Origin of the sequence: Rhizobium sp. BR 315 (assembly GCF_050577975.1) — a bacterium.
Classification (GTDB): domain Bacteria; phylum Pseudomonadota; class Alphaproteobacteria; order Rhizobiales; family Rhizobiaceae; genus Rhizobium; species Rhizobium miluonense.
Map to the genome: position 1 here is coordinate 1 of NZ_JARWKZ010000008.1, position 57,357 is coordinate 57,357.

Here is a 57,357-nt window from a genome sequence, read left to right on the forward strand (position 1 = left end):
GTACAGGCCGGCGACGCGATCATGGATGAACGAGAAGTCGATCACCGCGTCGATCTTGCGAAGCAGGTGATCCCGGGGCACCAGACTGTCGAGCGTCACCATCTCGAGAGCCGTCTGTTCGGGAGCGGGTTTCTTCAACATGTCCCAGTGAATCATAAACCCCCAGCCAAGGCCAGGGGTTTGTCAGCAATCTGAGGCCGCGCCTGAGAGCGCGGCCTTTTTCATGTCATGCAGGTAGCAGGCCGTAACGCCATTTCCGATCCCTGGCATTGCGCGACAGCACCAGCCAGGTGAGCAGGATCATCCCCGCCTCCGCGAAGATCGGCGTCATCCAAATCCCGCGTTCGCCGAAGACGAGTGGCAGGAAAAATGTCAGCGGCAGGGTGAACAGATAGGACCGTGACAGACCGAAGATCGCGCCGCGTTTCGCATCGCCGATCGACTGGAAATAGGACGACAGGATGATCGCCTGACCGAACAGGAAATAGGCGCCGATCGTCCAGGGCAGGATGCGGCCCACTTCTTCGACAATCACCGGATCGGCCACGAAGATCGATCCCAGATGTCCCGCCAGCAACTCGACGGCAAGTTCGACGGCAGCGCAATAGACTAGAGCCGAGATCATGGCAATCAGCACGCTATGGCCGACGCGGGCGGGAAGTGCGGCACCATGATTATGACCCGATATGGTCTGCAGCCCGATGCTCAAGCCGAGAAGCGGCAGATAGGCGAAGGTCATCACTCGCGTCACGATCCCGTAGGCGCCGACGGTCGCGACGTAATCGCCCTGATGCCAGATCGACACGTTGAAGAGAATGGCAGCCGAGCTTAGCGAAATGCCGATGAAGCCGAGGCTCATCGGCGCGCCGAAGGCAAAGATACCGCGCCACTCGCGAACATGCAGCGCCTTGTCGACCCAGAGCCCGTTGGGCCGACGGAGACGATAGGCGATCACGATCGCTAGGCAGATGAACTGCGCCAGGATCGAACCACCGGCGGAGCCGACCACGCCCCAATGGGCGACGGCCATCATCAGCCAGTTCGCCAGAATGTTGAGCAGCGTCGAGGCGAGCGTCACCAGCGTCATGAAGCCGAGCTTTCCTTCGCAGCGCAGCCCATCGAGGTGCAGCGAGAGGAAAAAGCTGATCGGCGCGAAGGCGACCATGACGCCCATGAAGGCCTCGCCGGAGCGGGCGACCTCAGCGTTTCCGACCGCGGCCACGGAAATGAACTGCCGGGCTGCGAGCCAGTAGACGAGATTGATTATCACCACGACGGCGATCGCCAGCGTATGGGCTCCCGTGAACACGGACTTTGCCCCTTCGCGGTCTCCGGCCCCGAGACGGCGTGCGAGAATGCTTGCCATGCCGTTCGAAACCAGCGTCTGCAGCGCGACCAGCAGCATGAGCGCAGGGAAGATGAGGCTGACGGCCGAAATCGCGTCGGCTCCGACATAGACACCAAGGAAATAGGCGTCCACGACGGCAAAGAGGCCGCTGACGGTGGTGATGACAACGATCGGCGCGGCGGTTTTGATAAAGACGCCTGGCAGCCAGCCGGTGAGGAACATGTTGTTTTCAGTATGACGTGTCATGGTAGTATCCAGACGGAATCGCTCGTTATTGGCGAAGATAGAGATCTAGTGATGAAAGATGAATGTCAGATGTCGAGAATAAGATGCGGCACGCCGTTCGACGTCTTGCGCGGCGAAACCCCATCGGCATCGACCTGGGCGTTGATGCGCTGGCGGAATGCCGAGAAGCTCTCGAATTCGACCACGTCGACCGGCTCGTCGAAATGGATCGTTATCTTGTAGAGACCGCCGGATTTTGCCGACATCGCCAACACTTTGCCCGTGAACGGCTGGTTCAGATAGCGCCCGCGAACGGCGGAACCGACATCGAAGGGTGCATCGGGTCCGTCATTCGGTTTTGCCGCAAGCGCCGACAGCGTGTTCCAATCGCGCAGTCCATGTTGCTTGGCGATAAGTTCCAGCGCGGTGCTGTGGCTTATGTCGTCGCCGCGCTCGGCCATCGCCTGGCGCAGACGCCGGGCTTGAGCCTTCAATTCATCTATGGACGGATACGTCGTCATAGGATCAGCCTTTACTAAGGCACGCAATTACGACCGTGAAACGGGGCTCGCATTACCGTCAGTCAGCATGCCTTATGTGGCTGTGACCAAAACAGCGAGAACTTCACCTTGGATTTTCATCCGCGAGCGGCAGGCGTCTCGAACCGAGAGGCTATATGATCCAAGCCGATGCCACAGTCAAGATGCACCCAAATCGGCACAAATAGCGAACCCGTTAAAATTCTACCAATGCAATTGACGCTTCCGCAAAATCTCCGTGCAAGGTTCATGATGTAACCGAGATGAATTCGGTCTGTTCTTCAACAGGGAATGACAATGCTTCGCGCAACCCATCTGGCGAAAGTCAAATCCGAAGTCTATGAACGCAGCTGGGAACGGTTCTTCGTCCAGCGGCCTGCACGTCTCGTGGCGGTACGCCCGTGCCTCACCGGCATCTCCGTGCGCAGCGCCGAGATTATCGATATCTCGCGCGGCGGCGCCAGCTTTGTCGTCGGCACGACCGTCGGCCTGCCGAGCCATTACTATCTGAACATCCTCGGGCTCGCCTACCGCATCGCCTGCGCCGAGGTCAGCCGCAACGGCAACCGCGTCCATGTCCGCTTCATCAACCTGATCGAACCGGAAACATTGCGACGCGTCGTGCGTGCCGACTTCATGATCGGCAATGTCGAAGCGCTGGCTGCGCGGGGCAGAAGGCAGTAGGCAGCAGGCGCAATTCGGCGAGAGCCGGGAACACAGCTGGCGGCTGCGTTCGGATCTCTATTGGGCGAGCAGCTTTGCCGGCAGTGCGTAGGATGAGACCGCGGCAACAGCAATCAAGGTGACAAAGACACTCAAAGGCGCAAGGTGCGAATATTCGCGGTGGCGCAGGACGCTTAGCAGCGCAGCCGCAATGATTGCCGCGCCAAGTACCATCCCGGCCACGCGGCTGACAGGAAACGCAATCAGGGCGGCGCTGAATATCTCCAATCCACCGGCGACAATGCCCCACCAAGGCGGATAGCCCCAGCGAACAAAATCGTTTCGTGTCGCGGAGCTACGGATCGCGTTTGCAAGACCTGCACCAGAAAATGCGACAACCAAAAACCATATGGAAAGAATCTGAACCATCTCAATGCCCACCGATCAGCATGGGGATGGCAGCCAGGACCATGATCACCGCCGTAAGGCCGTGAATGCCGAAGGCGCTTTTGCTGGAGCCTTTCGCTGCAAGAATGAGCAGCATGTCGCCGATGGGGATAATCGCTTCGACCAGAAGGACGATAGCAATCTCCCGCTGAGTGCCCCACACCATAAATGCAAGCACGAGCAATCCCGCCGCGATGTCGCGAACTCCCTTGAGGCGTAGCCACCAAGGGATATTGGGGCCATCGTCAGGAAGCGGCAGGCCAAACCCGCGCGTTGTGGTCATTGGGCTCGCGATATAGCTGGTGCCGATTGCGATAATCGCCAGAGCCACAAGCAACCCGATCCCGTTAACAAGCCAGTACATTTTTGCAATTCTCCTAGCGTTGCAATATAATCTATCATTGCTAGACAATGGCCTAGCATTGCTAGATAGTCAAGCGGCGCTATAAACTCGGTGCATATTTGCCGTGCGGACATGGAGATTTTGGGATGAATGTCACAGACCGAAAAAGTCGAGAACGGGCCGAACGCGAAGATCGCATCGTTGCGGCAGCGCGTGCAATCGCGGAAAGCGAAGGATGGGATGCCGTTACCATTCGCCGCCTGGCCAACGAAATCGAATATAGCCAGCCCGTCCTCTATTCACATTTCGCGAGCAGGGATGCCATCGTTGCGGCAGTTGCCGTGGAAGGGTTCAAGGAGCTCGCAACCGTTCTTCGTACAGCAGTGGATGCGGCAGACGGACAACAAGACGCCCTCATGAGCGTTGCCACGGGCTATTTTACTTTCGCACTAAGTCGCCCAGCACTCTACGACGCCATGTTCATCTTGCCGACCCAATTGAAGTTCGCCGATGCTGAAACAAGAGCAGAACTCCGCGACGGTTTCGAAGCAATTACAGCGGTCGTGTCTCCGTTCTGCACTGATGTGGAGATCGTCACCGAGACTTTCTGGGCAGCGCTTCATGGGCTTGCCGAGCTTGAACGTTCAGGCCGCGTTAGGCCCGGCATGGATGACAAACGCATCGCACTTGTCGTCCAGGCGATCATCAACGCCGGGAGCGCCGGACCTAACTGAAGCTCATGTCATTCTGTCGCAGCGTGCCAAATGCCGCTATCCGGAAGCGGAGCTTTTCTGCTCTTGCAACCACCCGCCAAGCGCCTATTCTGCCGCACCCTGCAACTGAATTCGGGAAACAAAGCCAGCATGTCCGCCTTCTCGCGCTTCACACCGCTGATCAGCGCCCTGCCCTCCACCGTCCCTTTCGTCGGCCCCGAAGCGCTGGAGCGTCAGCGTGGGCTAACGGTCAAGGCCCGTATCGGCGCCAATGAAAACGGTTTTGGCCCTGCACCCTCCGTCATCGCGGCCATGGGCGAGCGGGCTGGTGATATCTGGATGTATAACGATCCGGAAAATTTCGAGCTGAAGCAGGCGCTCGCGGCGCATCTCGGCGTACAGGCGGCCAATATCGCCGTCGGTGAGGGCATCGACAGTCTGCTCGGCCTGATCACCCGTATGGTCATCGAGCCGGGCACGCCGGTCGTCACCTCGCTCGGCGGCTATCCCACTTTCAATTTCCATGTCGCCGGCTTTGGCGGCCGCCTCGTTACCGTGCCTTATGTCAATGACCGCGAGGATCTCGATGGGTTGCTCGAGGCCGTGAAGCGCGAGAATGCGCCGCTCGTCTATTTCGCCAATCCCGACAATCCGATGGGAAGCTGGTGGGATGCCGAAAAGGTCGTCGCCTTTGCCCGCGCGCTGCCGGAAAACTGCCTGCTGATCCTCGACGAAGCCTATAGCGAAACCGGACCGGCAAGTTCGCTGCCGGCGATCTTAGACATGATCGACCTGCCGAATGTATTGCGCACCCGCACCTTCTCCAAGGCCTACGGCCTCGCCGGCGCCCGCGTCGGTTATGTCATCGGCGCACCCGAGACGGTGCTCACCTTCGACAAGATCCGCAACCATTTCGGCATGAACAGGCTCGCGACCGTAGCGGCCCTCGCTGCCCTGAAGGATCAAGCCTATCTCACCGAAGTGGTCGGCAAGATTCAGGCCGCGCGCGAGGTCATCGGGACGATAGCCCGCGACAATGGGTTGCTGCCGCTTGCCTCCGCCACGAACTTCGTCGCCATCGATTGCGGAAGGGACGGCGTCTATGCCCGTGCCATCGTCGACGGGTTGATCCAGCACGGCGTCTTCATCCGCATGCCCGGAATAGCCCCGCTCAACCGGTGCATCCGCGTCAGCGTTGGGCCGAAGCAGGATCTGGATCTCTTGGCCGAAGCGCTGCCACAGGTGCTGAAAGCGATCGGCTAGAACGGTTCAGCGTTTCACGGAAGCGCTAAACCGTTCCAGCTCCTTGTTTTGCGCAATTCCGGACGAAAAACCGCTGCGCACTTTTCCTGGAATTGCTCAAGCCACAAACGACGAAACCGCGCCAGCCTTGTTCCGGCTGGTCGCGGTTTTCATCATTCGGCGGGTCGCCTCTCCGTCGGCCGCCGACATCCCCTCCTTCGAGGTCAGTCTTCAGGTCGCGTTCTTTGCGGCACGCCTCAGTGCGTCGTCATCCACTCGCGGGCGGCGCGGAGCGCGGTAGCGAGCTGCATCTTGGTCAAGGTCGCGGCGACGTCGGCACGAAGCTCGGCGGCCCGCGCGCTGCCACGGATGGCAGCGATATTCAACCATTTATGGGCGGCAACGAGATCTGCGGAGCAGCCCCGGCCAGTCGCGTAGTTCACGCCCAGTTCGCAAAGGGCATCGGCGCTGTTGCCACCCAACATGGCCATTTCAGACATCGGTGTTTCGAAGCGTGCCATCGGTTTTGTCCCTGTTTACTTTCGTTCGTATCTGCCCTGTTTTCCGTCCGAACCTTGCCGTCGTTCGCGGCTTTCCGGTTCTTCCGGTCGGCGGGTTTGCCCCGCTCGTTTGATGGGTTCACTATCGCAGGCGGCTTTCAAAAAACGGCTAAAATGCATGCTTAATTCGATGCAAACAAAGTACAAATGCTTGGTAAACTTGGGATTTTGTTAAACATCACTTCCCTTGCAAATTAAGGATTTTCAAGCGAGCTTTACCTCTTGTTAGGATCTGGATTTAAACCCTTCCTTCACCACGAAAAAGCTGCAGTAATCGGATGCGATGTTTTTCGACAAGGCGCTGAGGCGGCAAAACAGGGAATTTGCGCTTGGAAACCGTATTTACCTTTACGTTCGCGTCAGATAATCTCACGCCGTTTCCCGCCGTTGAACCGGCAAGTGCCTGGGGAGGAGCAATAATATGATCCGTGTAACCATTCTTGCCGCGGCGCTGTTTGTCAGCGCAGGCACCGCTTTCGCCGACGAACCGATCGTCGGCAACTGGAAGACCGTTGCTGGCGATACCGCCGTCATCGCGCCCTGCGGCGACAGCTATTGCGTCACGCTGAAAACAGGCAAATATGCCGGCAAACAGATCGGCAAGATGCAGGGCAAAGGCGGAAGCTATACGGGCGAGCTCACCGACCCATCCGAGGACAAGACCTATAGCGGCTCCGGCACGGTGAGCGGCAATACGGTCAGGATGAAGGGCTGCGTTCTGAAGGTATTCTGCAAGTCGCAGACATGGACGAGGCTTTAAAGAGCACGCAGCCTAAGAAAACATGCCGCTCTATTCCTGCCCGCTACCCTTCGGGCAGGCTTTTTGTTGTTCGTTGATGCCGGCGAATGCGCAATCAAGTCTGATAAGATTCATGAACGCTGGATGAACCGGTATCTCAGCACCCGTTCAGCCTGACCATGGCAAAACAGTGTCCAGTATAGGGCACGGATAGGGCCAGGACCATGGACTCGATCATCATCGCACGCCGTTTTGTCGTCATCATGCTGTTTGCCGCCGTCTTCGCATTCAGCTTTTCGGTTGCCGTCGAACATGCCGGCCGCAGCGGCGCACAATCGCATTTCGGCGCAAGCTTCACCTGCTTGCAGACCGGCGCTCCCTATTGCACGACCGTGCAGTAAGCAAACGCCTCGCCGCACGCGGATGGCCGCGTGTGGATATGATTGCAAAATAGCTGAGAAAATCCGGAGCCGTCTTCCGCAACGTCGTTTGCTTGTTATCAACGACACTCTATAATGGCTCATGAGCAACCGAATCTCTTCTTTTTCGCCCCTCGACATTTCCTCCCCCATCCCGTTCCAGCCGCGGACCTTCGATGATCCGGGCAAAGCCGTCGAAGCGCTGACGGAGCTTTACGAACGCAATACCGCGTTCCTGATCGACAATTTCACCAAGCTTGCCCAGGGTGAGCCGATCACGGCGCGCTATCGCGCCTTCTATCCGCAGGTCAGCATCGAGACGACGAGCTTCGGCCATGTCGATTCGCGCCTTTCCTACGGCCATGTCACGGCACCCGGCGTCTATACGACAACCATCACCCGCCCGCAGCTCTTCAAGCATTATCTCAAGGAGCAGCTGACGCTCCTGATGCGCAGCCACAAGGTTCCGGTGGTCGTGTCGGAATCGAACACGCCGATCCCGCTGCATTTCGCCTTCGGCGAAGGAGCCCATGTCGAAGCCTCCGTCGCGGCCTTCGAGGATATTCCGCTGCGCGATCTCTTCGATACGCCTGACCTGAACACCACGGACGACGAGATCGCCAACGGCGAATATATCCCGCCGCCGGGCGAGCCCTCGCCGCTTGCCCCGTTCACGGCACAGCGCATCGACTATTCGCTGGCCCGCCTCGTCCACTACACGGCGACCAGCGCGTCGCATTTCCAGAATTTCGTGCTGTTCACGAACTACCAGTTCTATATCGACGAATTCTGCAAGTGGGCGCGCGACCTGATGGCCAGCGGCGGAGACGGCTATACCGAATTCGTCGAGCCCGGCAACATCATCACCAAGGCCGGCTCCAGCCAGCCCGAGGGCGATGTGACCGCGCCGCGGCTGCCGCAGATGCCTACCTACCATCTGAAGAAGAAGGGCCATGCCGGCATCACCATGATCAACATCGGCGTCGGCCCCTCCAACGCCAAGACGATCACCGACCACGTTGCCGTGCTTCGCCCGCATGCCTGGCTGATGCTAGGCCATTGCGCCGGTCTGCGTAATAGCCAGCGTCTCGGCGACTATGTGCTTGCCCATGCCTATATGCGCGAAGACCACGTTCTCGACGACGACCTGCCGGTTTGGGTGCCGATCCCGGCTCTGGCCGAAGTGCAGGTGGCGCTGGAAGCGGCCGTTGCCGAAATCACCGGCTATGAGGGCTTCGAGCTAAAGCGCATCATGCGCACGGGCACCGTCGGCACCATCGACAACCGCAACTGGGAACTGCGCGACCAGGCAGGCCCGGTCAAGCGACTGTCTCAGGCTCGCGCGGTCGCGCTCGACATGGAATCGGCAACGATCGCCGCCAACGGCTTCCGTTTCCGCGTTCCCTACGGCACGCTGCTCTGCGTTTCGGACAAGCCGCTGCATGGCGAGCTGAAGCTGCCGGGCATGGCGACCGCCTTCTATCGCACCCAGGTGAACCAGCATCTGCAGATCGGCATCCGCGCCATCCAGAAGCTGGCAGCCATGCCGCCGGAAACGCTGCATTCGCGCAAGCTACGCAGCTTCTTCGAGACGGCGTTCCAATAAACGCTGGGGCTTTCGCCCTATTGCCCGTCAGCGGGCACTGAAACTATCTTGGCAGCGGCCGCAACTTGCGGCCGTTCGTCGTTTGGCTGCGCACCCAAACTGAGGCACAGGATCAGCAGGGCAAAGCCCGCAAATCCGATCCAGATGCGGTAAACGACCCTTCCCACATCCGCCGCCTCAAGCAGTTCCTCTTCCGATAGAGTCTTCCTTTGCCAGTAATGTACGATTGCGGCTTCCAGACTGTACATTTCCGTCTCTCCTTGTCGTGTTGACGGAACTGGTCGGCCGGCGACGGGCTTTTTCGACAGCGATCGAAATTTTTGCCATGCTGCGGATCGGGATGTCGATTTGCGCGCGAACCACTCGTCTAGGGCCGTCAGCAAATTGAAAGAGGAGACGCTGCGATGAAATATCTCTGCCAGGTCTGGTTCGATGGCACGAGGCTCGACCTCATGACCAAAGAGCAAAAGCACAAGCTCGATTCGGATTCGCTCGGCTACGACCGCGATCTGATGGCGAGCGGCCATATGATCCTTGCCGAGGCGCTGCAATCGCCAAAATCCGCAGTGACGGTGCGGGTCCGCAATGGCGAGACGTCGGTGACCGACGGCCCCTTCATCGAAACCAAGGAATATCTCGGCGGCTTCATCTTGATCGAGGCAAAGGACCTGAACGATGCGATCCGCGTCGCCGCCGGCATTCCGCTCGCCAAGCTCGGCGCCATCGAGGTGCGGCCGATCTATTCCTTCGGCCCTGACGTTTGAGGAGGCTGCGATGAGGTTTCTTTGCCAGGTCTGGTTCGAGACCGCCGAGATCGCCAAGCTTTCCGAAGGGGAAGGACGAAAGCTGACGCAGGATTCGATCGACAACGATAACCGGCTGCGCGAAAGCGGCCATATCATCGTCGCCAATGCCTTGCGCGAACCGCAGGCCGCCAGAACGGTTCGGGTGCGCCGGGACGAAGCCGCGGTCACCGACGGTCCCTTCGCCGAAATGAAAGAGCATCTCGGCGGCTTCGTGTTGATCGAGGCACGGGACATGGAGGAAGCGACTGAAATCGCCGCCACCTTCCCCGTCGCGCACTATGGCATGATCGAGGTGCGCGCCGCCTACGACATACGCTTTCCGGACCAATAGCTGAGAAAGGAAAACACATGCGGTTTCTATGCCTGATCTACACATCCATCGACGTCGACGGACGACTGGACCAAAGCGAGATGAACCATCTGATCGGCGAGCATTTCGTCTATGACGAGGGATTGCGGCAGGACGGCACCCTGATCGTTTCGGATGCACTGGAACTCCGAAACAAATCGATCGTCATCCGGCCGGATGGAGACGCGTTTTCTGTTACAGACGGGCCATTCGTGGAGACGAAGGAATATCTGGCCGGTTTCTATCTTATCGATGCCCCTGATCTGGAAAGCGCGACGGCCATTGCCAAGCGCATTCCCTCGGTGCGTTACGGTGCGATCGAGATCCGTCCGGTGCGCACCCTGACCCTTCGGGGAGACCTAGCGGGGAACCGTTGACGCCGTGTCGCTGAACCAGACCATCGACGGCATCTATCGCAGCCATTCGCGCCGCGTGCTGGCAACGCTGATCCGCATGCTCGGCGATTTCGACCGGGCCGAGGAAGCGCTCCACGACGCCTTTGCGGCGGCGGCGCAGCAATGGACTGACGAGACGATCCCGGCCAATCCCTATGCCTGGCTAGTCTCCGCCGGCCGCTTTCGCGCCATCGACCATATCAGGCGGCGATCGCGCTTCGACACGGCCCGCTCCGATATTGCCGGCAGCCTTTATCCGGAGGGAGAGGCGATGGAGACATTGGAACATGAAGAAATCGAAGACGACATGCTGCGGCTGATCTTCACCTGCTGCCATCCCCTCGTGCCAGCCGAGGCGCGCATGGCGATGGCGCTGCGTGAAGTCTGCGGGCTGACGACGGAAGAGATCGCCCACGCCTTCCTGATCCCGGCGCCGACCGTCGCCCAACGCATCGTTCGCGCCAAGAACCGCATCCGCGCCGCCCATATTCCCTATGAAGTGCCCGGCAAGATCGAACTGCCAGAGCGGCTGGCGCAGGTGCTGCATGTCATCTACCTCGTCTTCAATGAGGGCTATTCGGCGTCCTCCGGCTCTGCGATCGTGCGCGCCGATCTTGCCGCGGAAGCCATTCGGCTCGGCAGGCTTTTGCTGCAGCTCTTGCCGGATCCGGAGGTCGAAGGGTTGCTTGCGATCATGCTGCTGCAGGATTCACGGCGTCTTGCGCGCACCGATGCATCAGGCAATCTGGTGCTGCTTGTCGATCAGGATCGCGCGCTCTGGGATCGCAGCCAGATCCGCGAGGGTCTGGTGCTATCGGCGAGAGCAATGGCGGCGGAGAGCGTCGGCAGCTATGCGCTGCAGGCCGCGATCGCAGCGGAACATGCCCGAGCCGTGACCGCTGACGATATCGACTGGCGGCAACTGGTGATGCTCTACGACCTGCTCTTGACGGCGAGCCCCTCGCCGGTGATCGAGCTCAATCGAGCGGTCGCCGTCTCCATGCGCGACGGTCCGGCGGTGGCCCTTTCCATCGTCGACGGGCTGCTGCAAGAGGAGCGTATGGCGCGGTATCACCTGACCCATGCCGCGAAAGCCGATTTCCTGAGGCAACTCGGCCGGTCGGACGAGGCGCGGCAATCCTACGAAAGGGCGCTATCGCTCTGCCAGCAGGCACCGGAACAAGCATTCCTGCGCAAGCGGTTGGCAGAGCTTGACGTGGCTGCCCGGCAATAGATGAATCAGGCTCGTTTGCGCGAGACAAGCAATCCAATCGCGGTTCCCGTCAGCGCCGACACCACGATCAGCAGGTGGGCATTGATGCTGGCCTGCGCGAGGTTTTCGATTGCCTCTTTCGCGCTCGAGGCACCGAAGGCCATGGCGCCGGCAGTGATACCGGCCGGATAGGTGCCGACGCCGCCCGGCGCATGCACCGGCAGGACGGATGACAATTCGCCACCGAGCGCGCCGCCGAAGCTTGCCGAAAGCGGGGTGACATTCATGAGGCCGAGCGCCCAGGCTAGCACCACGACCTTGACCAACCAGTTGACGACGGTCATCAGCCAGGCGCGCGCAAAGGCGCGGGCATCGACCGGCAGGCCGCGCTCCAGCTCGTGCACCAGCCCCTGCGCCTTCTTCGGCAGGATGCGGGCGGCGAGCCTGATCAGCGGCCGGCGGGAGATAAAGCCCGTGACCGGGAGGAGCAGGAAGGCCGCCCATACGATCCAGGCAAGAACACGATAGGGCGAGGCAAGCGCAAGGCCGACACCGGCCGCGGCCAGCAGCGCGTGCAGATCGAGCAGCCGCATGACGAAAAGGGCCGATGTGCCACGCGCAAGAGGAATGCCGAATTCGGAGCGCATCAGCACCGGGAAGCTGGTCTCGCCCGTGCGGAAAGGCATCATGATATTCAGCAGGTTATGGACCTGCGTGACGCGGAATAGCGCTGTGAAGCGGCCGGTCGTTTCCTTCGGGAAGTAGTCGTAGATGCGCCATGTGCGCAGAAAGTAGGTGCCGGTCAGAAGGGCGAGCGCCAGAAGGATCGGCAGCGCGCCGACCTTGCTCCATTGCGCCAGGATGGAACTCCACCCCCAGAACCATTCGATGAAAGCGGCATAAGCCACGACAACGGCGAGGGTCAGCAGCATCATTCGGTTGCGAATAAACCAATTCTGTCGGCTGGCCACCATGGGAGTCTTCATGTAGTTAGGGCACCCAAATGCGAGCGGAGACTTCAAACCGGACTTTTCGCTCGTTTCGTCCGGCAGGTTCTGTCGGTCTTTTAGGAGAAAGAAGTGTTGCAGACAACGGCAGAGTCGCCCCTCCCCCAGGCCGATGCGGCAGACCCTCTAGAGCTTTCGCTGGTCGTACCCGTCTTCAACGAGGAAGAAAGCGTCGGACCGCTGATCGAGCGTATCTGTTCGGCGATGACCGGTTTTACCAAACCCTGGGAGCTGATCCTCGTCGATGACGGCAGCACGGACGCGACGCTCGCCAACGCGCGCCGGTCGCTGACGCGCGAGGGGCTGATCCTGCGCATCGTCGAACTACAACGCAATTTCGGTCAGACGGCAGCTATGCAGGCAGGCATCGATGCCGCCAACGGCCGCCTCATCGCCACCATGGACGGCGATCTGCAGAACGACCCGAAGGATATTCCCTCGATGGTCGAGGAGCTGGAGCGGCGGCAGCTCGACCTGCTCGTCGGCTGGCGCAAGAACCGCCAGGACGGGCTTCTGCTGCGCAAGATCCCCTCATGGTGCGCCAATTACCTGATCGGCCGCATTACCGGCGTCAAGCTGCACGATTATGGCTGCAGCCTGAAAATCTATCGCGCTTCGATCATCAAGCAGGTCAAGCTGATGGGCGAGATGCACCGCTTCATCCCCGCCTGGGTTGCCGGCGTCGTGCCGAGCTCGCGCATCGGCGAAGTGCCCGTCACCCACCACGCGCGCCAGCACGGCACATCGAAATACGGGATCTCGCGCACCTTCCGCGTCATTCTCGATCTGCTGTCGGTGATGTTCTTCATGCGCTACAAGGCGCGGCCGGGGCATTTCTTCGGCTCGCTCGGCCTCGGGCTCGGCGCGCTCGCAGCGATTATCCTGTTCTGGCTCTTCATCGACAAGTTCATCTTCGGTGACGATATCGGCAGCCGTCCGCTGTTGATGGTCGGCGTCGTGCTGCTGCTGTCGTCCGTTCAGATGATCACCACCGGTATTCTCGCCGAAATGATCGCGCGTATCTATTATCGCGACGATCTTTCGCCGAACTACATCGTGCGCAAGATCTTCGATCGCGAACATCAGGACACCTAAGCTTCCAGCCTGAACGCCGGGCTACCGGCTTCGTGATCGTACCCTCCGTGCGCCTTCCCATGGCGCACGGGTATCGTTGAAGCGAAACGCCGCAGGCAGCGCCGTTTACGAGCGCACGTCGGCCCAAATGACATCAAGCGCCTGCCGCGCGATGCGGACCATCGTATCCACTTCCTCATGACTGATGACGAGCGGCGGCGAGGCCAGCATTCGGTCGCCGGTCGCTCGCAGCACGAGGCCATTCGCCAAGGCATGATTGCGCACGGCCGAGCCTATCGCATCCGGCTTCTCGAAGCGGCGGCGGGTGGATTTATCGGCCGCAAGCTGCAATGCGCCCATGAGACCAATACTGACGGCTTCGCCGACCATGTCGTGATCCGCGAGGCTGCCCCAGGCCTTGGCGAAGTAAGGGCCGATGTCGTCGCGAACGCGCTCGACCAGCCGCTCCTCCTCGATGATCCTCAAATTCTCCAGAGCGGCAGCCGCGCAAACCGGATGGCCGGAATAGGTGAAGCCGTGATTGAATTCTCCGACCTCGTTGATCAGCACGTCGGCGATGCGGTCGCTGACGAGCACGCCACCGATCGGCAGATAGCCGGAGGAAAGTCCCTTGGCGATCGGCGCAAGGTCGGGCCCGACGCCGAAATGCTGATGGCCGAACCATGAGCCGAGACGACCGAAGCCGCAGATGACCTCGTCACTCACGAGAAGAATGTTCCTCGCCTTGCAGATGCGCGCGATCTCAGGCCAGTAGGTGGAGGGCGGGATGATGACGCCGCCTGCCCCTTGCAAGGGCTCTGCGATGAAAGCGGCGACATTGTCCTCGCCCAATTCATCGATCTTCTCTTCCAGTTCGCGGGCAACCTTGAGGCCGAATTCCTCCGGCGAAAGATCGCCGCCCTCTGCATACCAGTAGGGCTGGCCGATATGGGCGATCCCAGCTATCGGCAGATCACCCTGCTCATGCATATATTTCATGCCGCCCATGCTGGCGCCGGCGACGGTCGAGCCGTGATAGCCGTTCTTGCGGGCAATGATGGTCTTCTTCGTCGGCTTGCCCACGGCGCCCCAATAAACCCGCGCCATGCGGAACCAGGTATCGTTGGCCTCGGAGCCGGAATTGGTGAAGAACACATGGTTGAACTGCGGCCCGGCATGGGCGCAGACCTTTTCGGCGAGCAGCGTCGCAGGAGTCGTCGTGGTGCCGAAGAAGGTGTTGTAATAGGGCAGCTCGTTCATCTGCCTGAGAACGGCGTCGGCGATTTCCGTGCGGCCATAACCGATGTTCACGCACCAGAGGCCGGCAAATCCATCGAGGTACTTCCGCCCTTCCGCATCAAAAATATAGACGCCCTCGCCGCGCTGGATGACGCGGGCACCCTCGGCATTGAGCTTGCGCATATCTGCAAAGGGGTGGAGGTGATGGGCGGCATCGAGGGCGGCGAGATTGGAGCGGCTTGGTGTGTCGGTCATGGCGTATTCGAACCCTCTTTGAATTGGTGCCTGTCAGGCAGGTCCTCCGACGCCGCGATTCTTGGCATGGCCCCTCACCCCAGCCCTCTCCCCGTCGAACGGGGAGAGGGAGTTTTCGCGCCACGTGCCGTTTTGAGCGAGGCTGGGCAACGGAGTGTCCCCTCTCCCCGCCCATGCGGGGAGAGGGTTAGGGTGAGGGGCCTGGCGCGAAGCCGCAGCGTAGCCAGACTTGACTGAAAGCTATCTTGGTTTACGACCATGCCGTGAACATTGGGGGTTTACAAGAGCATGCCGGCCGACAACGCAACCGAAGGTAACGCGCGCATCGAGGTGCTGATATCGGACATGAACGGCCGACTCAGGGGCAAGCAGATCCCGATTGCGGCCGAAAAGAAGGTCTGGTCCGGCGCGGTGCGGTTGCCGACCTCGACGCAATCGCTCGACATCTGGGGTGACGACAATGACGACATTACCGGCCTGTCGCTGACGATCGGTGATCCGGACGGGACCTGCGTTGCGGACGAGCGCACGCTCGCCGACATGCCCTGGGCTCCGGCGGGGTCGAAGCAGGTGCTGGCCACCATGCATGAACTCGACGGCAGTCCGAGCTTTCAGGACCCGCGCGCCATTCTTGCTGCCGTGGTCGACCGTTACAAGGCGCTCGGCCTGACGCCCGTCATCGCGACCGAACTGGAATTCTATCTGCTCGCCGGAGACTGGCGCGAAAGAGGCATCCCCTCGCCGCCTGCGGCATTGACCTACCAGGGCGAACCGAACGGCTTTCAGCTCTACGACATGGATGCCGTCGATCTCCTCGACAACTACCTCGAAACGCTACGCAGCTATGCGCGGACACAAGGGTTGCCGGCGGATGCGACGACGGCGGAATTCGGCCCGGGCCAATTCGAAGTCAACCTGCTGCATCGCCCGGACGCGCTGGCCGCCGCCGACGACTGCATCATGCTGAAGCGCGTGGCCGAACAGGCTGCCCGCAAGCATGGCCTGAAATCGACCTGCATGGCCAAGCCCTATACAGAGCATGCCGGCTCGGGACTGCATGTCCACGCCAGCATCATCGACGCTCAGGGCGGCAATGTCCTCGATGCCGCAGGCGGCGAGCCGAGGAAGCTGAAGTCGATCTGCGCCGGGCTGCTGCAGACGCTGCAGGACGCGCAGCTGGTTTTCGCGCCCTATGCCAATTCCTATCGCCGTTTCCAGCCGGGCTCGTTCGCCCCTGTCGACCTGACCTGGGGCTTCGGCCATCGCGGCACCGCCGTCCGGATTCCCGAAAAAGACGGACCGGGCGCACGCGTCGAGCACCGCGTCGCCGGCGCCGACGCCAATCCCTATCTGATGCTGGCGGCGATCCTCGGCGGCATGCTGCTCGGCCTGGAGAACGACCTCGATCCCGGTGAGGAGACGACCCCGGCTTACGTGCCGACGGATGCGCCAAGGCTGACGCATGACTTCCTGACCGCCGTCGAGCGCTTCCGCACCTCGGCCTTCATCGCCGATATTTTCGGGGAACGATATCAGCGGCTTTACGGCGATACGAAACGCAAGGAAGCGATCCGCTATCTGCGCAGCGTTTCGGATTTCGATTACAGGACCTATCTGCCCCGCCTTTGAGCGTGTCAGATAGCGACGCTATCGACAGCGCCCTCGCGCTCTACCTTGACGGCGGTCCCTTGCCTGACCATGACCCTAAGCTCGCCGGGATGCACCTTGAGCGTCACGTCACGCTCGAGCGGCAGCAACTCGCCATCCATGACGCAATTTGAGAGATGGCGCAGCTTCGGGAAGTGCAGGTGCACCTCCGGCGCATGCATGACCATGACATCGGCATTGTCGCGGACCCGGCCGCGCAGCATGTCGAACGCAAGGCGGGCGACACCGAGTGGCCGCAAGGGTTTTGCCGTGTAAAAGCCCAGCTCACCGCTGCGCAGACTATCGGCATAAAGCAGCGCATTCGCTCCAAAGGGATTGTTGGAGACGGAGATCGCCGAGACATGCCGGCGCTCGTGAATGCCGCCAGCCTCGAAATCAACATCGAATTCCGGCGGATTGGCAATAACACCGAAGGCCGCGCGGGTGCTCGCCGACATCTTTCCGAGGCGCGAGCGATAGGTATAGCCGTTGCGATATCGCACCATGCGCGCATGCAGGCCGGCGGAAAACTGGTGCACGAAGGCGCGGCCGTTGGCGCTGCCGATATCGACATTGTCCACCTCGCCCGTCGCCAGCACGCCTAGCGTCTGCCAGATGTCGAGCGGCAATCGCAGCGAACGGGCAAAGAGGTTCATGGTGCCAGCTGGAATGACGCCGAGGGCGACACCGTTCTTCCAGGCGATCGCAGCCGCGGCCGAAATCGTGCCATCCCCGCCGCCGGCGATAATTCCGTCAATGTCATCGCGCCGCGCCGCGCGCTCCATTGCCGATACGATATCTCGTCCAGCCACGATGACAGCTTCGAAATCATGGCCGGCATCATGGAAGACCTGTTCCGCCCTTTGTTGGTAGGCAGCCATGTCGGTCGTCCGGAAAGTACCGCCATCACGATTGAAGAAGCCGATCAATCTCATTCAGGCTCTCGGTTTTCCGCAAATTGTGTTTCCTTGGGGAGCTGATGCCCCCGTGCGCTTTCTGTCAGATGGTTTCGAACGATGCGATTTCAAGCATTGCAACCGCTCTAACCACCCGGAACCGGCGCTTACTTATGCGGTGTGCGACGTGCTGCGCTGCAAAAAATGCACGCGACAGAAATCTCGACTTTGTTGATACTATGAATTCGGGCATGTCCATGCCCCTTCAGTCCTTTCATCTGCCATGCTGTATCGAATGCCGGGTTCCGGCCTCGCTGCACGGTTCGTGGCGTCCAAGCCGCTTTGCCGCCCAAGGAGTTTTCGTGAGCGATATTGCCGTCGAGGCCCTCGATACCCAAACCTCCCTGGAAACACCGTCACGCACCGCCATCGCGCTGGTGACATTGGCTCTGGCAGTCGGCAGCTTCGGCATCGGCACGGGCGAATTCGTCATCATGGGGCTTCTGCCTGAGGTCGCCGATACCTTCGGCGTCACCACGCCGGAAGCGGGCCATGTCATCAGCGCTTATGCACTCGGCGTCGTCGTCGGCGCGCCGATTATTGCCGTGCTCGCCGCCAAGATGGCGCGTCGCACGCTGCTGCTGCTAATGATGGCGCTCTTTGCCGCCGGCAATATTTCCAGCGCGTTTGCGCCGACCTTCGAGAGCTTCACAGTATTGCGCTTCATCACCGGGCTGCCGCACGGCGCCTATTTCGGTGTTGCAGCGCTCGTTGCCGCTTCCATGGTGCCGGTCCACCGCCGCGTCCGGGCCGTCGGCCAGGTCATGCTCGGCCTGACCACCGCCACGCTGATCGGCACGCCGATCGCCACCTATCTCGGCCAGCTTCTCGAGTGGCGCGCTGCCTTCATGATGGTCGGCGGTGTCGGCCTCGTCACCATGCTTCTCATCGCCCTCTTCCTGCCAAAGGACAAGGTCGAGGAAGGCGCCAGCATCACCCGTGAGCTGGGTGCGCTCAAGCGCATTCAGGTCTGGCTGTCGCTTGGCGTTGCCGCCATCGGCTTCGGCGGCATGTTTTCCATCTTCAGCTATGTCGCGACGACCACGACCCAGGTGGCAGGCCTCGGCTCCGCCATGGTGCCAGTCGTGCTTGCGCTGTTCGGCATCGGCATGAATGTCGGCAACATCGTCGGTTCGCGTCTCGGCGACATCTCGATCAAGGGAACGATCGGCGGCATGATGGTTTTCAACATCATCATCATGACGCTCTTCTCACTGACGGCTGCCAATCCCGTCATGCTCTGCATCTGCGTCTTCCTGATCGGCTGCGGCTTCGCCGCCTGCCCGGCTGTGCAGACCCGGCTGATGGACGTGGCAGCTGATGCGCAGACGCTGGCCGCCGCCTCCAATCACTCCGCCTTCAACATCGCCAATGCGCTCGGCGCCTGGCTCGGTGGCCTGGTGATTTCATGGGGCTTCACGGCGGCAGCGACCGGCTATGTCGGCGCAGTTCTTTCCGTCGGTGGTCTTGCCGTCTTTGCCCTTTCAGTTAGCCTGGAGCGCCGCACCGGTCACGCATGAGGCCAGCTGCTGGCGGCCGTCGTGGCAGAATACATTCTCTTCGCCCCATACGGCCATGGCCTTGATGATCGGCCCCAGGCTGGCGCCCAGCGGCGTCAGAGCATAATCGACGCGCGGCGGCACCACTGGAAAGACGGTGCGTGATACCAGCCCGGACTCTTCCAACTCCCGCAGCTGCTTTGTCAGCATGCGCTGCGTCACCGACGGCAATTTGCGGCGGATCTCGTTGAAGCGCAGCGTTCCCTCCATCAGGTGAAACAGGATCACGCCCTTCCATTTGCCGTCGAGCAGGCTCAACGTCGCCTCGACCGGACATCCCGGAAAATTCCTGACAAGTTTGGAGCGGGGAACCGACATCGACAGTATCCTTTTTGTACCTACGTACAGAAATTGTGCATTCTTGCGCCTTCCGACGATAATGCGCATCTAGCCTCTGTGCAACAAACCGAGGAGCCTCCCCCATGCGCGCAGTCGCCTACAAGCAACCACAGCCCATTTCCGCAGAAACATCCCTGATCGACGTCGAACTGCCGATCCCCGAAGCAAAGGGCCGTGATCTGCTCGTCGAAGTGAAGGCGGTTTCGGTCAATCCCGTCGATGTCAAAGTCCGCGCCAACGTCGCCCCGAGCGAAGGCGAATACAAGATCCTTGGCTGGGACGCGGCCGGCATCGTCAAGGCGGTCGGTCCAGAGGTCACCATGTTCGAGCCGGGAGACGAAGTCTTCTACGCAGGCGCCATCAACCGCGGCGGTTCAAACGCCGAATTCCATCTTGTCGACGAACGCATTGTCGGCGCCAAGCCGAAGAGCCTTAATTTTCCGGCTGCTGCCGCATTGCCGCTGACCTCGATCACGGCCTATGAGACGCTGTTCGACCGCCTGAAGATTCAGGATCCCGTTCCCGGCGCAGCCAATACCATCCTCATTATCGGCGGCGCTGGCGGCGTCGGATCGATTGCCATCCAGATCGCACGCGCCCTGACCGACCTCACCATCATCGCAACGGCATCCCGACCGGAAACGCAGGCCTGGGTCAAGGAGCTGGGCGCGCATCACGTCATCGACCATTCGAAGCCGCTTGCGCCACAGATCGAGGCACTAGGCATCGGCGCACCGGCCTTCATCTTCTCCACGACGAATACCACCGACCATATCGCATCTATCGTCGACGCCATCGCGCCCCAGGGCCGGTTCGCTCTGATCGACGATCCGAAGACGCTCGATGTCGTGCCCTTCAAGCGCAAGGCAGTGTCGATCCATTGGGAGCTGATGTTCACACGCCCCCTCTTCAACACGGCCGACATGATCGAGCAGCACAAGCTGCTGACCAAGGTCGCCGAATTGGTTGACGCCGGCAAGATTCGCTCGACGCTGACCGAGACGGCTGGCACGATCAACGCCGCCAATCTGAAGAAGGCGCATGCCCTCGTCGAGACCGGCAAAATGAAAGGCAAGATCGTTCTGGCGGGTTTCTGAAAGACGGAAATTCACAACAATTCGGGCCGGATGCAAAACATCCGGCCATTGCATTTTGACAGATCCACACCCCAGAATGTTGCATCGCACAAATTTCAGCCGCCTAAGCAAGTTTTTCTTGCGACATCGGGCCTTAAACTGCTTCCACCTCTTGACTTTTTATGCCTTCGGCGCGACTTCTCCGCACATGGGGAACAGCGTTTTTTCCATGCCGATTAACCGGAGCCATCTTTCGATGCCTAGCGACAGTAGTAGTCGATTGCCTTTGCCGTCAGTAGCATTCGTGCACTAACCGACTCCTGTCGGCTCGCCACGATCCGCTACGACGGCGGATCGACTGGAAAGGCGAGCTATAATGAATATCAACAGCTTTCCCATGCGGGCTGGCAATGCCGCTCGCGCCTTTATCAATAACAACCGCGGCGTGACCATCGCGGAACGTGTCGAGTCCTTGAATGTGCTCGATGCGGCCGAAGCCGCAAGCATCCTCGCCAAAATGCCGGAAGAGCGCGCCGTGCGCATTCTCGACCGGCCGGAACTGCGCAACGCACCCGCCATTCTCGAGGTCATGGGCAATGCAGACGCCTCTCGGCTGCTGCATGGCATGTCCAACGACCGCGTCGCAGACGTGTTGCTCGAGATGGATGTCGAGGTACGCGCCCGGCTCTTCGCCACCTTCGACGAACATACCCGGCAGGCGATCCAGGGCCTGATGGGCTATCCGCCGCGCACGGCCGGCGGCATCATGACGACGGAATTCGTCAGCGTATCGGCAAGCTGGACGGTTGCGCAGACGCTCGACCATGTTCGCCAGGTCGAGCGCTCCCGCGAAACGGTCTACGCCATCTATGTGCTCGATGACGAGACGCATGTGCTGCAGCGTGTCGTGACGCTGCGCCGTCTGATCACCGGCGAGCCCGATGCCTGTATTCTGACCGTGGCACAGAAGGGCACGCCGGTCACGGCGCCGCCGCTGATGAAGCAGGAGGACGTTGCCCGTCTGATCCGACGCCACGATCTGCTGGCGCTTCCTGTTGTCGACGACAAGGGCCATATGCTCGGCATCGTCACCGTCGACGATGTGATCGATACGATGATCGCCGATACGACCGAAGACGCCCAGAAGTTCGGCGGCATGGAAGCCCTCGGACAGCCCTATATGAAGATCAGCTTTGGCGGCATGATCCGCAAGCGCGCCGGCTGGCTCGCAGCCCTCTTCCTCGGCGAGATGCTGACGGCGAGCGCCATGCAGCACTTCGAAGGCGAGCTGGAGAAGGCCGTGGTGCTGACCTTGTTCATCCCGCTGATCATGAGCTCCGGCGGCAATTCCGGTTCGCAGGCAACGTCACTGATCATCCGGGCGCTGGCGCTCGGCGAACTGAAGCTTTCGGACTGGTGGCGCGTGGCGCTGCGCGAACTGCCGACCGGCATCGTGCTCGGCGCTATCCTCGGCCTCGTCGGCTTCACCCGTATCGTAGCCTGGCAGAGCCTCGGCCTCTTCGACTACGGCCAGCACTGGCAGCTGGTCGGTTTTACCGTCTTCGCAGCCCTGATCGGCATCGTGACCTTCGGCTCGCTCGCCGGCTCGATGCTGCCGTTCATCCTGCAGAAGCTGCGGCTTGACCCCGCCAGCGCATCGGCACCCTTCGTCGCGACGCTGGTCGATGTTACCGGCCTGGTGATCTACTTCTCTGTGGCACTGCTGATCCTCAGCGGCACGATGCTCTGAGGACAACGAACATTTCTATGGCGAGGGGCCGGCGACGGCCCCTTCTCATTTCTACTCCGGCACCGGCAGTTTCAGCGCACCATTGGCCTTGATGGTGCGGATCGCGAAGTTCGAGCGGAGATCGACCACGCCGGGAAGGACCAGAAGCTTTTCTGACATTACCTTTTCATAGGCTGCAAGGTCTGCCACCACGACTTCCGCCAGGAAATCGGCCGATCCCGAGATCAGATGGCAGGCGACGATCTCGGGAATGGCAAGCAAAGCGGCCTGCTGCGCTTCCGAATTCTCCTTCGAGTGATGGCCGACCTTGAGCTCGACAAAGACCGTCAGACCGAGACCGGCTTCCTTGCGATCGATATCGGCGCGGTAGCCGCGCAGCAACCCCGATTTTTCCAGATTGCGAATACGCCGCAGGCAGGGCGACGGGGAGAGATTCACCCGTTCGGCGATCTCGACATTGGTGGCGCGCGCATCATCCTGCAGGCAGTTGAGGATGGCAATATCGAATTTATCCAGTTTTGGCATATTCGGGAAACTCAAGTTTCTGTATTGGCAGATTATTGCTCATAGCATGATTTTCAAGCCATAACTAGCAAGGACATGCCTCGGCTTTTGGCGCTATGTTTTCCTCATTCGAACGATAAACCGGATTGTTGGAAAGGATACCTCGATGACCGCTTTGTCACTCTCCACCCGCAAGGCAACCCCCACTGCGATCGGCTATGCCGGCGCTGTCGTCACCGTATTGATCTGGGCGAACTGGATTCTGGCAACGCGCCATACGGCCGAGACGCAAATGAGCACGATCGACCTCGGCCTGATCCGCTACGGCGTGCCGGCCCTGGTGCTGGCTCCGGTCTGGTGGCGGACCGGCCTGCTGCCGAAGGGCGTGCCGCTGAAGCTGCTGGCGCTGATGATCTGCGGCTCCGGCGCCCTCTTCTTCCAGCTGACCACATTCGCCATTCAGTTCACGCCAGCTTCGTCGGCCGGCATTCTGCTTGGCGGTTCCATGCCGCTGGCAACGGCGCTGATCGGGGTCCTGCTCTTTCGCGAACGGCTTGATATGACCCGCTGGCTCGGACTTGGCGGCATCGTCGCCGGCGTCGCGATCCTTCTGGCTCGTAGCCTCTATGGCGTGCAGATTTCCTGGACCGGCTTCACGCTGCTGCCGCTCGCCGCCCTGCTCTGGGCAAGCTACACGCACGCCTTCCGCCGCTCGGGTCTGAGCGCCCTGCAATCGAGCGCTATCATCGCCGTCTGGTCGTTCCTGATCCATGTCGGTCTGGCCGCCGTCTTCGGCAGCTCGCTGACCTCGGTGCCGCTGCCGGAAATCGGCCTGCAGATCGTCAGCCAGGGCCTGCTGTCCGGCCTTGCCGCAACACTCGCCTATGGCCTTGCCGTCCAGGCTCTTGGTGGCACGCAGGCCGCAGCCTTCACCGCCATCACGCCGGTTCTCGCCACCATCGGCGGCGGCTTCCTGCTCGGTGAAGAAATCGGAGTGGCCGGCATCGCCGCAGCGATCGTGACCGGCGCCGGTGTCGCCCTCTCTACCGGCCTGCTCGCCCGCAAGCCCGCCCAGCATTAAATCTCATCTTGCGGATACATGGCGCTTCGATCGGCGGCCCAGGGTTTCAAGGAAACGCTGGACCGCTCTTTCTATTTGCCCTCGCGCTTCACGGGACAAGGATCAAAATCGGAGCGCCATTGCCACGCGTCTGGCCGGGTCGGCACCGTGGGCAATCTCGTTTTTCAGGATTTGCGTGAGACCGCTGGGCCTCTCTCCATCACCCAGGATGCGAAATCCCGCCGAAGCATAGAACGGCGCGTTGAACGCAACGTGCCGGTCGGTCGTCAAAGTGACGCCCGCTGCTCTTTGCGTTCTTGCAGCCGCAATGGCAGCATCCATCAGCCGCCGCCCGACGCCCCGCTTCTGCCAGCATCTGACGACATCGATTTCGGCAATGTGAACGGAGCCGTCCTTCCAGATGCCGGCTAGGAAGCCGAATGGCTGATCCTCGCCGTCGACGGCGACGAACAACAGGTGCTCCGCCAGAGATTGCTGCAACACATCGAGCGGCAAAGAGGTGGGCTCGCAGGCAACCGCGCCGGCCTCATGCAGAGCCCAGAAGGCGTCGATCTCAATAGCGGCGAGCAAATGCAGCTCGTCGACCCTGGCTGAGCGGATCATCCAGGTGCCTTGCTCGATCTCGGTCATTTCGTCTCACATATTCGGGTAGACCGGTCCCTCGCCACCCTGCGGCGGAACCCAGTTGATGTTCTGGTTGGGGTCCTTGATATCGCAGGTCTTGCAGTGGACGCAGTTCTGGGCGTTGATAACGTAAGTTTCCTTGCCGTCTTTCTCCACCCATTCGTAGACGCCCGCCGGACAGTAGCGCGTCGACGGGCCGGCAAAAATGTCGTGCTCCGACGATATCTGCAGCGCCATGTCATTGACCCGCAGATGCACCGGCTGATCTTCCTCATGGTTGGTGTTCGACAGGAACACCGAGGAGAGGCGATCGAAGGTCAAAACGCCATCCGGCTTCGGATAGTCGATTTTCTGGTGCTTGGACGCGGGCTCCAGCGAGGCGGCATCCGTCTTGCCATGCTTCAGCGTGCCGAAGAAGGAAAAGCCGAACAGCTGGTTCGTCCACATGTCGAGGCCGCCGAGCGCCACGCCGACCGCCGTGCCGAACTTCGACCACAGCGGCTTGACGTTTCTGACGCGCTTCAGGTCCTTGCCGATATCCGTCTTGCGCCATTCGTTCTCGATCTCGATCACTTCGTCGTTGCCGCGGCCGGCGGCAATCGCGTCGGCAATCTTCTCGGCCGCCAGCATTCCCGACAACACCGCATTGTGGCTGCCCTTGATGCGGGGAACGTTGACGAAGCCGGCCGAACAGCCGATCAGGGCGCCGCCGGGGAAGGTCAGCTTCGGCACCGACTGCCAGCCGCCCTCGGTGATGGCGCGCGCACCATAGGAAATGCGCTTGCCGCCCTCGAAGGTGCCGCGGATCGCCGGATGCGTCTTGAAGCGCTGGAATTCCTCAAAGGGGAAGAGATAGGGGTTCTTGTAGTTCAGGTGCACGACGAAGCCGACGGCCACCAGATTGTCTTCCAGATGGTAGAGGAACGAGCCGCCGCCTGTCTTCATGCCCAACGGCCAGCCGAAGGAGTGCTGCACCAGGCCTTGGCTGTGGTGCTCGGGCTTGACCTGCCAGAGTTCCTTGATGCCGATCCCGAATTTTTGCGGCTCACGATCTCTCGACAGATCGAACTTGGCAATGATCTGCTTGGCGAGCGAGCCACGCACGCCCTCGCCGATCAGCACATATTTGCCCATGAGCGCCATGCCGCGCGTGTAGTTCGGACCGGGCTCGCCGTTCTTCTCGATGCCCATGTCGCCGGTGGCGACCCCGATGACGACACCCTCGTCGTTGTAGAGCACTTCGGTTGCGGCAAAGCCTGGATAGATTTCGACGCCGAGGGCTTCCGCTTTCTCGGCGAGCCAACGACAGACATTGCCGAGCGAGACGATATAATTGCCGTGATTGCTCATCAGCGGCGGCATCATGAAATTCGGGAGGCGTACCGCGCCGGCGGGTCCGAGGAAGAGGAAGTGATCCGCCGTCACCTCGGTCTTGAAGGGATGGCCCTCCTCTTCGCGCCAGCCGGGCAGCAGGCGATCGATGCCGATCGGATCAACGACGGCGCCGGAGAGGATATGGGCGCCGACCTCGGCGCCCTTTTCGAGCACCACGACCGTCAGATCCGGATTGACCTGCTTCAGCCGGATCGCCGCAGACAGCCCCGCAGGACCCGCCCCGACAATCACAACGTCGAATTCCATGCTCTCGCGTTCCGGCAGCTCGCTCGCGTCAGTCATTCACTCTCTCCGCCTGGCCGGCATCCCACTATGTTGGATCGCAGCCCTATCCCCTTTGGGTATCTTCCCCGTTTCAGATATCTCTTGTCAAAATGGAGAGGGATTGTCGAGCCGGGAAGCGACAGGCAATCCTCCAATTTGGCAAGGGCAGCAATCAAATAAATTACCTTTACGCTCACGTCAACTTTTGACACCATTTATCGGACGGCTCATGCAGTCCGGCTTTCAAAAGCAGCGGGCGGCGCTCTATATGCTTCGCCAGGGAAATTCGGATAGCAGAAAGGATAATCGGGATGGATCTTCGTATCGACGGGAAACGTGCACTTGTGCTCGCCTCATCCAAGGGCTTGGGGCACGGCATCGCCGTTGCGCTGGCGCGAGAGGGCGTAAACGTCCTGCTTTGCGGCCGCAGCGGAGAACGGCTTGACAGCAATTGCAATGCCATCAACGCCGAAGGCAGAGGCCGGGCCGACTGGGTCTGGGCGGATCTCAGCGACGAGACCTTTGTCGAGACCGTCAGCAAGGCCGTGACCGAGAAGCTCGGCGGCATCGACATTCTTGTCAACAACAGCGGCGGCCCGACGCCCGGAACGGCGGAAGACATCACCGCCGAGCGGCTGGAAACCTACTTCTTCTCTATGGTCGCCCGGATCATCAGCCTGACCAATACATTGCTGCCGAGCATGAAGGCTCAAGGCTGGGGACGCATCCTCACCGTCGCCTCCTCCGGCGTCATCGAGCCGATCCCCAATCTGGCACTCTCAAATACGCTGCGGCCTGCGCTCGTCGGCTGGAGCAAGACGCTGGCGAGCGAAGTGGCGGCGCATGGGATCACAGTGAACATGCTTTTGCCCGGCAGCATCGCCACCGATCGCCTGGCAGATCTCGACGCAGCCGCTGCCAAACGTAGCGGCAAAAGCCTGGAAGATGTCAGCGCCGAGCGTCAGCAGCGCATTCCAGTCGGCCGCTACGGTCGCATCGAGGAATTCGCAGCGACAGCCGCCTTTCTGTGCAGCGAACCGGCAAGCTATGTGACGGGAACGATGGTCCGCTGTGACGGCGGCGCCGCACACTCCCTTTGAAATCGCCGCCACGACCGAAGAGCGGGCCCTTGTAAACAGGGCCCGACAACACAATTACGTGAGCGATGAGAGCGGCCGCTATGAGCTTTGCGCGCCATCTCTCTACTATAAACACCCTATAGAGATGCTCTGCCGTCCAATTATTACATAACGGCAATCAAAAAATAGTCATTTGACTATTTGCTGCACTGCACAAACAGAAGCAATGCGAAAGCTTTCCAAGCTTTAATTTTTCGTCCCATCGAACTGTGGTAAATTGCACTGGATCAGCGTTCACGAATTCACGTTATAGGGACAGAATTACCGAACGTTAGCGATAACGGTGATGTGATGGATTGCGGCGAAGCTCGTCTTTGTTGTGCGGCGCAATAAATACACCTCAAAGTCATCGCGCTTTCTGCAACTCGCTTTGACCGGTTCTTTAATATGAAAAAATTTTGGCTTCCCCTCGGCCTTCTTGTCGTTGCAGCCCTTTTTGCCTGGGGCTACCGCGATCGTATTCCTTTTCTTTCCACATTCCTTGATAAGGCCTCCGCAGAAACCAAGAACAGTAGCAAGACGGCACAGGCAGGCGGCCACAAGCGCGATTCTGGTCCCACCGCCGTCAAAACGGTTGCCGTTGTGAAGAGAGCGCTGCCGAACGACGTGACGGCCACCGGCTGGGCCGACGCACAGGATACGACGACGATCGCGGCCCAGGAAGCCGGGCTCATCGTAGAGGTCGAGGCGCAGGACGGCGCGATGGTCAAGGCCGGCGACCTCATTGCCAAGCTCGATGCCCGCACCGCGCAGGCCACGGTCGAAAAGGATCAGGCAACACTAGCCAAAGATCAGGCAACGCTGACAGCGGCAGAGACAGCCCTCACCCGCGCCAAGAGCCTGCTCAACAATGCCGGCACGCAGCAGACCGTCGACCAGGCGGTCGCCGCGCGCGATACGGCTGTTGCCACGGTCAACGGCGACAAGGCGCAACTCGCATCCGATCAGGTGCTTCTGGAACACACCGAAATTCGCGCGCCTTATGGCGGTCGCCTCGGCAACGTGCAGCTCAGCGTCGGCGCCTATGTCAGCGCGGGAACGGCCATCGTTTCGATCGCGCAATACAATCCGATCTATGTGAAGTTCCATCTGCAGGAGAGCCATCTCCGCGAACTGGAAGAGGCCATGCAGGCCGGCAGCGTGCCGGTCAGCACCGTGCCGCGGTCCGCGGAAGGCAAATCGCGCCAGGGCGCGATGAGCTTCTATGACAACCAGGTTGATGCCGCCTCCGGCACCATTCTTGCCAAGGCGAAGTTCGACAATGCCAACGGCGCCATCTGGCCCGGCCAGTCGGTCAACATCGTCGTCCACTTCAACGACAACCAGCCCGTCATCGTCGCCCCCACGGTTGCGATCAGCCCTGGGCCGGACGGCTTCTTCGCTTATGTCGTCAAGGACAACAAGGTTCATATGACCCCTGTCACCGTGGCACGGCAGAACGGCGGATTCACCGCGCTCGCCAAGGGCCTTGCGGAAGGCGATCATATCGTGACCGAAGGACAGGTACAGTTGAACGACGGCCAGAATGTCGTCGAGCAATATAGCGACGCCGCACCGCAGAAGCTTGCCTCGGCTAGCGATCAGCCGGGTCAGAAAACTGAAACAATCTCTGTCGGAGCGCAGCAATGATACCCAGTTTCTGTATCAGGCGGCCGGTCGCAACGACACTTCTGGCGTTAGGCGTGGTCATGGCGGGCATGGCGGGTTATCAGCTCGTGCCCGTTGCGGCCCTGCCACAGGTCGACTTCCCGACCATCAACGTCACGGCACAGTTGAGCGGCGCTTCGCCGCAAACGATGGCGACATCGGTTTCGACACCGCTGATCAAGCAGTTCGAAACGATCCCGGGTATCAGTGAAATCTCGTCGACTAACTCACTCGGCAATACCAGCGTCGTTCTGCAGTTCGATCTCAACCGCAATATCGATGCCGCCGCCGCCGACGTTCAGGCCGCGATCTCGCATGCGACGCGGCAGCTGCCCGACAATCTGACGACGCCGCCAAGCTACCGCAAGACCAACCCTGCCGACGCGCCGGTCATGCTGCTTGCCGTGCAGAGCGATACCATGCCGCGCAGTAAGCTCGACGAAATCGCCGAGGACATCATTTCACCATCGCTGTCGACGCTTCCCGGCGTCGCCGAAGTGACGGTTTTCGGCGCGCAAACCTATGCGGTGCGCGTGGAAGTCGATCCCGCCAAGCTGCAGAATCGCGGTATCGGCATCGATACAGTCAACAGCGCGCTCGTCAGCTCCAATAGCCAGGTCCCGGTCGGCACTCTGCAGAACAATTCACAGAGCATGACCATCAATGCCAATACACAGCGCACCAATGCCGCGGAGTTCCGCTCGCTCGTCATCGCGAACCCGAAGGGCGCGCCGATCCATCTGAGCGATGTCGCCGACGTTCAGGACAGCGTGCAAAACACCAATACCGGCTCCTGGTATGACGGCAAGCGGGCGATCATCCTCGCCATTCAGCGACAGCCGGACGCCAATACCGTCGATGTCGTGGATGCCATCAACGCCAAGCTGCCGCAGCTGCATGCAGAAATTCCGGCATCTGTGAAGACGATCGTCATGAACGACTCTGCTCAGCCGATCCGTGATGCGATCTCTGACGTCAAATTCACGCTGCTGCTGACGATCGGCCTTGTCGTGCTGGTGATCTATCTCTTCACCGGCCACGTCACGGCGACGATCATTCCGGGCCTTGCCGTGCCGCTGTCGCTGGTTGCGACCTTCGGCATGATGTATGTGCTCGGATACAGTATCGACAATATCTCCCTGCTCGGATTGACGCTCGCGGTCGGCCTCGTGGTGGACGATGCCATCGTCATGCTCGAGAACATATTGCGTCATGTCGAGGAAGGCATGCCGGTGCTTGAGGCGGCGCTGAAGGGGTCGGCTGAAGTCAGCTATACCATCATCTCGATGTCGATCTCGCTGATCGCCGTCTTCATTCCGATCCTGCTGATGGGCGGCGTCGTCGGCCGAATCTTCAACGAATTCGGCATGGTCGTCGCCATCGCCATCGTATCCTCGGCGATCGTGTCTCTCACCGTCACCCCGATGCTGAGCTCGCGTCTGTCGGCCGGTCATGACGACGCGCCCTATCCGGTGCGCCTTTTCAACAAGGGCTTCGACTGGACCCAGCGCGGCTATGACAAGGGCGTTGCCTGGTGTCTGCGCCATCGCGGCACGGTGCTGATGAGCTTCCTCGCCTCCGTCGCCCTTTCGGCCTATCTCTTCATGGTGCTGCCGGCGAGCTTCTTCCCGACCGAAGACATCGGCCGCCTGACGATCTCGACGCAGGCTCGGCAGGATATTTCCTACCCGGCAATGCAGGACCTGCAGAACCAAGCCGCTGCGCTCGTAAAACAGAACTCGGCCGTCGCCCACGTCATGTCCATCGTCGGCGGTAACGCACGCCAGCCGCTCAATAACGGCACTATGTATGTCGAGTTGAAATCCAAGGATCAGCGCGAACCGCTGGATCAGACCCTGCGGGAACTGCGCGGCAGCATCAGCAAGATAGCCGGCCTCAAGGTGTATATCACACCGCAACAAAGCCTGCGTTTCGGCGGCCGCCAGACGGCCAGCCAGTATCAGCTCGTCGTTCAGGCCTTGAGCGCGGACCAGACGAACCTCTGGGCCAACAAGATCGAAGACGAGATGCGGCGCGATCCGCGCTTCACGGACGTCGCCTCGGATGCCCAGAACAACGCCCTGCAGGCCAACATCGTCGTCGACACCGAAAAGGCCTCTGCCTACGGCATTAGCAACAATCAGTTGCGCACGTCGCTCGAAGAAGGCTTCGGTGGTTATAACGCCGCGCAGATTCAGTCGACCGGCGACAGCTACAACGTGATCGTCGAGTTCGACACCTCCAAGCCCTGGGATGACCAGAGGCTGCAGGAAGTCCAGATCGCCTCGGCAAGCGGCGCTCTCGTTCCGCTGTCCAACTTCGCCCATGTCGAACGCACAACAGGCCCCGTTACCATCAACCAGACCGGCCAGCTCGTTTCGACCACCGTGTCCTTCAACTTGCCGGCCGGCGAAGCACTCGGCGATGCCACGGCGCAGATCGAGCAGATCAAGAAGGATCTCAACATGCCGGCGGACGTCTTCACGTCCTATGGCGGCACGGCGCAGATCTTCCAGCAGTCGCAAGGCAGCACGCCTTACCTGATCCTGGCCGCCGTGCTGACGATCTACGTGGTCCTCGGCGTTCTCTACGAGAGCTTCATCCACCCGCTGACCATTCTCTCCGGTCTGCCGGCTGCCGCTCTCGGCGCGCTGCTTGCCTTGAAGGTCTTCGGTTTCGACCTGTCGATCATCGCGCTGATCGGCTTGCTGATGCTGATCGGTATCGTGAAGAAAAACGCAATCATGATGATCGACGTGGCGCTCGAAACGCTACGCTCGACAACCGGCATGTCGCCGGCGGAAGCGATCCACGAGGCTTGCGTCCGTCGTTTCCGCCCGATCATGATGACGACCTTCTGCGCCCTACTCGGCGCCCTGCCGATCGCGGTCGGCGGCGGTGCAAGCTCGGAACTGCGTCAGCCGCTCGGTATCGCTGTTGTCGGCGGCCTGGTGGTCTCGCAGATCCTGACGCTGTTCATCACGCCAGTGATCTTCCTCGAGATGAACCGCCTCAACGACTTCCTCGGTCGTCTCGGCAAGCGCAAGGACAAGGACCCGCATCACAAGGAGCCGCCGACAGCCATTGCCGCGGAATGATATTGCAGCGGGCGCCGAAAGGTGCCCGTTTCATTTGCCGGCGGGCAGAAGCGCATCGGGTGCGGAAGCCGCCACCCGCGGATCTGCTGGACGGGAAAATAAAAGCCTCCCCACGTCTTGAACTTGACGTCCGGCCATGTCATGACGCGCCCTCTTTGCGACAAGGGCACGCCTTGCGCCTCATAAGGGGCTTTGCCCCAATCCAGACAATTTCGACGGAAGGGAGTGCGGGCATGGCTCGGGCGCTTGGTTTCGACTTCGGCACCACGAATACTGTCCTGGCGATGGCCGATGGACCCGCGACGCAATCGGTCGCCTTCAGCAGTGCGGCCGGTACGGCGGACAGCATGCGCACGGCCCTTTCCTTCATGAAGGATCCCGGGCTCGGAGCGGCAGCCCCGAAAGTCGAGGCCGGGCATGCGGCCATCCGCCAGTTCATCGACAATCCGGGCGATTGCCGCTTCCTGCAATCGATCAAGACCTTTGCCGCAAGCGCGCTCTTTCAGGGCACGCTGATCTTCGCCAAGCGCCATAGCTTCGAAGATCTGATGGAGATTTTCGTACGGCGGCTGCGCGCCTATGCCGGGGAAAATTGGCCGGGCGACGTTTCGCGGATCGTCACCGGGCGGCCCGTTCATTTCGCTGGAGCCAACCCGGATCCGGCGCTCGCAACAGAGCGCTACAATGCCGCCCTCTCCCGCTTCGGCTTCCCTGAAATCCACTATGTCTACGAGCCGGTGGCGGCCGCCTTCTACTTCGCGCAGAACCTGAAGAAGGATGCGACCGTGCTGGTGGCCGACTTCGGCGGCGGTACGACGGACTATTCCCTCATCCGCTTCGAGACCATCGCAGGAAAGCTCACGGCTACTCCCATCGGCCATTCCGGTGTGGGTATCGCCGGCGATCATTTCGATTTCCGGATGATCGACAACATCGTCTCGCCAGCCATCGGCAAGGGCAGCTACTTCAAGAGCTTCGACAAGCTGCTGGAAATGCCCTCCTCCTATTACGCCAACTTCGGCCGCTGGAACCAGCTTTCGATCTTCAAGACCTCGCGCGAATATGCCGATCTGAAGACGCTGGTTCGCAGCAGCCTCGAGCCGGAGAAGCTGGAGACCTTTATCGATCTCGTCGAGCATGATGAAGGCTATCCGCTCTATCAGGCCGTATCGGCAACGAAGATGGCGCTTTCCGCCGAGGAGGAGGCCGAATTCAACTTCCCGCCGCTCGGCAAGGCCGGCCGTCGGCACGTCCGCCGCGCCGACTTCGAAACCTGGATTACAGATGATCTCGCCCGCATCGAGGGCGCACTCGACGACGTGCTGACGACCACGAACACGTCGCCAGACGCGATCGACAAGGTGTTCCTGACGGGCGGTACCTCCTTCGTACCGGCGGTGCGTCGCATCTTCACCGAGCGTTTCGGCCAGGAGCGCATCGAGACCGGCGGCGAACTGCTGTCGATCGCCCATGGTCTCGCCCTGATCGGCGAGCGCGAGGACATCGCCCAGTGGACGGCGTGAGATAGCGGCCTCCCCCGCCCTTTCGTTCCTGCGCCGCTTTGGCTAGAGTTCCCTCATGATTTCCGCCAGCGACCTCACACCGGCCGAACTTGCCGCCCTTCTGCATTTTCATGCGGATGCCGGCGTAGACTGGCTGCTGGAAGAACAGCCGGTCGATCGTTTCGCCGAATTCGAGGCCATGCGTGCCGCCCGGCAAGGGGCAAGGGCGGCGCAGCCTCGGCCGGAAGCACCGCAGCCGGCGGCAAAAGCACAGCCGGATCGCCGTCAGGCCGCAAAGCCGGCCGCGGCACCGCCTCCTGCTTCGCCGCGCAATGCGCCTGCCATTCCTGACGAACAGGCCGTCGAACAGGCCCGCTTCGCCGCGGAAAGCGCGCGTTCGCTCAGCGAGCTCAGGACCGCGATCGAAGCCTTCAACAGCTGCAATCTCAAGAACAGCGCCCGTTCGACGATCTTTGCCAGCGGCACGCCAGAAGGCCGAATCATGGTGATCGGCCCAATGCCGAGTGCCGACGACGATCGAGAAGGCACGCCGTTTGCGGGCCGCGCCGGCCAGCTGCTGGACAAGATGCTGGCTGCGATCCGCTTGCAGCGAGACGAGATCCTGCTGACCAACGTCATTCCGTGGCGCCCGCCCGGCAACCGCGCGCCCTCAGCGCCGGAAATCGAGATATGCCGCCCGTTCATAGAACGACAGATTGCCCTTGCCGAACCGAAGGCCTTGTTGCTGCTCGGCAATTTTACCGCGCGGCATTTCTTCGGAAGCGCCGAAACGATTCATGGGCTGCGCGGACAATGGCGAGACATCAGCATTCTCGGCCGGACCATACCGGCGATTGCCAGCCTTCATCCGCAGGAATTGCTCACCGCGCCCATCAACAAGCGGCTTGCATGGAATGATCTGCTGGCCTTCAAGAGCCGCATTGACGCTGAAATTTTAGGCTGATTTCCACCACAGTTAACGGAATATGACACCAGTCATGCGTTTTAGGCATGACAGTCCTTCAGTGTTGTGCATTGCAAAATCAATGTTGCGTTGCAATATATAGTCCTGTCTTGGGAGGAATCTCGAAAGGAACCAAGGCAATGACTGCACGTTTTCGTCCTATCCACAGCGGGTTTGATACCCTGCGTCGCGCCCTTGAGCCCGTGCGCGCCACAAACGGACATCGCAACCTCGGCATCGCCGCCAATGAGCAGATGACGGCCCGAGGAACAGGCGTTTCGGCCCGCGTTGGCCGACCCACCGCTATTTTCGCCGATTTCCGCGCCTGCTAATCGACAGGCGCGAGAATCGCGCGTTCAGCTTGGAGTTTCTATCTTTCAGGAATTGTATCATGTCTTCGGGTTTGCGTTCGCTTGTCACTTTCTTCGATTCGGTCGGGCACATCGGCTCCGCCGTGCGAGCCGCGGAAGAGTTTGAACGCGCGCGTCATCTTCGCGGAGACGAATGCCGCGACAGAAGCCCTGCCTGCGCGGCAGCGGCAAGCATTCCTCTATAAGGAATTTGGGGCGGGATCCTCAAGCATCGATCCCGCTATGCCCTCTCTGGGAGACACACCTGGAAAAGCCAGGCAACATCCCAATCAGATCACGCCTTCGGGTCGGACCGCCCCGTGGCGGCCTGCGCCCAGGCAAAAGCCTCGTCGACCGCCGCCAGCTTCACGGCCTGCCATCTGCAATACTGATCCAGAAAATCACGCGATATCCACATTCGCGTTTTTTTGGTCTCGTCGTGCCAGCCTATGTCACCACGATCGGCGGATTTGCGCAGGAGACGCTGCAGATGGGTGCGCGATATCATGAAATGCGCTGCAAGCGCGCGCGCGTCGACACGACCGACATCGATCCGCGCATCGGTCTCTCCGCTGAGATCCAATTGCGACATGATGTAATCGACGACGAGACCGCCCGCCTCCGTCCAGAGAAACAGGCCGACGCTTTCCGGCGGTTCGCGCCAAGCCTCCGTCTCCAGGCAATGGCGCGCCATGCGCGGCTGCGCCAGATCCATCAATTGCGGAGAAGCGGCGAGTGCAGCGGCACGGCCGCCATCATCGAGCAAATCGAGCGCAGCCAGATTGGAGAGGCACCAACCGAACATCCCGGTGTGGCTGATCTCGGCCGGCACGTAGCGCCGCGGACGCCGGACATTGCCGGGAGCGAGCATCAGGAAGCGATAGGTGAGCAGCTCGTCGATAAAGCTCAACACCGTGTTGCGACTGGCAACGCGGTGATGCGTGATCAGATCGCGAAGTCCGACAACCGTCAGTCCTGAGCCGGGTACCGCCGGATCATATTCAAAATGAAGGGCATAGGCTGTCTGCGTCAGAAGCCAGCGCTGATGCGAGGCGAGCATGCGCGCGATCCGGGGACCATGGTCGTAACGATTCCGCAACGCCTCCGCGAGGAAGCGCAACGACACCATGAATTTGGGATGACGAGCAAGCTGCTCGATAGAAAAGCTCAATCGGGCCTCCTTGGGGTGCCCTTCTCAACTGTCTACAAAAGGAGGATGTTTCATTTTTGTGAACGAATTCACCGGAATCGATCATAATTCCGACATCTAATAGCATGCTATAGTTATGTAGATGCGCTTATACCGCAAGAGGTTAAACAAATAATTTACTTTAAGTAGCTGTTTCTCTGAGCAAACTGCATGTCTTTCCAGAATGGTATCGCGATGATGATCCTACACCCTTGAGGCAGCGATTGCCCCTATGCCCATAAGAAGCTGGCGATCGGTGGCCTTTACGGACTTTGAGTATACATCTCGAAGCGGCACTCAACCGGACGAAGAAGGCGGTTCGCCGATCAAATATTTGCTGTGCCGTAACAGAACATTTCCATGTAATGATATGACTTTAACTTTGGTTCAGATTTCGATGTAATGATGCGGCGACTTTCAGTCCGGAGGAGGGCTTCGGACTGTGCCGCAAGAAGCGTAGCCTGATCAGGATAGACCATGCGAACAGATACCGGCCAGATCGTAAATCTGGCAGACTACCGTCCTACCGACTTCGTTCTGGAACGCGTGGACCTTACCTTCGATCTGCATCCGACCGAAACCAAGGTGGAAGCGCGGCTGATCTTTCATCGCCGCGAAGGCACCGACCCGAGGGCGCCGCTGGTGCTCGACGGAGACGAGCTGGTGCTCGCCGGGCTGCTGCTCGACCAGTCAGAACTGCCCGCAGGGCAGTATGTTGTCACGCCCGACGGACTGACCGTTCGCGACCTGCCGGAAAGCACACCCTTCGAGCTCACCATCACGACGGTGATCAATCCCGAAGCCAATACGCAATTGATGGGCCTCTATCGCACCGGCGGCATCTATTGCACGCAGTGCGAAGCCGAGGGCTTCCGCCGCATCACCTATTTCCCAGACCGGCCGGATGTTCTCGCCCCCTACACGGTCAACATCATCGCCGACAAGGACGCCAATCCGCTGCTGCTGTCGAACGGCAATTTCCTTGGCGGCGCCGGCTATGGCGAAGGCAAGCATTTCGCCGCCTGGTTCGATCCGCACCCGAAGCCGAGCTACCTCTTTGCGCTCGTCGCCGGTGATCTGGGTGTCGTCGAGGATACGTTCGCGACCATGTCCGGCCGTGAAGTGGCGCTAAAGATCTATGTCGAGCATGGCAAGGAGCCGCGCGCTGCCTACGCCATGGATGCGCTGAAACGTTCGATGAAATGGGATGAAGAGCGGTTCGGCCGCGAATACGATCTCGACATCTTCATGATCGTCGCCGTGTCGGACTTCAACATGGGGGCGATGGAGAACAAGGGCCTCAACGTCTTTAACGACAAATATGTGCTCGCTGATCCCGAGACGGCAACCGATGCCGACTACGCCAATATCGAAGCCATCATCGCGCACGAATATTTTCACAACTGGACCGGCAATCGCATCACCTGTCGCGACTGGTTCCAGCTCTGCCTCAAGGAAGGCCTGACGGTCTATCGCGATCACGAGTTTTCCGCTGACGAGCGCTCTCGCCCCGTCAAGCGCATTGCCGAAGTCCGGCATTTGAAGTCGGAACAATTTCCGGAGGACAGCGGCCCCCTTGCCCATCCGGTGCGACCTACGACATACCGTGAAATCAACAACTTCTATACGACAACCGTCTATGAGAAGGGCAGCGAAGTCACCCGCATGATCGCAACCTTGCTCGGCCGCGATCTGTTCAAGAAGGGCATGGACCTCTATTTCGATCGGCATGACGGGCAGGCTGTCACGATCGAAGATTTCGTCAAATGCTTCGAGGATGCCAGCGGCCGCGATCTCGCGCAGTTTTCGCTCTGGTATCATCAGGCCGGTACGCCGCTCGTGACGGCTTCCGGCGCCTATGATGCCGATAGCAAGACATTCACCCTGTCGCTCGAGCAGATGATACCGGCAACGCCGGGTCAGACCACCAAGAAGCCGATGCACATTCCTCTGCGCATGGCGCTGCTGGCCGAAGACGGTGCCGCGATCACCCCGGCGTCCATCAGCGGTGCGGAGCTGACCGACGACGTGCTGCACCTGACAGAACAAGCGCAGGAGGTCGTTTTCCATGGCATCCCGTCGCGGCCGGTCCTGTCGCTGAACCGCAGCTTCTCGACGCCGATCAATCTGCAGTTCAATCAGAGCGCTGGCGATCTGGCGCTGATCGCGCACTACGAGACCGACCATTTTGCCCGTTGGCAGGCGCTGATCGACCTCGGGCTGCCCAATCTGCTGCAGGCCGTTCGCGATGTCCGCCAGGGCATTGCTGTCACCTGCGATTCCGCCTTCGTCGACGCCCTGCTGGCGGCTGCGAATGACGACAGCCTGGAGCCGGCCTTCCGGGCGCAGGCGCTTGCCCTGCCGAGCGAAGCCGATATTGCCCGCGAGCTTGGCGGCGACACCGATCCGGACGCCATTCATGCGGCGCGCCGGGCCATCCTCAAGCGGATCGCCGAAACCGGCAAGGATATCTTTGCCGCGCTCTACGACAGCATGCAGACATCAGGCCCATTCAGCCCCGATGCCGCAAGCGCCGGACGCCGGGCATTGCGAAACGCGGCTCTAAGCTATCTCTCGCAGATGGACGGCACTCCGACCCGCGCCAAGGCCGCCTATGATGCGGCAAACAACATGACCGATCTCAGCGCCGCGCTAACGATTCTCGCGCATCAATTCCCGGAGACCGCCGACACCACAGCGGCGCTGGATCATTTCCGCGCGCGCTTCTCCGAAAATGCGCTCGTCATCGACAAATGGTTTGCCATCCAGGCGGGGATTCCCGGCCCGGACGCGCTGGGGCGCATCCAGCGGCTCATGGAAGCGCCATCGTTCAAGCGCAGCAATCCGAACCGCATGCGCTCCCTGCTCGGCACCTTCGCCTTCGCCAACCCGACCGGCTTTGGCCGTGCCGACGGCGCCGGGTACAATTTCCTCGCCGACGAGATCCTGGATATCGATCAGCGCAATCCGCAGCTCGCCGCCCGTATCCTCACCTCCATGCGCTCCTGGCGTCTGCTGGAACCGGTGCGTGCCGGCCATGCTCGTTCGGCGCTGGTGCGGATCGAGCGCGCGGGTGGTCTTTCGGCCGATGTGCGCGACATCGTGGACCGCATTCTCAAGGAGTGATTTCGGTCGCTCCGCATACCCATTGAAAAGGCTGATTTGCCTTGGCCTTTTCAGCTTCAGCGAGTCCCGAATGCGCGCAACTTACCGGTGCGTGTGCAAAAAGATGCTGAAATCGCAGATGGTTAAGAAAGTTTTACTTCACCCTCTGGACAAGCCGAATCACGAATGATTCATTAGGGCAGATTCGGGCGAGCGGCGCAGCGAATCATACGAGGGACAAGGCTAAGGCGATGGTGGACGTGCGGCGGGCAACCGCGGCCGATGGACGGCTGCGTGTTAATTTCGACGGTCTGAAATCCTGGCATAGCGGCGTTACTGATCGAACGGGTGTCCGGGTGGAGACGATCTCGCGTCGTTTTCTGCAGACCGAACATATCCTCAAGCGCATCATCCCCGTTCTCATCGTTTCCTTTCTCATGGTCGTGGCCGCGTCGCACATCTTCGGCATGGTGACGGAGCATGGCCGGATGGCCGCTTCGGCGCGGCGCACGACCTCGCTGTCCATCGCCGCCGCGTCGGCCGCCTTCTCGAACGATGCCAGCATGTTCCAGGCGGGCGACCGCAGCAACGCCGAGCGTAAGCTGGCCGCCTACCTGCCGCAGGATCGCCTCGACGCAGGCGCATTCGTGCTGCTGGTGCAGTCGAGCGGGCGCGTTTTCGGCTCCTCCGCCGCCGGCTCCGCCTATATCGGCATGTTGACCTCCGATTTCTTTCCGGAAGTATCCGCCATCAGGAACTTCGGCGATCATGCCGGCGTGATCGAGACGATGATCGGCGGCGAGCCCTATTATGCGGCGATCTCCCTGATTGGCGACAAGGGCGATTTCGTTCTCTCGGTCGCATCGATGGAGCAGATCGACAAGCTCTGGCGCGATGAGCTGACGCTCAACGTCACGCTCTTTGCCGGCATTTCGTCCATCCTGCTCGTCATTCTCTATGCTTACTATATGCAGGTGCGACGAGCCCGCGACGCCGACGAGATCTTTCTCGAATCCAACCTGCGCGTCGAGACGGCGCTCTCGCGCGGCCGTTGCGGCCTCTGGGATTTCGATTTCGCCAGCCGCAAATTCTTCTGGTCGCGCTCGATGTACGACATGCTCGGGCTGCCCGCCGCCGACAAGCCGCTCGCCTTTTCCGACGCAGCACGGTTGATGCATCCGGACGATAGCAGCCTGCATATGCTGGCTCGTTCCGTCAGCCGCGGCAGCGCCGGCCAGGTGGATCAGATCCTGCGTATCCGCCATGCCAAGGGACATTACGTCTGGATGCGCGCCCGCGCCCAGGTCATACGCACCCATTCCGGCCGCGTTCATATGATCGGCATCGCCATGGACGTGACGGAGCAGCACCGGCTGGCGCAGCGCTATGCCGAAGCCGATCAACGGCTCGCAGACGCCATCGAGTGCACCTCCGAAGCCTTCGTCCTGTGGGACAAGAACGACCGTCTGGTGATGTGCAACGTCCATTTCCAGCAGGCTTACGGCCTGCCCGACAAGGTGCTCGTGCCCGGCACCGAGCGCGCAGTGGTCAACGCCGCGGCGGTTCGGCCCGTCATCGAGCGTCGCATCGTCGATCCCGGCCGCTCCAATCATGCACAGACGACGGAAGTGCAGCTTGCCGACGAGCGCTGGCTGCAGATCAACGAACGCCGGACCCGCGACGGCGGCCTCGTTTCTGTCGGCACCGACATCACCCAGCTGAAGCGCAACCAGGAGCGCCTTCGCGAATCCGAACGCAGGCTGATGGCGACGATCAACGATCTCTCGGCATCGCGGCAGATCCTGGAGCGGCAGAAGGCGGAACTTTCGACCGCAAACACCAATTATCTGGCGGAGAAGGAACGCGCCGAAGCCGCCAACAGGGCCAAATCGGAATTCCTCGCCAACATGTCGCACGAGCTGCGCACGCCGCTCAACGCCATCCTCGGCTTCTCGGAGATACTGCAGGATCAGATGTTCGGTCCGCTCGGCTCGTCGCGATACAACGAATATGCCAAGGATATCCACGACAGCGGCAAGCATCTTCTCAACGTCATCAACGACATCCTCGACATGTCGAAAATCGAGGCGGGTCATATGAAGCTTAGCTGCGAGGAGGTCGATCTCGCGCCTTTGATCGAAGAATGCCTGCGCTTTACCAGCATTCCCGCCGCCCACAAAAACATTCTCGTCGAGCAGTGCATTTCTCCCGAAATCAAGCTGAATGCCGACCGCCGGGCCATGAAGCAGATCGTGCTCAATCTGCTTTCCAACGCTGTGAAATTCACCAATGACGGCGGCCGCATAGCGGTTCGCACTCGCAGGATCGACGATGCGGTGATGCTGGTTATCGCCGATACGGGCATCGGCATACCGAAATCAGCCCTAAGCAAGATCGGCCAGCCCTTCGAGCAGGTGCAGAGCCAGTATGCGAAAAGCAAGGGAGGCTCGGGCCTCGGACTTGCGATTTCACGCTCGCTGGCCACGCTGCATCGAGGCCGCATGCGCATCCGCTCCCGCGAAGGGATCGGCACGGTCATCGCGATCCGTATCCCCGATCAGCGCTGATCAGTTTCCAACCGTTGCCTGGAAGATTTTCCGCACCGCCTTCGACAGCCGCTTCAGCTCCGCCTCCAACGTGCGGATATCCGGGCAATCGCCGGCGCGGCAGACCAATTCGATCAAGCCGGAAGGGGTATTTTTCGGATCGAACGTACCGTCGATGCAAAGGCGAATAAGCTGCGACACTTCCGTGTAGAGTTGCAGAGCCTCCAGGCAGACATCCAGGTCATTGCGATCCATCAGGCTGCTGCCAAGCAATTTCAACGCTTCGGCCGTGCTGAGACCATTAGCGTCGATGCCGACGCCGCGTGCCGGCGCGATCAGCCGCAGATATTGCGCGATGAATTCGATATCGATCAGCCCTCCGGGGATCAACTTCAAATCCCAAATGCTCTCCGGCGGCTTTTCCTGTTCGATCAGGTCGCGCATCTCACGAACATCCCTGGCAATCTTGGCGACATCCCTCGTCGAGGAAAGAATCTCGCCAATGATGCATTCTGCATCCAGCAAAAATTCCTCGTCACCGCAGATCAGGCGGGCGCGCGAAAGCGCCATATGCTCCCAGGTCCAGGCTTCCTCGCGCTGATACTTCTCGAACGAGTTGATGCGCGTGGCGACCGGGCCCTTGTTGCCGGACGGACGCAGACGCATGTCGACGTCGTAGAGTACTCCCTCGGCCGTAGGGGCCGAAAGGGCCGCGATCAGGCGCTGTGTAATGCGCGTGAAATACCGCGTTGCATCCAGCGGCTTCGGGCCGGAGGATTCGCCTGCCGTATCATCGTAATCATAGAGCAGGATGATATCGATGTCGGAACCGGCCGATAGCTCGAAACTGCCGAGTTTGCCCATGCCGACGACGGCAACGCGGCCGCCGGGATACTCGCCATGCGCCGCCTGGATTTCCTTCATCACCGCATCCAGCGCTGCCTCGACGATCAGATCGGCAAGATAGGTAAAGGCACGGGCCGCCATAATCCCGCCGATCGCGCCCGTCAGCAGGCGAATACCGATCAGGAAGCGCTGTTCGGATGCGAAGATGCGCAGCAGGTCGAGTGTCTCTTCATAGTGTCTTGCCGAGGCAAGGAAGCTCTTAAGACGTTCGGCCAGATAATCGCGCGTCGGTAGCTCGGCCATGAGGCTTGGATCCAGCATGCCGTCAAAGACATGCGGCTTGGCGGCAATGATCTCGGCAAGCCGCGGCGCCGAAGACATGATGTTGACGATGAGAGAAAGCAGCGCAGGGTTCGTGCCGAGCAGCGAGAAGAGCTGAATGCCCGCCGGCAGGCCGGAAATGAAGCTGTCGAAGCGCAATAACGCCTTGTCGGCACGCTTGCTCTCGCCGAAGACCCGCAGCAGCTCGGGCGTCAGCTCCGTCAGCCGCTCGCGTGCCTCTACCGATTGCGTCGCGCGATACCGCCCGTAGTGCCAGGTGCGGATCACATTGGCGATGGCCGACGGCCTTTCGAAACCGAGGCGGCGTAGCGTCTCCAGCGTGTCTGGATCGTCACCCTGGCCGGTGAAAACCAGGTTGCCCGTTTCGGACGACAGTTTCGTTTCCTGCTCGAACAGGCGCGCGTAACGGCGCTCGACCGTCTTCAAGGTCGAGACAAGGGCCTCGGAGAAGGCCTGTGCATCGGGGAAGCCCATCATGAAGGCGATGCGCCGCAGCTCTGCATCGGTTTCCGGCAGCAGATGCGTCTGCTCGTCGCGCACCATCTGGATGCGATGCTCGATATCGCGAAGGAACCAGTAGGCGGTAGCCAGTTCGTCGCGCGTTTCCGCATCGATCCATTTTGCGTCGGTCAGTTCGGCCAGCGTCTCCTCGGTCGCGCGGCTACGCAGCGCCGGCATGCGGCCGCCGGCGATCAGCTGCTGTGTCTGCACGAAGAACTCGATTTCGCGAATGCCGCCACGGCCCAGCTTGACATTGTGACCCTTGACCGCGATCGCGCCGTGACCTTTATGCGCGTGGATCTGCCGCTTGATGGAATGAATGTCCGCGATGGCGGCGTAGTCGAGATATTTGCGGAAGACGAAGGGCACGAGATCGCGGACGAAAGCCTGCCCTGCCGCAATGTCTCCCCCCACCGGCCGCGCCTTGATGAAGGCGGCGCGTTCCCAATTCTGGCCCCTGCCCTCGTAATAGTTCATCGCCGCATCGACTGGAATGGCCAGAGGCGTCGAACCGGGATCGGGGCGCAGACGCAGGTCCGTGCGGAACACGTAGCCATCCGCCGTGCGCTCCTGCAGGATACGCACCAGCCGGCGCATCAGCCGGGGGAAGGTGTCGATAGCGTCTTCGGGATTGGGAACGATGCCCGCCGTTTCATCAAAGAAAACGACGACGTCGATATCCGACGAGTAGTTCAGCTCCTCGGCGCCGAGCTTGCCCATGCCGAGCACGATCAAGCCGGATTTCAGGCTCGGGGTGACGGGATCGGGAAGCGAGATCTTGCCGGCTTCATGGGAGGACAGCAGCAGATGGTCGATTGCGGCCGATATCGATGCTTCCGCCAGCGCACTCAGCCAGCGGGTGGTCTTCCTTCCATCATAGATACGGGCGAGGTCGGCGAGCGCAATCAGAAAGGCGGCCCGGCGTTTGGCGACGCGCAAGCGGGTCATCACCTCGCCTTCCGAAGGCGACGGTCCGCCGCTCTCTGCCGGAAGCCAGGTATGACGAGCCTGTTGGACCAGGGCTTCGACCTGCGGCGATAACGGCTTCTCGATGGCGGCAACCAGCAGGGCGGGTTCGAGATTGGCGGTTTCGCGGAGATGCGGCGACAAAGCGAGTGCTGCGACGACAAAATCCCGCAGCGCGCTGTCGCCAGCCAGCAAGGCGGCAATGGCCGGTTCCGCTGCGGCGATCTGCTTGAGGTCGGCGAGCGCGAATTTCATCTCTGTCTGGTTTAGCGGCCGCAGCCGCCCAGGCGGGACATCCCGCAACATATCGCCTTGCGTCGTCGTCATGCAGCGCTCCCCAAGAGCAATCGGATAATGCAGGATTAACCTATTGTTTCTGCATGGGGAAGATCATCGTTACGGTTAGGCCTTTGGCATTAGCGCTATCGGGATCGGTATCCGAAAGCTCCAGCCGGCCGCCGTGCAGCTCCATGACCGCCTCCACCAGCGCGAGGCCAAGCCCTGTTCCCGGCTTCGAACGGCTCTCGTCCAGGCGGAAAAAGCGCTTAACGACATCGGCCCGCTGCTGGGCGGGGATGCCGGGGCCGTGATCCGCAACAGCAAGCATCACGGCATCCTGCGTGTGCGACAACTTCAGCGTCACCGTCGGCTCGCCCTGGCAGCCTGCCGCATATTTGAGGGCGTTGTCGATGAGGTTGAAAAGCGCCTGGCCGATCAGTTCGCGATTGCCCTGCACCTCGACAGCGGGCTCGATTTTGGCCATCAGCGCCAGCCCGGATTCCTCGGCCACAGGCTCATAGAGCTCGGACGTATCGGCGACGATGGTGGAGAGATCGACAGCGGTCATTTCTGCGGCCACCGAGCCCGCCTCGACGCGCGAGATCATCAGCAGCGCATTGAACGTGCGGATCAGCTGATCGGATTCGCCGATGATGCCCTCCAGCGCGACACGGCGGCCATCGCTATCGGCATTGTCGAGCGCATCGGCGGCCTTGTTGCGCAGGCGCGTCAGCGGTGTCTTCAGGTCGTGCGCGATATTGTCGGAGACCTGCCGCAGACCCTCGTTCAGCTTCTCGATGCGCCCCAGCATGGCATTCAGCGATGCCGACATACGGTCGAACTCATCGCCGGAGCCGCCGACGGGCAGACGCTGCGAGAGGTCGCCCGCCATGATCTTGCGGCTGGCGTCCGTCATCCGGTCGATGCGCTTCAGAGCATTGCGGCCGATACCGAACCAGATGACCAGAGCGCCGAGGCCCATAATCGCCAGCGCCAGCATCAGCGCCTGCCGCACCAGCACGCGGAAACGCTCCGGCTCGCCAAGGTCGCGGCCGACCAGGATACGCAGGCCGTTGTCGAGCATGAAGATGTTGGCGATCGCCAGATGGCGTCGCTCCGGATCGTTGGAAGCGTCCGTGTAGCGCTCGTAGATGAAGGGCAGTTCCGTCCAGCCGGCCTGGCCGAGCACGCCGGGCTGCACGGAAGCGACGTTGCCGGCGAGAATATCGCCGGAAGGACCAGCAATGATATAGAGATTGGCACCCGGCTGGCGGGCGCGGCGCTCCATCGTGCGCAGAAGCAGGTTCAGCCCACCGATATCATAGGCGCGCTTGACCTGATTGACTTCCTGCTGAACGGCATCGCGGATCTGCCCCGACAGCAGCCGCTCGGACATGGCCGTGACATAGAAGACAAGTGTCGCGGCGCAGAGCGAAAAAAGAAGGATGTAGAGAGCGGAAAGGCGGACTGCGGTGGACTTGAAGAGGACGCGGAAGCGGCTCATCCCTCATCCTTGATCATGTAGCCGGCGCCGCGGATCGTCTTCAACAATGGCTGGCTGAAATCCTTCTCGATCTTGGAACGCAGCCGCGAGACATGGACGTCGATGACGTTGGTCTGCGGATCGAAATGATAGTCCCAGACATTCTCGAGAAGCATGGTGCGGGTGACGACCTGGCCGGCATTCTTCATCAGATATTCCAGGAGGCGGAATTCGCGCGGCTGCAGCGGGATTTCCTTGCCGCCGCGGCGAACCTCGTGCGACAGCCGGTCGAGCTCGAGATCGCCGACGCGATAAAGCACGTCCTGCTCCGGGGCTCCCTTGCGGCGGCCAAGCACTTCCACACGCGCGAGCAGCTCGCTGAAAGCATAGGGTTTTGGCAGATAGTCGTCGCCGCCGGCGCGCAGACCCGTGACGCGATCATCGACCTGGCCGAGCGCGGAGAGGATGAGGACCGGGGTATGCACACCCTTGCGGCGCAATTCGCTGATGACGGACAGGCCATCGCGGCGCGGCAACATGCGATCGATGATGGCGACATCGTAGGTATTCTCGGTGGCCATGAAGAGGCCGCTCTCGCCGTCGCTTGCGTGATCGGCAACAATGCCGGCCTCGCGAAATGCCTTGGTGAGGTAAGCCGCCGCCTCGAGATCGTCTTCGATGATCAGAATCTTCATATGGGCGACATTACCTGCCGAGGGCGCCTCGGCACAACCGGAATCGGAAGAGTTTACGGCATGTTGGCCAGCGGTTGTCATCTTTCACCTGCCTCGGAGCCAGTCATCGTTGACGTCGTTTAAAGGGGAAGCCGCGCAAGCCGTGCCTGCGCGGCTTCCCATTGCATTCTAAAGGTTGAGAGGATCAGCCGGCATTGATCGGCAGGGCAACGAAGCGGCTGCCGTCGCCGGACTGGATCTGGAAAAGGGCACGTGTGCGGCCGTCCTTCTTCGCCTGATCGAGAACCTTGACGATGTCCTTGGCGCTCGAAACCTGCTGATTGTTGACCGAGGTGATCTTCTCGCCTTCCTTCACGCCCTTGTCGGCGGCATCCGAGTCGGGATCGACGGCAGTGATCGCAACGCCCTTGCCATCGTCGGACGGACCGACGGTGAGGCCAAGATCAGCCAGAGCCTTTTCGGAGGATGGCTGCGACGGGCTCGGCTGCGAGTTGTCGTCAGCCGGAGACTGGCTCTGATCGACCGGCAAAGTGCCAAGCTCGACCGTGACCGACTGAGACTTACCGTCGCGCCACAGGGAAACCTCGACCTTGGAGCCCGGCTGCATGGCGCCGATGCGACGAGCCAAGTCACGCGGATCCTTGACCGGTTCGCCGTTGACCGCCGTCACGACGTCGCCGTTCTTGATGCCGGCCTTCTGACCAGGCGAGCCGTCCTGCGGAGAGACGACCAGCGCGCCGCTGGCTTCGGAAAGGCCGAGAGATTCGGCGATATCCTTGCTGACGGGCTGGATCTGAACGCCGAGCCAACCGCGCGAAACCGTGCCGGTCTTGATCAGATCGGTAACGACATCCTTGGCGGTGGTCGCCGGAATTGCGAAGGCGATGCCGACGCTGCCGCCCGACTGCGAGAAGATGGCGGTGTTGATGCCGACCACCTGGCCGTTGAGATTGAAGGTCGGGCCACCGGAGTTGCCCTTGTTCACCGGCGCATCGATCTGGATGTAATCGTCATAGGGACCGGAATGGATATCGCGACCACGGGCCGAGACGATACCTGCGGTAACAGTACCGCCGAGGCCGAACGGGTTGCCGACGGCAACGACCCAATCGCCGACGCGGACCTTGGCGTCATCGGCCCAGCCGACATAGGTGAACTTCTTGCCCTTGGGATCGACCTTCAGCACCGCGAGGTCGGTACGCGAATCCTTGCCGACGAGCTTGGCGTCAAGCTCGGTGCCATCGTTGAGAACAACGACGAAGGCTGCACCATCGGAAACGACGTGATTGTTGGTGACGATATAGCCGTCTTCCGACACGAAGAAGCCGGACCCTTGGGCGACCGGCCGCAGGCGGCCCTTGCCGTCTTCGGAATTCTTCTGCTGGTTCTGGCCCTTCTGCTGGCCGCGGCCCTGCTGCTGCTCGAACTGGCGGAAGAACTTCTTCAGCGGATGATCGTCGGGAAGATCGTCGAAGCCGCGACCGAGACCGAAGGAATCGTCCTCCTCAGCTGCCGAGTTGATCCGGGATTCCACGCGAACCGAGACCACGGCCGGCGATACGGCGTCCACCACATTGGCGAAGCTCGGAACCTGCGGGGCCTGGACATTGACGGCATCGGCATACGAGCGGCTGACTTCGGCGGGAACACCCGCGGCCAGAGCAGCAACAGCGAGGCCGGCGACGACAGAAGCCTTCATTGCGGTGCTGCGGGACAAGGTGTCCTTGATATTCCTGAACATATGCGAGTTACCTTCTATTCTCTCGTCAGATTTCAGCCGGCGGAGACCGGCAATGACTTGTGGTGGTAAAGATATAGGACACGGGACCTTACAGCGAACTGTCCGCCCCATGAAAAATTCGTAATGTAGGGAAATGATGGCAATGACGTGAAGGAAGATGACGTCAGCGTCACTTTCCCAGGATCTCATTCAATTGTGCCTCTTCCTCGGCACTTAGAGGCTTGCCGGTGGGCTTGCCGGCACGGCGGCGAGCATAAGCGGCAAGGGCAAATCCACCGACGATAAAGAGCGCGATCGGCGCGCCCCAGAGTATGAATGTCTTTTCGGTGAAGCGCGGCTTCAAGAGGACGAACTCGCCATAGCGGGAGACGATGTAATCAAGTACCTGCTGATCCGTGTCGCCATCCTTGAGGCGGTTGCGGACCAGCAGGCGCAGGTCACGCGCAAGGTCGGCATTGGAGTCGTCGATAGACTGGTTCTGGCAGACCATGCAGCGCAATTCGGCGGAGATCGTCCGCGCCCGCGCTTCCATGGCTGGATCGGGCAGGACTTCATCAGGATTGACGGCGAAGACCGACAGCGGCGTCAGGATGGCTGCAAGGCAGAGCCACAGCCGGGCAAGGCCAAGCAGGCGCCTTTCGCGCAAAAAGGGTAATATCCACCGAAACCTGCTCATTCCGCCGGCTCCATTGCAGGGCGAGCCGGCTTCGTCTTCCGGCTTGGTGCACCGACGCGCAGGCGCCGATCGCTGAGCGACACGAAGCCGCCGATTGCCATGACGAGAGCGCCCATCCAGATGCAGAGAATGAACGGCTTCCACCAGATGCGCACGACCATGCCGCCATCCTTGCCGGCGTCGCCGATCGACACGTAAAGCTGGTTCGGCCCGAGCGTCAGGATGCCGGATTCGGTGGTTGCCGTGCGGCTTGCCGTGAACACGCGCTTGGACGACGACATTTCGGCAAAGGCGACGCCGCCGCGGCTTACCGTGAAGCGGGCGCGATCTTCGGTGAAGTTCGGGCCGACACCCGACGCCATGCCTTCGAAGCGCAGGCTGTAGCCACCGAGTTCGGCTGTCTCGCCCGGCTTCATGCTGGTGATGTTTTCTGTCTCGAAGGTCGTCACGGCGACGATGCCAAGTACGGTAATGCCGAGGCCGGCATGGGCAAGCGCCGTCCCAAAGGCGGAGCGCGGCAACCCGCGCAGCCGGCGCCAGGCGATACCAGCCGCAACCTTGCGAACGCCGGCGCGATACCAGAGATCGGCGAGCGCGCCGAAGATCAGGAAGAAGCCGGCGGCAAGACCGAGAATGGCCATCACCGGACCGCCATGCTTGAGATAGAACAGGACAAGCCCGGCGAGGAAAGCAAGACCGGCAACGACGAATAGCCGCTGCAGCGCGCCGAGCAGATCGCCGCGCTTCCACGCAAGCAGCGGGCCGAACGGCACGGCGACGAGGATCGGCGTCATCAGCAGCCCGAACGTCATGTTGAAGAAGGGCGGTCCGACGGAAATCTTGTCGCCGGTCAAGGTTTCCAGCGCCAGCGGATAGAGCGTGCCGGTCAGCACCGTGCCGCAGGCAACCGTCAGGATCAGGTTGTTCAGCACCAGCGATCCCTCACGCGAGATCGGCGCAAACAATCCGCCTGCGGCAAGCTTCGGTGCACGCAGGGCAAAGAGCGAGAGCGCTCCGCCGATGAAGATCAGAAGAATACAGAGGATGAAAATGCCGCGCGTCGGATCGCTGGCGAAGGAATGCACGGAGGTCAGCACGCCGGAGCGGACAAGGAAGGTGCCGAGCAGCGAGAGCGAGAAGGTCAGGATCGCCAGCAGCACCGTCCAGATCTTCAGGGCGTCGCGCTTTTCCATGACCAATGCGGAGTGCAACAGCGCCGTGCCGGCGAGCCAGGGCATGAAGGAGGCGTTTTCCACCGGATCCCAGAACCACCAGCCGCCCCAGCCGAGTTCGTAGTAGGCCCAGTAGGAACCCATGGCGATGCCGAGCGTCAGGAAGCTCCAGGCGGCCAAGGTCCAGGGTCGTACCCAGCGCGCCCAGGCGGCATCGATGCGGCCTTCCAGAAGCGCCGCAACGGCAAAGGAAAAGCAGACGGAGAAGCCGACATAGCCAAGATAGAGCAAGGGCGGATGGATTGCGAGACCGATATCCTGCAGGACGGGATTGAGATCCTTGCCCTCGGCCGGCGCCGGGTCGAGCCGGATGAATGGATTGGATGTCAGCAGAATGAAGACCAGAAAGGCCGAGGAGATCCACGACTGCACGGCCAGAACATTGGCACGCAGCACATCAGGCAGATTGCGCCCGAACAGCGCGACGAGGGCACTGAACAGCACAAGGATCAACAGCCAGAGCATCATCGATCCCTCGTGATTGCCCCATACGCCGGAAATCTTGAAGATCAGCGGCATCAGCGAATGGGAATTGGCCCAGACGTTGAGGACGGAGAAATCGGAGGCAACATAGGCGTAGGTCAACACGCCGAAGGAAAAGGCGACGAGCACAAAAGCGACGACCGAACCAACCGGCGCGATATCCATCATCGACACATCGCCGCGGCGCGCGCCGATTACGGGAAGGATGGAAACGATGAGCGCGGTCGCCAGCGCCAGTACCAGGGCGTAATGTCCAAGCTCGATAATCATCGGGTCGCCTCTTCGCCCTTCCAGACGCCATCGGCCTTCAGCTTGTCGGCGACCTGTTTCGGCATGTAGCGTTCATCATGCTTGGCAAGAACGCTGTCCGCCACAAAGACATTGCTGCCCGGCTCGAATTTGCCTTCGGTCACGACACCCTGCCCTTCGCGAAAAAGATCCGGCAGAATGCCGTCATATTTCACCTTGATGGTATCGGTACCGTCGGTCACGGCGAACTGTACCTGCGTGCCCTGCCCGCGCACGATCGATCCTTCGCCGACAAGCCCGCCAAGGCGGATCAGCGTCCCGGCGTTGACCGGCGTCTTGGCGAGATCGGCCGGCATATAGAAATAGGCGACCGACTGGCTGAAGGCGAACAGGACCAGCAGCACGGCAACGGCGATAAAACCCATACCGCCGGCGATCACGGCCAGGCGTTTCTGCTTGCGGGTCATTGCTGCTTCACCTCCGTCGGCAGTCCCAATTCCTTTGCCAGCGCCAAAAGCTGCTGGCCCTTGCCTCCATCGGCCGGGAAAGCGGCAAGGCCTCGCTTCAAGGCATCTGCAGCGCGATCCCGATCGTTCAGCACGGCGTAGGAGCGGATCAGCCGCATCCAGCCCTCGAAATTCTTAGGGTCTTCCCTGAGCTTGGCATCGAGGCTCTCGACCATGCCGCGGATCATCTGCTGGCGATCGCCGCTGCTGAGTGCATTGGCAGCCGCGACATCCTCCGCAGTCGGGTTGCCGGGTGCATTGGCATTCGCAGATACCGTGGGCTGACCGCCATTCTTGACAATATGCTCATTGACGGCGGCAAGCCAGGGCGCATCCGGTGGCGATTGCTCGACCAAGGCTTCGAAGGCGGTTTTAGCATCCCCTGCCTTGCCTTCCTGCTCCAGCGCCAGCGCCAGATAGAAAAGCGTGCGGGGATTGGCGGCATCGAGCGCCAGTGACTGCTGCAAGACGCTGCGGGCTTCGGCAGTCACAATACCATTGGCCTTGACCACCAATACTTCGCCCAGGTCGCCGAGCCGCGTAGCACTCGGCCCCAGCAGACGGATTACATTGCGGTAGGCAAGCTCTGCGTCAGCGATACGATTGGTCTTGAAGTAGATCGGTGCCAGGACTTCCCAGCCCTTGGCGTCATCGGGATTCTTGGCCAGATGCTGCTCAATCTTGACGATGGAAATGGCGAGATCGTTGCCGGGCTTCTCCAGCCGCGCTTCCAGCGGCTGCGACGGCAGCCCCGGATCGCCTTTGGTGAGATAAAGACAGAGGCCGACAGTGGGGAGAATGACGATGATGAAAGCCTGAGAGAGGCGATAGTTGCTGCGGTTGGGCGATTTTGCTTCGGTAGCCTCGCCTTTGGAAACGGCAATGAGCCGCCGTCCGATCTCCGCCCGGGCATAGCCTGCCTCCTCCGGCGAGATCAGCCCGGCGGCGAGATCACGATCCAGTTCGCGAAGCTGATCGCGATAGACCTCGGCCTCACCGGAACGACGGTCTGCGGCCTCCTTTGCACCACGCAGAAGAGGAAAGAGCAGCACAGCACCGACAACGGCCGTGATAACGGCCACGAGAATCCAGAACAGCATAAACGCCCAATACTTTAACGGGGCGCTTATTCCAACCGCGAAAGCCTCACTGACGAAGATTTGAGGCGTTTGGCCGCGCTTCTCGGCATGGGAACCTATTCGAGCAGCGTCCAGGTGCCGTCATCGTTGCGGCAGGCAGCGCCCCTCGCCGTCGTCGGCTTGCTATCGACGGTGATGGTGTGGGTATATTGCCGGCAATTCTGCGAGCCGACCTGATAGGGCGCGGCAGCCACGACTTCGCCGCTGGCATTCCTGCCCTTCCAGGCCACTGGCTGGCCGAGCGGCGCAGTTTCCAGCGCCCGATACTCCGCTTCCAGCGCCCGCTGCTTATCGTTATCGCTGAGCTTCAATCCCGTCCGTCCGACAATACCGCCATCGAGCGCGGTGATAAACGTCGCCGACGCCGGCGGCTTGGAGGGGGGAAGCAGGCTTCCGCCACCGCCTTTGCCACCCGTGGTGGAACAACCGGAAAGCGCAAGTGCTGCGAAAAGAGAGGGGACGACCAAGAAATAGGTACGAAGCTTCATACAACCGAACCAGTATCGAAAAGCAAAACCATAGGTACTGCGATGCGGCATCGTCATGACCCACAATATCTCTTTGGCATCATGCCGTTCCTCACGCAACATCCTTCGTAAGCCCAGGTAGAATTAGGCTTGCACGAAGGCCGCCCCAGTCACCTCGGGACAACTCGAACTTGCCTTGATATTCGTTGGTGATCTCGCTGACGATCGACAAGCCGAGACCGGTGCCGGGCTTGCTCTCGTCCAGCCTGCGGCCGCGCTTCATCGCCTCGCGGATCTGATCCGGCTCAAGCCCCGGCCCATCGTCCTCTACCAAAAGTTCCACCCAGTGGCGCCGAACAGGGTCGATGCCCTTGATCTCCGGCGGCGCCTCGCTTGCCGAAAGCCGCACCTTGTGCTCGGCAAAGCGGGCGGCATTTTCCAGGAGGTTGCCGACGGTCTCCTCCAGATCCTGCTGTTCCATCGCCAGCGCCAGATTGGGAGAAACGGTGAGTTCGAATTCCTTTTCCGCATGGAGCCGCCGCATGACGCGGACAAGCCGCTCGAGCGCGGGTTCCGCCTCCGTGCGAGCCAGTACGGAATCACGTTGCGCAGCGATGCGGGCGCGGTTGAGATAGGACTGCACCTGCCCCTGCATGACCTCGGCCTGGTTCTTCACCAGATCACCATGCGAGCGCTCCAGCACGCGGGATTCGTTGAGCAGCACCGCAATCGGCGTCTTCAACGAATGCGCGAGATTGCCGACCTGCATGCGGGCGCGCTCGACAATGCGCCTGTTGCTTTCGATCAGCGCGTTGACCTCGTTGGCGAGCGGCAGAATCTCGCGCGGGAAATCGCCCTGCAGCCGCTCGCTTTCGCCGGCGCGGATGCGCTCCAAGGCGGCACGAGCCTTATCGAGCGGCTTCAGACCATAGAGAATGGCAAGCGCATTGACGATGAGGCTGCCGACACCGAAGCCGACGAGCGCGAAATAGAGGCTATGGGAGAAATTGCGGACATCGTCCTCGACGACGGCGACGTTGCCCGTGACGCGAAACCGAGCTGCATGGTCCGTATCGAACTGGATTTCGGTTTCAGCCACCTGCACGCGGTTTCCGAAGGCATCCGTAACGATGTAATAGCGCTGGTATTGCTTGTCGAAGGGTGCCTCCAGCACCGACAGCACCGGCAGGTTCGATGCGCCGAGGGACGGCGAGACCAAAGGTGTCGCGGTATAGGTACCGAGCGGTTCGACTATCCAGTACCAGCCGGTCTTCGGCTGGGCGAAGCGCAGGTCGCCAAGCTCCGGCTTGCCTGATAACTCACCCTGATCGCTAATCGTGACCGAATTGATCACACTGGAAAGCTGTGCCCGCAACAGGTCCTCAAAACCGCGCTCGGCGCTCTTACGATAGATATTGGAGATAACCAGGCCGATCACCACCAGCGCCACGGCGGACCAGAGTGTGGTCAGCAGCAGGACGCGAGCAGTGAGCGACTTAATTCGCATTGGTCGGAGATTGGATTCGGTAACCAAGGCCACGGACCGTTTCAATCAGATCGACACCCATCTTCTTGCGCAGGCGACCAACGAAAACCTCAATCGTATTGGAATCGCGGTCGAAATCCTGATCGTACATATGCTCGACCAGTTCGGTGCGTGAGACGACTTCGCCCTTGTGATGCATGAGATAGGCGAGCAGCCGGTATTCATGGGAGGTCAGCTTGAGCGGCTTGCCGTCCACCGTCGCTTTCGAACTCTTGGTGTCGAGGCGAACCGGACCGCAGATGATTTCCGAGGAGGCGTGGCCGGCGGCGCGGCGGATCAGCGCGCGGATGCGCGCAAGCACTTCCTCGACGTGGAAGGGCTTGGCGACATAATCGTCGGCACCGGCATCGATACCGGCGACCTTGTCGCTCCAGCGATCACGCGCCGTCAGGATCAGCACAGGCGTTGCCCGTCCGGCGCCGCGCCATTTCTCCAGCACGGTAATGCCATCCATCTCGGGCAGACCGATATCGAGAATGATGGCGTCGTAGGGCTCGGTATCGCCGAGAAAATGCCCTTCCTCACCGTCAAAGGCCGTATCGACGACATAGCCAGCCTCTTTCAAAGCCTCGGCAAGCTGGCGATTAAGGTTGATATCGTCTTCGACAATCAGAATGCGCATGTTCGGACCCAATTTCCCCGGTTCGAGAAACAGTACTGTAATTCGAGCTATAGTGGAATCACGGAAGCGATAAGATTTTGCGTGAAATTCAAGGCTTTAGAACATCTGCTATGCGGTATGGTCCAAAATGCCCGTCACATCGGCACCTTCATCGTCACCTTGCGCGGACGCTGCCCGTTGCCCTGCACCAGAACGGTGATGACGCAGCTGTCGCCGGACGGCTGCGCGGAAAGGAGCTGTCCACCCGTCTTTTCGACGACTTCCGCCGCTGCCTCGCTGCAATCGCTGTTGGCTCGGGCCACCTGGGTCGACGCCGGCGCCGGCAGAACAGACGAGCCGGCCAGAACAAGGGCCGCTGCTGCTATGCTTGATAATGAGGCCATGCTTCGGACTTCCCACGGGGACATTAACTTGAGCAAATATGTACCCAAACACGTCTGAATGGCAAATGAATGGGCCGTAACTTTCCGTTTTCGAGGCGTGTAACAAGCACCACGGAGAACCTAACCATTTGAATTCACTAGATGCGCTATGACCGATTCACCGGAACGGCCACCAATCGGCACCCTGCGCCGCGTGATCGGCACGATCACCTAGCGGCGCGCATCGAGCGGATGCCCAAACCGCGTCACCGTTATATAAGCAACCGTGCAAACTCAGTCATTTTTAATCATTCTCTAGTATGGTTGAGTGCATCAGCGTGCCGCGAACCATCGCGCCTCGCCGACTAACCCAACTGGCCTTCAGGTGTTTTGCCGACGCAAAGCACAGGACTTCCTTGAGTCTTTTGAACCGCTTGCAGCCGCTTTTTTCCAAATTGAATCGGCCCGCTCAGATGTTGATTCAAGAACCTCTTGCAGAGAGTCCAGTCGCCGACATTTCGATTCCACCCGAAGGCTCAATCCCTTGAAATGGCTGGTGGCGGATACTGTCTAACCAGAGCTTTGTTCAGAACGGCGCACGGATGGCGACATCGGTCTCGTAGTCGGCGGCGATCCGCATTTCCCGCAGCGGGCGCACCCGCTTTATGGAGCGCTGGTAGTTCGGATGAGCCTTGTAAGCCGCGAGCGCCGCCTCGTCGTCGAATTCGCCATAGACGACGATATCGACTTCCGTGCCGAGCTGATCGGTCTTTACATTCATGCCGATCTCCAAGAGGCGCGCATGCGGGATGGCTGTCAGGATGGACAGGCCGGAGCGGACATCCTCAAGCTTGGCGCGATCGGGAACGGTGAAGAAGACGATATGACGGATCACGGGCAGTTCCTTGTGCACGAGCGAAGGCCACGCGCGATATCACGCGCATCCGCTCAGTTCAATGAAGAGGCGGGATCTCCACCGAGGCTGCGTTGTCGCAGGCCACGCGTGCCAGCGTTTCGGCCTGCGGCCACGCATGATACTCTTTCTTTATGACAGACGAGGATCTCATTGCCCTTGCCCTCAGCCTGCCGGAAGCGGCGGAAAGCTCGCATTTCGGAACCCGCGATTTTCGCGTTCGCGGTAAGATCTTCATGACACTTCCGGATCCGGACTTCTGTGTTCTCAAGCTCATGCCCGACCAGCATCAGATGGCTTTGGCAACCATGCCGGAGCATGTCGCCCCCATGCCGGGCGGCTGGGGTCTCAAGGGCTCCACCCGGCTCTTCCATCACCGCGCCGACACCGAT

General features: G+C 60.7%; 52 protein-coding genes and 1 pseudogene (1 of these 53 only partly in view). 25 read left to right on the plus strand and 28 right to left on the minus strand.

The window, feature by feature from the left end:
* The 3 genes and pseudogenes from QD409_RS11025 to QD409_RS11035 all read right to left on the minus strand — a co-directional run.
* Positions 1-141 (minus strand): annotated as a pseudogene (locus tag QD409_RS11025) (IS5/IS1182 family transposase); the annotation flags it as partial.
* Positions 142-226: 85 nt separating this feature from the next.
* Positions 227-1,594: an MATE family efflux transporter gene (locus tag QD409_RS11030; protein WP_092845681.1), complete on the minus strand. Its 1,368-nt coding sequence runs from the start codon at positions 1,592-1,594 to the stop codon at positions 227-229.
* A 65-nt stretch (positions 1,595-1,659) separates the two neighbouring features.
* The gene (locus tag QD409_RS11035; RefSeq protein WP_092845683.1) at positions 1,660-2,094 is read right to left on the minus strand and encodes a glyoxalase superfamily protein; all 435 of its coding nucleotides are present in this window, start codon (positions 2,092-2,094) and stop codon (positions 1,660-1,662) included.
* A 309-nt stretch (positions 2,095-2,403) separates the two neighbouring features.
* On the opposite strand from QD409_RS11035, the gene QD409_RS11040 reads away from it, so the two are divergent.
* Positions 2,404-2,796 carry a PilZ domain-containing protein gene (locus QD409_RS11040; RefSeq protein ID WP_167667932.1) on the plus strand — a complete coding sequence of 131 codons (393 nt, stop codon included), beginning with the start codon at positions 2,404-2,406 and terminating at the stop codon, positions 2,794-2,796.
* Between the two features lie 57 nt (positions 2,797-2,853).
* On the opposite strand, the gene QD409_RS11045 is transcribed toward QD409_RS11040, so the two are convergent.
* Positions 2,854-3,204: a DoxX family protein gene (locus QD409_RS11045; protein WP_092845687.1), complete on the minus strand. Its 351-nt coding sequence runs from the start codon at positions 3,202-3,204 to the stop codon at positions 2,854-2,856.
* 1 nt (position 3,205) lies between these two features.
* Positions 3,206-3,586: a DUF4267 domain-containing protein gene (locus QD409_RS11050; protein ID WP_092845689.1), complete on the minus strand. Its 381-nt coding sequence runs from the start codon at positions 3,584-3,586 to the stop codon at positions 3,206-3,208.
* Positions 3,587-3,711: 125 nt separating this feature from the next.
* Here QD409_RS11050 and QD409_RS11055 point away from each other — a divergent pair, with 125 nt between their 5' ends.
* Positions 3,712-4,299 carry a TetR/AcrR family transcriptional regulator gene (locus tag QD409_RS11055; RefSeq protein WP_092845691.1) on the plus strand — a complete coding sequence of 196 codons (588 nt, stop codon included), beginning with the start codon at positions 3,712-3,714 and terminating at the stop codon, positions 4,297-4,299.
* Positions 4,300-4,428: 129 nt separating this feature from the next.
* Entirely contained in the window at positions 4,429-5,541 is a 1,113-nt protein-coding gene (locus tag QD409_RS11060; RefSeq protein ID WP_092845693.1) for a pyridoxal phosphate-dependent aminotransferase, read from the plus strand.
* Between the two features lie 236 nt (positions 5,542-5,777).
* On the opposite strand, the gene QD409_RS11065 is transcribed toward QD409_RS11060, so the two are convergent.
* Entirely contained in the window at positions 5,778-6,041 is a 264-nt protein-coding gene (locus tag QD409_RS11065; protein WP_004121770.1) for a sel1 repeat family protein, read from the minus strand.
* A gap of 460 nt (positions 6,042-6,501) precedes the next feature.
* Between QD409_RS11065 and QD409_RS11070 the strand changes: the two genes are divergently transcribed.
* The 3 genes from QD409_RS11070 (at position 6,502) to QD409_RS11080 (ending at position 8,844) form a co-directional block, all read left to right on the plus strand.
* A complete protein-coding gene (locus QD409_RS11070; RefSeq protein ID WP_092845695.1) occupies positions 6,502-6,840 on the plus strand; it encodes a DUF2147 domain-containing protein in 339 nt (112 codons plus the stop codon).
* Between the two features lie 203 nt (positions 6,841-7,043).
* Complete coding sequence (locus QD409_RS11075) at positions 7,044-7,220, plus strand: hypothetical protein (RefSeq protein ID WP_167667933.1); 177 nt, start codon at positions 7,044-7,046, stop codon at positions 7,218-7,220.
* 121 nt (positions 7,221-7,341) lie between these two features.
* Positions 7,342-8,844, plus strand: coding sequence for an AMP nucleosidase (locus QD409_RS11080; RefSeq protein ID WP_430762743.1), 1,503 nt, complete (start codon positions 7,342-7,344; stop codon positions 8,842-8,844).
* A gap of 17 nt (positions 8,845-8,861) precedes the next feature.
* On the opposite strand, the gene QD409_RS11085 is transcribed toward QD409_RS11080, so the two are convergent.
* A complete protein-coding gene (locus tag QD409_RS11085; RefSeq protein ID WP_092845699.1) occupies positions 8,862-9,092 on the minus strand; it encodes a hypothetical protein in 231 nt (76 codons plus the stop codon).
* A gap of 156 nt (positions 9,093-9,248) precedes the next feature.
* Here QD409_RS11085 and QD409_RS11090 point away from each other — a divergent pair, with 156 nt between their 5' ends.
* From QD409_RS11090 to QD409_RS11105, 4 genes are read left to right on the plus strand one after another with little or no spacing between them, the layout of a single operon-like run.
* The gene (locus QD409_RS11090; RefSeq protein ID WP_430762744.1) at positions 9,249-9,608 is read left to right on the plus strand and encodes a YciI family protein; all 360 of its coding nucleotides are present in this window, start codon (positions 9,249-9,251) and stop codon (positions 9,606-9,608) included.
* Positions 9,609-9,618: 10 nt separating this feature from the next.
* Positions 9,619-9,981, plus strand: coding sequence for a YciI family protein (locus tag QD409_RS11095; protein WP_430762745.1), 363 nt, complete (start codon positions 9,619-9,621; stop codon positions 9,979-9,981).
* 17 nt (positions 9,982-9,998) lie between these two features.
* Positions 9,999-10,376 carry a YciI family protein gene (locus tag QD409_RS11100; RefSeq protein ID WP_430762746.1) on the plus strand — a complete coding sequence of 126 codons (378 nt, stop codon included), beginning with the start codon at positions 9,999-10,001 and terminating at the stop codon, positions 10,374-10,376.
* Positions 10,377-10,386: 10 nt separating this feature from the next.
* The gene (locus tag QD409_RS11105; protein WP_430762784.1) at positions 10,387-11,628 is read left to right on the plus strand and encodes an RNA polymerase sigma factor; all 1,242 of its coding nucleotides are present in this window, start codon (positions 10,387-10,389) and stop codon (positions 11,626-11,628) included.
* Positions 11,629-11,633: 5 nt separating this feature from the next.
* On the opposite strand, the gene QD409_RS11110 is transcribed toward QD409_RS11105, so the two are convergent.
* Positions 11,634-12,593: a lysylphosphatidylglycerol synthase domain-containing protein gene (locus QD409_RS11110; RefSeq protein WP_430762747.1), complete on the minus strand. Its 960-nt coding sequence runs from the start codon at positions 12,591-12,593 to the stop codon at positions 11,634-11,636.
* Positions 12,594-12,689: 96 nt separating this feature from the next.
* On the opposite strand from QD409_RS11110, the gene QD409_RS11115 reads away from it, so the two are divergent.
* Complete coding sequence (locus QD409_RS11115; RefSeq protein WP_430762785.1) at positions 12,690-13,709, plus strand: glycosyltransferase family 2 protein; 1,020 nt, start codon at positions 12,690-12,692, stop codon at positions 13,707-13,709.
* A gap of 105 nt (positions 13,710-13,814) precedes the next feature.
* Here QD409_RS11115 and QD409_RS11120 read toward each other — a convergent pair whose 3' ends face one another.
* Positions 13,815-15,182 carry an aspartate aminotransferase family protein gene (locus QD409_RS11120; protein WP_430762748.1) on the minus strand — a complete coding sequence of 456 codons (1,368 nt, stop codon included), beginning with the start codon at positions 15,180-15,182 and terminating at the stop codon, positions 13,815-13,817.
* Between the two features lie 288 nt (positions 15,183-15,470).
* Between QD409_RS11120 and QD409_RS11125 the strand changes: the two genes are divergently transcribed.
* On the plus strand, positions 15,471-16,811 hold the full coding sequence (locus QD409_RS11125; RefSeq protein WP_430762749.1) for a glutamine synthetase family protein: 1,341 nt from the start codon (positions 15,471-15,473) through the stop codon (positions 16,809-16,811).
* A gap of 5 nt (positions 16,812-16,816) precedes the next feature.
* Here the strand turns inward: QD409_RS11125 and QD409_RS11130 are convergent, their stop codons facing one another.
* The gene (locus QD409_RS11130; RefSeq protein ID WP_430762750.1) at positions 16,817-17,764 is read right to left on the minus strand and encodes a diacylglycerol/lipid kinase family protein; all 948 of its coding nucleotides are present in this window, start codon (positions 17,762-17,764) and stop codon (positions 16,817-16,819) included.
* Between the two features lie 323 nt (positions 17,765-18,087).
* On the opposite strand from QD409_RS11130, the gene QD409_RS11135 reads away from it, so the two are divergent.
* Positions 18,088-19,305 (plus strand): MFS transporter, encoded by a 1,218-nt coding sequence (locus QD409_RS11135; RefSeq protein WP_430762751.1) that lies wholly within the window; start codon positions 18,088-18,090, stop codon positions 19,303-19,305.
* Here QD409_RS11135 and QD409_RS11140 read toward each other — a convergent pair.
* Positions 19,270-19,662, minus strand: a complete 393-nt coding sequence (locus QD409_RS11140) for a winged helix-turn-helix transcriptional regulator (protein ID WP_092845715.1) — start codon at positions 19,660-19,662, stop codon at positions 19,270-19,272. The genes QD409_RS11135 and QD409_RS11140 overlap by 36 nt on opposite strands.
* A gap of 104 nt (positions 19,663-19,766) precedes the next feature.
* On the opposite strand from QD409_RS11140, the gene QD409_RS11145 reads away from it, so the two are divergent.
* Positions 19,767-20,780: a zinc-binding alcohol dehydrogenase family protein gene (locus QD409_RS11145; protein WP_430762752.1), complete on the plus strand. Its 1,014-nt coding sequence runs from the start codon at positions 19,767-19,769 to the stop codon at positions 20,778-20,780.
* Positions 20,781-21,135: 355 nt separating this feature from the next.
* Positions 21,136-22,509, plus strand: a complete 1,374-nt coding sequence (gene mgtE, locus QD409_RS11150; RefSeq protein ID WP_092845719.1) for a magnesium transporter — start codon at positions 21,136-21,138, stop codon at positions 22,507-22,509.
* Positions 22,510-22,560: 51 nt separating this feature from the next.
* Here mgtE and QD409_RS11155 read toward each other — a convergent pair whose 3' ends face one another.
* Positions 22,561-23,034, minus strand: a complete 474-nt coding sequence (locus tag QD409_RS11155; protein ID WP_092845721.1) for an Lrp/AsnC family transcriptional regulator — start codon at positions 23,032-23,034, stop codon at positions 22,561-22,563.
* A 145-nt stretch (positions 23,035-23,179) separates the two neighbouring features.
* On the opposite strand from QD409_RS11155, the gene QD409_RS11160 reads away from it, so the two are divergent.
* Positions 23,180-24,094 (plus strand): DMT family transporter, encoded by a 915-nt coding sequence (locus QD409_RS11160; RefSeq protein ID WP_092845723.1) that lies wholly within the window; start codon positions 23,180-23,182, stop codon positions 24,092-24,094.
* Positions 24,095-24,196: 102 nt separating this feature from the next.
* Here the strand turns inward: QD409_RS11160 and QD409_RS11165 are convergent, their stop codons facing one another.
* Complete coding sequence (locus QD409_RS11165) at positions 24,197-24,724, minus strand: GNAT family N-acetyltransferase (protein WP_430762753.1); 528 nt, start codon at positions 24,722-24,724, stop codon at positions 24,197-24,199.
* A gap of 6 nt (positions 24,725-24,730) precedes the next feature.
* Positions 24,731-26,395: an electron transfer flavoprotein-ubiquinone oxidoreductase gene (locus QD409_RS11170; RefSeq protein WP_092845726.1), complete on the minus strand. Its 1,665-nt coding sequence runs from the start codon at positions 26,393-26,395 to the stop codon at positions 24,731-24,733.
* A gap of 293 nt (positions 26,396-26,688) precedes the next feature.
* On the opposite strand from QD409_RS11170, the gene QD409_RS11175 reads away from it, so the two are divergent.
* The 6 genes from QD409_RS11175 (at position 26,689) to QD409_RS11200 (ending at position 35,059) form a co-directional block, all read left to right on the plus strand.
* On the plus strand, positions 26,689-27,477 hold the full coding sequence (locus QD409_RS11175; RefSeq protein WP_092845728.1) for an SDR family oxidoreductase: 789 nt from the start codon (positions 26,689-26,691) through the stop codon (positions 27,475-27,477).
* Positions 27,478-27,903: 426 nt separating this feature from the next.
* Positions 27,904-29,145 (plus strand): efflux RND transporter periplasmic adaptor subunit, encoded by a 1,242-nt coding sequence (locus QD409_RS11180; protein ID WP_092845730.1) that lies wholly within the window; start codon positions 27,904-27,906, stop codon positions 29,143-29,145.
* Positions 29,142-32,261: an efflux RND transporter permease subunit gene (locus tag QD409_RS11185; RefSeq protein WP_092845732.1), complete on the plus strand. Its 3,120-nt coding sequence runs from the start codon at positions 29,142-29,144 to the stop codon at positions 32,259-32,261. The genes QD409_RS11180 and QD409_RS11185 overlap by 4 nt, the downstream gene beginning before the upstream one ends.
* A gap of 233 nt (positions 32,262-32,494) precedes the next feature.
* Positions 32,495-33,784 (plus strand): Hsp70 family protein, encoded by a 1,290-nt coding sequence (locus QD409_RS11190; protein ID WP_092845734.1) that lies wholly within the window; start codon positions 32,495-32,497, stop codon positions 33,782-33,784.
* Between the two features lie 55 nt (positions 33,785-33,839).
* Entirely contained in the window at positions 33,840-34,727 is an 888-nt protein-coding gene (locus QD409_RS11195) for a uracil-DNA glycosylase (protein WP_092845736.1), read from the plus strand.
* Positions 34,728-34,867: 140 nt separating this feature from the next.
* A complete protein-coding gene (locus QD409_RS11200) occupies positions 34,868-35,059 on the plus strand; it encodes a hypothetical protein (RefSeq protein WP_037153128.1) in 192 nt (63 codons plus the stop codon).
* Between the two features lie 313 nt (positions 35,060-35,372).
* Here QD409_RS11200 and QD409_RS11205 read toward each other — a convergent pair whose 3' ends face one another.
* The gene (locus QD409_RS11205; RefSeq protein WP_092845738.1) at positions 35,373-36,248 is read right to left on the minus strand and encodes a hypothetical protein; all 876 of its coding nucleotides are present in this window, start codon (positions 36,246-36,248) and stop codon (positions 35,373-35,375) included.
* Positions 36,249-36,743: 495 nt separating this feature from the next.
* Here QD409_RS11205 and pepN point away from each other — a divergent pair, with 495 nt between their 5' ends.
* The gene (pepN, locus tag QD409_RS11210; protein WP_430762754.1) at positions 36,744-39,392 is read left to right on the plus strand and encodes an aminopeptidase N; all 2,649 of its coding nucleotides are present in this window, start codon (positions 36,744-36,746) and stop codon (positions 39,390-39,392) included.
* 230 nt (positions 39,393-39,622) lie between these two features.
* The gene (locus QD409_RS11215) at positions 39,623-41,938 is read left to right on the plus strand and encodes a PAS domain-containing sensor histidine kinase (protein WP_092845742.1); all 2,316 of its coding nucleotides are present in this window, start codon (positions 39,623-39,625) and stop codon (positions 41,936-41,938) included.
* Here QD409_RS11215 and QD409_RS11220 read toward each other — a convergent pair whose 3' ends face one another.
* From QD409_RS11220 to QD409_RS11280, 13 genes are all read right to left on the minus strand, one after another.
* Complete coding sequence (locus tag QD409_RS11220) at positions 41,939-44,899, minus strand: bifunctional [glutamine synthetase] adenylyltransferase/[glutamine synthetase]-adenylyl-L-tyrosine phosphorylase (RefSeq protein WP_430762755.1); 2,961 nt, start codon at positions 44,897-44,899, stop codon at positions 41,939-41,941.
* Positions 44,900-44,939: 40 nt separating this feature from the next.
* Positions 44,940-46,355: a sensor histidine kinase gene (locus QD409_RS11225; protein WP_092845746.1), complete on the minus strand. Its 1,416-nt coding sequence runs from the start codon at positions 46,353-46,355 to the stop codon at positions 44,940-44,942.
* Positions 46,352-47,110: a response regulator transcription factor gene (locus QD409_RS11230; protein ID WP_092845748.1), complete on the minus strand. Its 759-nt coding sequence runs from the start codon at positions 47,108-47,110 to the stop codon at positions 46,352-46,354. Before QD409_RS11230 ends, QD409_RS11225 begins: the two co-directional genes overlap by 4 nt.
* Positions 47,111-47,213: 103 nt before the next feature.
* The gene (locus QD409_RS11235; protein ID WP_092845750.1) at positions 47,214-48,770 is read right to left on the minus strand and encodes a Do family serine endopeptidase; all 1,557 of its coding nucleotides are present in this window, start codon (positions 48,768-48,770) and stop codon (positions 47,214-47,216) included.
* Between the two features lie 169 nt (positions 48,771-48,939).
* A complete protein-coding gene (locus tag QD409_RS11240) occupies positions 48,940-49,446 on the minus strand; it encodes a cytochrome c-type biogenesis protein (RefSeq protein ID WP_245297945.1) in 507 nt (168 codons plus the stop codon).
* On the minus strand, positions 49,443-51,431 hold the full coding sequence (locus QD409_RS11245) for a heme lyase CcmF/NrfE family subunit (RefSeq protein WP_092845752.1): 1,989 nt from the start codon (positions 51,429-51,431) through the stop codon (positions 49,443-49,445). Before QD409_RS11245 ends, QD409_RS11240 begins: the two co-directional genes overlap by 4 nt.
* A complete protein-coding gene (gene ccmE, locus QD409_RS11250) occupies positions 51,428-51,877 on the minus strand; it encodes a cytochrome c maturation protein CcmE (protein ID WP_004121650.1) in 450 nt (149 codons plus the stop codon). Before ccmE ends, QD409_RS11245 begins: the two co-directional genes overlap by 4 nt.
* Complete coding sequence (gene ccmI, locus QD409_RS11255; RefSeq protein ID WP_430762756.1) at positions 51,874-53,016, minus strand: c-type cytochrome biogenesis protein CcmI; 1,143 nt, start codon at positions 53,014-53,016, stop codon at positions 51,874-51,876. The genes ccmE and ccmI overlap by 4 nt, the downstream gene beginning before the upstream one ends.
* Before the next feature lie 95 nt (positions 53,017-53,111).
* Positions 53,112-53,543 carry a hypothetical protein gene (locus tag QD409_RS11260; protein ID WP_092846008.1) on the minus strand — a complete coding sequence of 144 codons (432 nt, stop codon included), beginning with the start codon at positions 53,541-53,543 and terminating at the stop codon, positions 53,112-53,114.
* A gap of 91 nt (positions 53,544-53,634) precedes the next feature.
* A complete protein-coding gene (locus QD409_RS11265; RefSeq protein WP_430762757.1) occupies positions 53,635-55,029 on the minus strand; it encodes an ATP-binding protein in 1,395 nt (464 codons plus the stop codon).
* Positions 55,019-55,690, minus strand: coding sequence for a response regulator transcription factor (locus QD409_RS11270; protein WP_004121640.1), 672 nt, complete (start codon positions 55,688-55,690; stop codon positions 55,019-55,021). The genes QD409_RS11265 and QD409_RS11270 overlap by 11 nt, the downstream gene beginning before the upstream one ends.
* A 134-nt stretch (positions 55,691-55,824) precedes the next feature.
* Positions 55,825-56,073, minus strand: coding sequence for a hypothetical protein (locus QD409_RS11275; protein WP_092845757.1), 249 nt, complete (start codon positions 56,071-56,073; stop codon positions 55,825-55,827).
* Positions 56,074-56,638: 565 nt separating this feature from the next.
* A complete protein-coding gene (locus QD409_RS11280; RefSeq protein WP_430762758.1) occupies positions 56,639-56,947 on the minus strand; it encodes a Dabb family protein in 309 nt (102 codons plus the stop codon).
* A gap of 152 nt (positions 56,948-57,099) precedes the next feature.
* Here QD409_RS11280 and QD409_RS11285 point away from each other — a divergent pair, with 152 nt between their 5' ends.
* Positions 57,100-57,357, plus strand: the 5' portion of a protein-coding gene (locus QD409_RS11285; protein ID WP_430762759.1) for an MmcQ/YjbR family DNA-binding protein. The gene runs 72 nt beyond the window's last position; the window shows 258 of its 330 coding nt (coding positions 1-258); the start codon lies at positions 57,100-57,102; its stop codon lies beyond the right edge, outside the window.

Bases quoted from the DNA above. Each gene is read 5' to 3' on its own strand.
- QD409_RS11030 (WP_092845681.1), bottom strand. From the start codon at position 1,594: ATGACACGTCATACTGAAAACAACATGTTCCTCACCGGCTGGCTGCCA.
- QD409_RS11035 (WP_092845683.1), bottom strand. From the start codon at position 2,094: ATGACGACGTATCCGTCCATAGATGAATTGAAGGCTCAAGCCCGGCGT.
- QD409_RS11040 (WP_167667932.1), top strand. From the start codon at position 2,404: ATGACAATGCTTCGCGCAACCCATCTGGCGAAAGTCAAATCCGAAGTC.
- QD409_RS11045 (WP_092845687.1), bottom strand. From the start codon at position 3,204: ATGGTTCAGATTCTTTCCATATGGTTTTTGGTTGTCGCATTTTCTGGT.
- QD409_RS11050 (WP_092845689.1), bottom strand. From the start codon at position 3,586: ATGTACTGGCTTGTTAACGGGATCGGGTTGCTTGTGGCTCTGGCGATT.
- QD409_RS11055 (WP_092845691.1), top strand. From the start codon at position 3,712: ATGAATGTCACAGACCGAAAAAGTCGAGAACGGGCCGAACGCGAAGAT.
- QD409_RS11060 (WP_092845693.1), top strand. From the start codon at position 4,429: ATGTCCGCCTTCTCGCGCTTCACACCGCTGATCAGCGCCCTGCCCTCC.
- QD409_RS11065 (WP_004121770.1), bottom strand. From the start codon at position 6,041: ATGGCACGCTTCGAAACACCGATGTCTGAAATGGCCATGTTGGGTGGC.
- QD409_RS11070 (WP_092845695.1), top strand. From the start codon at position 6,502: ATGATCCGTGTAACCATTCTTGCCGCGGCGCTGTTTGTCAGCGCAGGC.
- QD409_RS11075 (WP_167667933.1), top strand. From the start codon at position 7,044: ATGGACTCGATCATCATCGCACGCCGTTTTGTCGTCATCATGCTGTTT.
- QD409_RS11080 (WP_430762743.1), top strand. From the start codon at position 7,342: ATGAGCAACCGAATCTCTTCTTTTTCGCCCCTCGACATTTCCTCCCCC.
- QD409_RS11085 (WP_092845699.1), bottom strand. From the start codon at position 9,092: ATGTACAGTCTGGAAGCCGCAATCGTACATTACTGGCAAAGGAAGACT.
- QD409_RS11090 (WP_430762744.1), top strand. From the start codon at position 9,249: ATGAAATATCTCTGCCAGGTCTGGTTCGATGGCACGAGGCTCGACCTC.
- QD409_RS11095 (WP_430762745.1), top strand. From the start codon at position 9,619: ATGAGGTTTCTTTGCCAGGTCTGGTTCGAGACCGCCGAGATCGCCAAG.
- QD409_RS11100 (WP_430762746.1), top strand. From the start codon at position 9,999: ATGCGGTTTCTATGCCTGATCTACACATCCATCGACGTCGACGGACGA.
- QD409_RS11110 (WP_430762747.1), bottom strand. From the start codon at position 12,593: ATGAAGACTCCCATGGTGGCCAGCCGACAGAATTGGTTTATTCGCAAC.
- QD409_RS11120 (WP_430762748.1), bottom strand. From the start codon at position 15,182: ATGACCGACACACCAAGCCGCTCCAATCTCGCCGCCCTCGATGCCGCC.
- QD409_RS11125 (WP_430762749.1), top strand. From the start codon at position 15,471: ATGCCGGCCGACAACGCAACCGAAGGTAACGCGCGCATCGAGGTGCTG.
- QD409_RS11130 (WP_430762750.1), bottom strand. From the start codon at position 17,764: ATGAGATTGATCGGCTTCTTCAATCGTGATGGCGGTACTTTCCGGACG.
- QD409_RS11140 (WP_092845715.1), bottom strand. From the start codon at position 19,662: ATGTCGGTTCCCCGCTCCAAACTTGTCAGGAATTTTCCGGGATGTCCG.
- QD409_RS11145 (WP_430762752.1), top strand. From the start codon at position 19,767: ATGCGCGCAGTCGCCTACAAGCAACCACAGCCCATTTCCGCAGAAACA.
- mgtE (WP_092845719.1), top strand. From the start codon at position 21,136: ATGAATATCAACAGCTTTCCCATGCGGGCTGGCAATGCCGCTCGCGCC.
- QD409_RS11155 (WP_092845721.1), bottom strand. From the start codon at position 23,034: ATGCCAAAACTGGATAAATTCGATATTGCCATCCTCAACTGCCTGCAG.
- QD409_RS11160 (WP_092845723.1), top strand. From the start codon at position 23,180: ATGACCGCTTTGTCACTCTCCACCCGCAAGGCAACCCCCACTGCGATC.
- QD409_RS11165 (WP_430762753.1), bottom strand. From the start codon at position 24,724: ATGACCGAGATCGAGCAAGGCACCTGGATGATCCGCTCAGCCAGGGTC.
- QD409_RS11170 (WP_092845726.1), bottom strand. From the start codon at position 26,395: ATGACTGACGCGAGCGAGCTGCCGGAACGCGAGAGCATGGAATTCGAC.
- QD409_RS11175 (WP_092845728.1), top strand. From the start codon at position 26,689: ATGGATCTTCGTATCGACGGGAAACGTGCACTTGTGCTCGCCTCATCC.
- QD409_RS11180 (WP_092845730.1), top strand. From the start codon at position 27,904: ATGAAAAAATTTTGGCTTCCCCTCGGCCTTCTTGTCGTTGCAGCCCTT.
- QD409_RS11185 (WP_092845732.1), top strand. From the start codon at position 29,142: ATGATACCCAGTTTCTGTATCAGGCGGCCGGTCGCAACGACACTTCTG.
- QD409_RS11190 (WP_092845734.1), top strand. From the start codon at position 32,495: ATGGCTCGGGCGCTTGGTTTCGACTTCGGCACCACGAATACTGTCCTG.
- QD409_RS11195 (WP_092845736.1), top strand. From the start codon at position 33,840: ATGATTTCCGCCAGCGACCTCACACCGGCCGAACTTGCCGCCCTTCTG.
- QD409_RS11200 (WP_037153128.1), top strand. From the start codon at position 34,868: ATGACTGCACGTTTTCGTCCTATCCACAGCGGGTTTGATACCCTGCGT.
- pepN (WP_430762754.1), top strand. From the start codon at position 36,744: ATGCGAACAGATACCGGCCAGATCGTAAATCTGGCAGACTACCGTCCT.
- QD409_RS11215 (WP_092845742.1), top strand. From the start codon at position 39,623: ATGGTGGACGTGCGGCGGGCAACCGCGGCCGATGGACGGCTGCGTGTT.
- QD409_RS11220 (WP_430762755.1), bottom strand. From the start codon at position 44,899: ATGACGACGACGCAAGGCGATATGTTGCGGGATGTCCCGCCTGGGCGG.
- QD409_RS11225 (WP_092845746.1), bottom strand. From the start codon at position 46,355: ATGAGCCGCTTCCGCGTCCTCTTCAAGTCCACCGCAGTCCGCCTTTCC.
- QD409_RS11230 (WP_092845748.1), bottom strand. From the start codon at position 47,110: ATGACAACCGCTGGCCAACATGCCGTAAACTCTTCCGATTCCGGTTGT.
- QD409_RS11235 (WP_092845750.1), bottom strand. From the start codon at position 48,770: ATGTTCAGGAATATCAAGGACACCTTGTCCCGCAGCACCGCAATGAAG.
- QD409_RS11240 (WP_245297945.1), bottom strand. From the start codon at position 49,446: ATGAGCAGGTTTCGGTGGATATTACCCTTTTTGCGCGAAAGGCGCCTG.
- QD409_RS11245 (WP_092845752.1), bottom strand. From the start codon at position 51,431: ATGATTATCGAGCTTGGACATTACGCCCTGGTACTGGCGCTGGCGACC.
- ccmE (WP_004121650.1), bottom strand. From the start codon at position 51,877: ATGACCCGCAAGCAGAAACGCCTGGCCGTGATCGCCGGCGGTATGGGT.
- ccmI (WP_430762756.1), bottom strand. From the start codon at position 53,016: ATGCTGTTCTGGATTCTCGTGGCCGTTATCACGGCCGTTGTCGGTGCT.
- QD409_RS11260 (WP_092846008.1), bottom strand. From the start codon at position 53,543: ATGAAGCTTCGTACCTATTTCTTGGTCGTCCCCTCTCTTTTCGCAGCA.
- QD409_RS11265 (WP_430762757.1), bottom strand. From the start codon at position 55,029: ATGCGAATTAAGTCGCTCACTGCTCGCGTCCTGCTGCTGACCACACTC.
- QD409_RS11270 (WP_004121640.1), bottom strand. From the start codon at position 55,690: ATGCGCATTCTGATTGTCGAAGACGATATCAACCTTAATCGCCAGCTT.
- QD409_RS11275 (WP_092845757.1), bottom strand. From the start codon at position 56,073: ATGGCCTCATTATCAAGCATAGCAGCAGCGGCCCTTGTTCTGGCCGGC.